This is a genomic window from Mesorhizobium sp. M0088 (assembly GCF_040322895.1).
Taxonomy (GTDB): Bacteria; Pseudomonadota; Alphaproteobacteria; order Rhizobiales; family Rhizobiaceae; genus Mesorhizobium.
The window spans coordinates 57,672-113,554 of record NZ_JAMYUI010000026.1 but is presented as its reverse complement, the minus strand read 5'-3'; the positions used below and the strand labels follow the sequence as shown (position 1 = coordinate 113,554).

The window sequence follows — 55,883 nt, the reverse complement described above, 5'->3', positions numbered from 1 at the left end:
GCTCAAGGCCGGCGAGCGTGTGCTGGTCACAGGCGCCTCGGGTGGTGTCGGTTCGGGCATCGTGCAACTGGCACGGGCGCGCGGCGCCATTCCCTATGCGGTCGTCGGCAAGGGCAAGGAACAGGCGGTGCGCGACATCGGGGCCGAGGTTGTCATCACCCGTGGTGTTGCCGACCTGCCGCGAGCCGTGAACGAGGCGACCGGAGGCCAGCCGATCGACGTGGTGGCCGACCTCGTCGGCGGCGCCATCTTCAACGACCTGTTGCGTATTCTCAGGCCCGAGGGCCGTTACACTACCGCAGGCGCGATTGCCGGCCCGGTCGTGCAGTTCGATCTCAGGACCATGTATCTGAAGCAGTTGCAGCTGCATGGCTCAAGCCAGGGCACGCGCGCGGATTTCCGCCGCATCGTTGGCTACATCGAGGCGAGAAAGATCCGGCCGCTGGTCGGCGGCGTCTACAAGCTCTCCGATTTCCACCATGCGCAGGCGGATTTCATCGCCAAGGATTTCGTCGGCAAGCTGGTGGTGGTGCCGGATGCCATGTGGGGCTCGGCTGGCTGAACAACGCTCGTCTCAACCGTGCTGGGCCGCTCTCAGCAGCATGCCGAACAGGTCGCGCGGCTCGTCGGGGTCGGCCAGCATGTCGAGTTCCTGGTAGAGGCCAGTCGAGCGCAGCTGATCCCTGACATAGCGCAGCGCCGAAAAATCCTCGATGGCGAAGCCGACCGAATCGAACAGCGTGATCTGACCGGGATCGCGCCGGCCTTGTACGGCGCCCGACATCACCTGCCACAGCTCGATCACCTCATGATCCGGCGCAAGCTGCTGGATCTCGCCCTCGATGCGCGTCTGCGGCGGATATTCGACGAAGATATCGGAGCGCAGCAGGATATCGCGGTGCAGTTCGGTCTTGCCCGGACAGTCGCCGCCGACCGCGTTGATGTGCACGCCGGAGCCGACCATATTGTCGGTGAGGATGGTGGCGTACTGCTTGTCGGCGGTGACGGTGGTGATGATGTCGGCTCCCTCGACCGCCTCCTGCGCGGTGCCGCAGGCGACCATGTCGAAGCCGAGACCGGCGAGATTGCGGATGCATTTTTCGGTGGCAGTGCGGTCGATGTCGTAAAGCCTCAGCCTGTCGACGCCGAGCAGCGCCTTGAAGGCCACCGCCTGGAATTCGGCCTGGGCGCCGTTGCCGATCAGCGCCATGCAGCTGGAGCCGGCCGGCGCCAGGTATTTGGCGGCCAGAGCCGACATCGCCGCCGTGCGCAGTGCGGTCAGGATCGTCATTTCGGATAGCAAGACAGGATAGCCATTGTGGACATCGGCGAGCATGCCGAAAGCGGTCACCGTCTGGCGGCCTTCGCGCATGTTCTTGGGATGGCCGTTGACGTATTTGAAGCCGTAGACCTCGCCGTCGCTGGTCGGCATCAGCTCGATGACGCCCTCGGCGCTGTGCGAGGCGACGCGCGGCGTCTTGTCGAACAGCTCCCAGCGGCGGAAATCATCCTCGATGTAGCCGGCCAGTTCGACGAGGAAGCGCTCGACGCCGATCTTCAGCACCAGCTTCATCATATGATCGACGCTGACGAAGGGCACGATGTTGAGATTGGGGATCATTTTTTCTTATCCTTGCCGCATGCGGGCGGTCAGTCCTGGCGATGCGCGTTGTGCGCCTTCATCATCGCCGCCAGCGCCGGATCGTTTTGTTCCAGCGCCCCGATAGCTCCGCCCGTGTCGTAGAGGCGCTCATCCTGTCCCATCTTGAACTTGGCTTCGAGCCGTTCGATCGGCAGGTCAAACCCAAGGATATGCGGTATGCGCCGCTCCATGCCGCCTGGTCCCAGTTCGCGCATGCACCAGCGGTCGTCGCGCTCCTTCTCCAGCACGTCGACAAGCTGCAGGAGATGCCGGGCGGTGGCATGATCGTCGAGCGGCACCGGATGCCCATGACAATGCACGACAGCAAAATTCCAGGTCGGCGCGCTGTCGCGCACCGGATTGCGCGGATACCAGGACGGCGAGATGTAGCCATGCGGACCGTGAAAGATGGCGACCGTCTCCCTGCCCTCGGCGATCAGCGCGCTGTGCGGATTGGCCCTGGCGAGATGCGAGACCAGCGTTCCGTTTTCACCCCGCGCGCGATCGAGCACGAAGGGAAGATGCGAGACGACAAGACCCTGCGGTCCCGATGTCACCACCGTGGCAAAGGCCGCGGCCTCGATTAGGCCGAACACCTCGTCGCGCGACAGTGGCGCGAACTCGAGCTTGGTATACATCAGGTCAGCTTCGCTGGGCGCGAACCGCCGGGATCAGGCCTTGCGGGCGAACCAGCAGCACGGCGATGACGCCCGACAGCACGATGGCGTCGCGATAGGGCGCGATCGCTCCCGGCAGTGTCGCTTGCAGCAGCACCTCGATGATGCCGAGCAGGAAGCCGCCGGCGACCGCACCGGGCAGGCTGCCGAGCCCGCCGACGACGGCGGCGATGAAGGCCTTCAACACCGGCGTAAAGCCCATCAGCGGATCGACCGAGGCACGCTGCGCCACCCACAGCATGGCCGCCAGCCCGGCCAGCAGGCCGGAGAGCAGGAAGGCGGTGGCGATGATGCGGCTGGCCGGAATGCCCATCAGGCGCACGACGTCGAAATCTTCCGCCGCGGCGCGCATCGCCGTGCCGGTCACCGAGCGGCGCAGGAAGACTTCCAGCGCAATCAGCGCCAGTGCGGAGACGACGATGGAGATGCTGGGACCGACGCCGATGGTGAAGTCGCCGAAGGAGAAGGCGCCGGTCATCCAGCTAGGCATGGCGACAGCTTGCGGCCGTGCCGAGATGCCGTTCTGGAAGACGACCTTCAGCAAGCTGGAAACCGCGAAGCTGGTCAACAGCAGGCTGGTGACGCTGGCGCCGCGCATGGGCCTGAAGGCGATACGCTCCATGGCGACGGCGGCGAGCGCGCCGCAGGAGACGGCGACAAGCACCGCCACCGGGAACGGGAAGCCGAGCACCAGCGAGGCCAGAAGCGCATAGCCCGACAGCGTCATCAGCTCGCCATGGGCGAAGTTGATGAGGCCGACGATGGAAAAGACGATCGCCAGCCCGAGCGCCAGCAGCGCATAGACGCCGCCGAGGCTCACCGCATTGATGATCTGCTGCGCGATCATGCTTCTTAAGCTCCCAGATAGGCTTGGCGGACGAGGTCCGATGAAGCGAGTTCTTTTGCCGTGCCCGACAGCACCACCTCGCCATTGGCGAGCACAACGGCGCGGTCGGCGATTTCGAGCGCCAGCGCCACATTCTGTTCGACCAGCAGGATGGTCAGGCCCTTGCGGCGCAGTTCGGCGATCAGGTCGAAGACGGTGTCGATCAGTTGCGGGGCAAGGCCGAGCGAGGGCTCGTCGAGCAGGATCATGCGCGGCTTGCCCATCAGCGCGCGGGCGATGGCCAGCATCTGCTGTTCGCCGCCCGACAGATTGCCGCCCTTGACGCGGTGGTAGCGGCGCAGGATCGGGAACAGCTCCAGCATCTCCTCCTCGCGCAGCCTTGCCTCGGCCGCCGGCTGATGCACCGCGCCGCCGAGACGCAGATTGTCGGCCACCGTCAGGCTGGCGAAGATACGGCGGCCTTCCGGCACCAGCGCGACGCCTTTGCGGGCGATCGCCTCCGGCGCCAAGCCGGTGATATCGACACCGTCGAAGATCACCTTGCCGAACGCCGCCGGCACCAGCCCGGCGACGGCGCCGAGCGTCGAGCTCTTGCCGGCGCCGTTGGCGCCGACCAGAGCGATGATCTCGCCGCTGCCGACGGTGAGGTCGACGCGGCGCACCGCCTCGACCTCGCCGTACCGGATTTTCAGGGCTTCGACGCTCAGCATGACATCACGGCGCCGGAACGTCGGCAGCGTCGGGGATCAGGGTCTGGACATGCTTGCCCTCGCCGCCCTCGTAGCGCATCAGCGCCACTGGCCGCAGCGGCATGCGATCGGTGCCGGCATAGGTGATCTTGCCGGTGATGCCTTCGAAATCCTTGAGGCCGGCGATGGCGTCGCGGATCGCTTTCGGGTCGTCGGAGCCGGCCGTCTTGACCGCTTGGTCGAGGATCAGGCCGATCTCATAGCCATTGACTTCATAGGTCGATTCCGGTGCGTGGCCGGCATATTTGGTGAAGGCGGCGTTGAAGGCCTCGAGCTTGCTGCCCGGCTCGGCATAGCCGGCCGCGGTGTAGACGACGCCGTCGACCAATTTGCCGAGCGCCTTGATGGTCGGCGTGCCGATGGCATCGGCGCCATAGACCGGGATGGTGACGCCGGCGCCACGCAATTGCTGGATGAAGGCGGGGAAATCCGGCTCATAGGCCGCCGTCATGATCAGGTCGGGCTTGTCGGCCAGGCCCTTGATGTTGGTGATCTCGGCGGAAAAATCGGGCTGGCCCATGCTGAACGTGCCGCGGCCGACAATGGCGCCGCCCTTCTTCTCGAACACCTTGCCGAAATATTCCGGCAGATTGGCGGTGTAGGTGGAGTCCGGCGAAGTCAGCAGGAACACCTTCTTCTTGCCTTCCGAGACGGCGAAGTCGGCGACCGCCGTCGCCTGCACATTGTCGGCCGGATAGGTGCCGAACATGACGTCGCCGACCGCGCCGGTGAGCACGGGGGCGGAGCCGCACAGCGTCAAGGTCGGAATACCAAGCGGTTGGGTCAGCTGGCCGGCGGAAATCGAGGGATCGGCATCGCACGGCGTGATCATGATCTTGGCGCCGGCGTCGATCAGCTCCTGGGCGACGGTGGCGGTCTGCGCGGTATCGGAGCGCGTGTCCTTGATCAGCAGCTTGACGGTGTATTTGCCAGCGAGGCCACCCTTGGCGTTGAGCTCGTCGAGCGACATGCGCAAGCCGGCAAGTGCCGGCTGGTCGTAGGGAGCGAGGCCACCGGTCTGCGCGGTCGCGGCACCGATGATGATCTCCTCGGCGCTGGCCGTCGAAATGGCGGCGATGCCGAACACGGCAGCGCACAAAGCGGCGCGATGGAGGCGATAGAGGCTTGGCATGTCGGTTCTCCTTCTGGATTTCTTATGGTTGGCTGTCGTTGCGGGTCATGCGGTCTGGTTTTCAGGCGTTGCGGTCTTGGCGCGCGACGTGCGGCTGCCGAGATAGGCTGCGATCACGGCGGGGTTCTTCTGGACATCGCCCGGCGTGCCGTCGGCGATGACGCGGCCATGATCGATGACGACGATGCGCTCGCACAGGTTCATCACCAGCCGCATGTCGTGTTCGATCAGGACGACGCCGATGCGGCGCTCGGTGCGGACTGTCGAGAGGATCGAAACCAGTTCGGCGGTCTCGACGGCGTTCATGCCGGCGGCCGGCTCGTCGAGCAGCAGGAAGCGCGGCTTCAATGCCAGGGCGCGCGCCACTTCGAGCCGGCGGCGCTGGCCATAGGCAAGCCTGGCGGCCGGTTGATCGGCGAATCTCTCCAGCCCCATGCGTCCGAGCTCACCCATGGCCGCGGCCTCGGCGTGGCCAAGATCAGGTTCCACCTGGCGGGCGGCGACGACGACATTTTCGAGCACGGTCATGTGCGGGAAGACGCGGATGTTCTGGAAGGTGCGGGCAACGCCGGAGCGGGCGAAGCGGAAGGCCGAAGCCTGCCGGACCACGCCACCCACCGACACGGTGCCGGCACTTGGCTTGATATCACCGGCCAGCATGTTGAGCAGCGTCGTCTTGCCGGCGCCATTGGGGCCGATGATGCCGGTGATGCTGTCGGTCTCGAAATCCAGGCTGACGTCGTCGACGGCGACGACGCCGGCATAGCGGCGCGACAGATGGACGGCGGTGAGCCGGTCACTCTCGACATGCCGCGGTGGCGCCGTTGAAGCCATCACGGCCTGGCGTCCGGGCCGGCGCAGCAGGTTCAGTTCACGCTCGCCGAACAGACCGGTCGGCCGCCGCCAGATAACCAGGATCATGGCGATGGCAAGCACGCCCTGGGTCAGGCCGAACAGGACGGGCAGATGCAGGCCGAGCACCTCGCCGCCGCCTTCGAAGCGGCGCACCACTTCGACCAAAACGATGGTGACGATGACGCCGGCGAAAGCGCCGAGCGACGAGGTCATGCCGCCGACGATCAGCATGGCGAGCATGGTGAAGCCGAGGTCGAAATAGAAATCGCGTGGCGAGAACGCACCCAGAAACTGCGCCATCATGGCGCCGGCGGCCATGGCGGCGACGACACCCGCCACCCAAGCGGCCAGACGCGCCGTGCGCTGGTCGACGCCGACGGCGGCGGCACCGCGCTCGTCATTGGCGGCGGCGCGGGCGGCAAGGCCGAAGGAGGTTTCGCGAAACAGCCTCGCCGCCACCAGCGCCATCGAAGCGACAGCGGCAGCCGTCCACAGCCCGACCTCGCGCGGCACGCCATAGAATGGCTGACTGCCGCGCGTGATCTCGCGCCCGGCCACCAGCAGCGTGTAGACGATGATCAGCATGGCAAGCGTTGCGATCGAAGCGCTCGATCCGGAAAGCCTGAGCAGCGGCGTGCCGGTCAACAGGCCGACTATGACCGCGAGAGCAAGGACGACGGCCAGCGCCGCGAAGAAGGAGAGTTGATACCCGGCGAGGAATTGCGGCAGGTCGCGCAGCGCCGTTCGTTGCAATGCGGTCGGCATGGTGAGGATGCCGGTGGCGTAGGCGCCAAGGCCGACAAAGGCGGCCTGACCGAACGAGACGATGCCGCTGTTGCCAGAGAATATCTGCAGGCCAAGCACCGCCGTCAGCATGATCGCGGCATAGGTGACCACACGTTGCATGGCGGCGCTGCCAAAGATGAAGGCGGCAAGCGCCACCAGCAGCAGCACCGCGACCATGCACAGGGCATCGGCAGTGGCGTTGCGAAACGCGGCCGGCATGAAGCCACTGGGCTTGCTCTCGCTCATCGTCACCGACGCCATTACGCGGCCCTGAAGCGATCGGGTGAAAACGGCGCCAGGATCGGTTGCGCGCCTTCGGTGACCAGCCTGGCCACCGCCTCGCCGACTGCCGGCCCGGTCTTGAAGCCGTGGCCGGAGGATCCCGCCGAAACGACCAGCCCTTCGACGTCAGGCATGGCGCCGATGACCGGCAGATCGTCGGGGCTCATGTCGTAGAGTCCGGCATAGCCGGGCCGGATGCCAAGCTCGGCCATGGCAGGGACTCTGCCAGCGAAGGTCTCCAGAATCTCGACCGATTCCTGCTCCTCGACACCTTCCATGTAATCATCAGGATTTTGGACCAAACGCGGGCGGCCCGCATGTTCGTGGCGCAGGCCGGTGCCGCCACCAGCCCAGGTGCCGGCCAGGATGACGCCGTCATTGTCAGGCCGTGCATAGTTGCAGGAAATGTCGTCGCACCAGGCGAAAGGCATGACCTGCCTTGCCTTGCCGGCTGCGTCGAGGACGGCCATCGGATGGCGCTCGACATGCAGCGGCAGATCGAGGCCGACCGTCGCCAGCAGGCGGCGCGTCCACGGCCCGGCGGCCAGGACGACGGTACCGGCTTCCAGCACCGTTCCATCGGTCAAGGTGACGCCGGTGATGCGGTCGCCCTGCCGTTGAAGGCTCTCGACCAGCGTGTTCTGCATGATCCTGGCACCGTTGGCGCGGGCGGCACGGGCGATGGCGTTGGTGGCGCCGAAGGCATCGGCGTAGCCATATTCCGGCTCCCACAGCGCCATTGCGACATTGTCCAGGGCAAAGCCGGGTGCCGCGTCGGCAAAGGCCTGCGGCGACAATGTCTCGATGCGCGCGCCCTCGCCGCGGATGCGTTCGGCCGCCGCCGTCCAACTCACCTTGTTGTCGTTGCCGCAGACCCACATCATGCCGATTTCGGTGACGAAAGAGCCTTCGCCCGCGATTTCCGGCAGCGACACCAGGATCTCGCGGCCACGTATGGAAAGCTGCGACAGTTCCGGCATCAGGTAGAAGGCGTGCAGCAGCGCCGACGATTTGCCCGACGGGCCGCCGGCGGGATGGGTCTGCTCGACCAATGTGACCTTCACACCGGCCTTGGCCAGATGATAGGCGGCGCTCGATCCGACAATGCCGGCACCGACGACGATGACGTCGCTTCCGTTTCGCATGGCTGTTCCCCACAGTCTCTTGGCTGCTTTCCGACAAGGTAGGGCCAGCGATCACGCAATGTCAACATCTCTTCATTGTTGACCAAGATTTAAATCTCTGTAATAAACTCGACAAAACAAGAGAACACGGATTTCGGGGAGGCCCATGGCGATACGCGATGTTCTGATGCGCGGGGATCTTGCGCTGACGCCGTCGGAAGAGAAGATCGTCCGACTGCTGTTGACGGACTATCCGACCTCCGGCCTCGGCACCGCCTCATCGCTCGCCCGGCGCGCTGGCGTCAGCGATCCGACCGTGGTGAGACTGGTCGTCAAGCTCGGCTATGAAGGGTTTCCGGATTTCCAGGCGAAGCTTCTGGCCGAAGTCGAGGCAAGACTGCACTCGCCGCTGCTGATGATGGAGGCCAAGCGGCAGAGCGGCTCCAACGACAGCGCCGTGCTGGCCTATCTCGACAGCGTCACCACGGCCTTGCAGAAAGCCACCGCCGCGACACCCATCCAGACATACGAGCGGGCGGCCCGCCTGCTGATGGAGGTCAAGGGCGAGGTTGTGATGGTCGGCGGCCGGTTCAGCCGTCACATCGCCGGCATGCTGGCCGGCTATCTCGTGCAGTTTCGCTCCGGGGTTCGCGATCTCGGCGTGCTTTCTCCACAGACTTTCGACACGCTCGCCGACCTCGACCGGCGCGACGTGCTCGTCGTGTTCGACTACCGCCGCTACCAGCTCGACGTCATGGCCTATGCGAGCCAAGCGGCAGCGCTCGATGTGCGCATCGTCCTGTTCACCGACCAATGGCTGTCGCCGATATCAGACCTCGCCGAAGTCACCATCGTCAGCCCGCTCGAAGTCGCCTCGCCCTACGACACGCTGGCGCCGGCGATCGCCCAGATGGAGGCGCTGGTCGCCCATATCGTTTCGACGCTGGGCGACGACGCGCGCGCCCGCATCGAGCGGCTCGAAAGGGTGCGACATGCCAATGCCGTGACACTCGACAGCGACCCGCAAGAGAACGGCGCGCGCAAGATACCCGGACCCCGCAAGACGCCGGGACCCAAATCAGCAAAGCAGGACGACAAAGCATGACCCAGGCCCTACCCAAACGAGACGAAGCCTTCCGTGCCGGCGAAACGGCCCTGCTGCTCGTCGACATGCAGCGCATCTGGCTGGAGCCGGGCGCAGATCCGTCGCATCCGGAGCGTGGGCCGGATCATTATTTCTACCGGCAGACATCGTCACAGACGATCCCCAACCAGGAGCGCCTGCTGGCCGCTGCGCGGGCCAATGGCGTCGAGGTGCTGCACACCATCATCCAGAGCCTGACCGAAGACGGCCGTGACCGCTCGCTCGACCACAAGCTGACGCCGATCCATGTCGCGCCCAGCCTCCCGGAGGGTCTGCCGGTGCCGGCGCTGGCGCCGGTTGGCGACGAGATCATGCTGCCGAAGACGTCGTCGGGCATCTTCAATTCGACCAATGTCGACTATCTCCTCAAGAATCTCGGCATCCGCTATCTCGTCGTGGTCGGCGTGCTGACCGATCAATGCGTCGACATGACGGTGCGCGACGGCGCCGACCGCGGCTATCTTGTCACCTGCGTATCGGATGCCTGCGCCACCATTACGCAGGAACGCCACGACATCGCGCTCAAGGCCTTCGGCGGCTACTGCTGGGTGGCCGACACCGACACGGTCGTCGGCCGCTTCAACGCTTTGGGAAAACCGGCATGACATCGACTGTCGAGCCTCTGGTTGCCGTCGTCACCACGGATCTCTCCGCCGTCACGCGGGGCCGCTTCGTTGCCGAAAGCAAGTTGCAGAAGACCGCCACGACCGGCGTCGGCTGGCTGCAGGCCAATCTGTCGCTGACGCCGTTCAACTCGATCGTCGATCCCAACCCCTGGGGCTCGTCGGGCGACCTGCGGCTGATCCCCGATCTCAAGGCGCGCTTTCGCACGACACGTACCGGATCGGCGACGCCGTTCGACATGGTCGCCGGCGACATCGTCGAGCTCGATGGCAGCCCATGGCTCGGCTGCACCCGCACGATGCTGAAAGAGGCGCTGGCCGATTTGAAAGCCGCAACCGGCCTGTCGGTCATCGCCGCCTTCGAGCATGAGTTCAATGTCGCCGACGGCGGCTTCGCGCCGGCGCATTCGATGTCTTTCTCCGCATTGCGCCGCACGGACCCCTTCGCGCCCAACCTGATGGCGGCGCTGGAGGAGGCCGGCGTCGCGCCCGAAGTGGTCATCGCCGAATTCGGCGACGAGCAGTTCGAGGTGACGCACGAGCCGGCGGACGCGCTGACGGCGGCCGACCGCGCCGTCGCCATCCGCGAAATCACGCGCGAATTGGCGCGCAATGCCGGCTGGCGTGCGAGCTTTGCGCCCAAAACCGCGCCAACTGCCGTCGGCAACGGCGTCCACATCCATTTCAGCTTTGTCGACGAGGCCGGCAAGCCGGTGACATACGATCCAACGCAGCCCGGAGGTCTTTCCGCCAAAGCCGGCGCCTTCTGTGCCGGCGTGCTGCGCCATCTGCCTGGAATGACCGCGATGACGGCGTCGAGCGTGTCGTCCTTCTACCGGCTGAAGCCGCACAGCTGGAGTTCGTCCTATACCTGGCTTGCCGACCGCGACCGCGAGGCGTCGCTGCGCATCTGCCCGACTGTGACGATCGGCGGACGCGATCCGGCGCGGCAATACAACATCGAATACCGGGCCGCTGACGCCACCGGCAATCCCTATCTGTCGCTGGCGGCGATCATCCGCGCCGGGCTGGAAGGGTTGAAGGCGGGCCTGCCGTCGCCGCCTTTGGTCACCGGCGACCCGACACTGATGAGCGAGGCTGAGCGGGCGAGTCTCGGTCTGGTGCGCCTGCCCGAAACCCTGCCGGCGGCACTGGACGCGTTGCTGGCCGACGGCATCGTGACGGGATGGTTCGCGCCTGTCTTCATCGAAACCTTCGTCGGCCTCAAGCGACATGAAGCCGAGCGTCTTGCCGGTCTCGATCCGGCCTCCATCTGCGATCTCTACCGGACGCTCTATTGATGACCGCGCAGGCCAGAAAAGATTGGCCCGAGGCCGTCGAGGTCCTCAACGAGCACGGCCGCTCCGATATCGTGCTGTTGTGCGAGCATGCGTCCAACCACATGCCGGCCGAGTATCGACAGCTCGGCCTCGATGCCGGCCATCTGCAGCGCCACATCGCCTGGGATATCGGCGCCGCCGAAGTGACCCGCCTGCTGTCGTCGAAGCTCGATGCTGCGGCCTTCCTCAGCGGTTATTCGCGGCTGCTGATCGACCTCAACCGGCCGCTGGGCACGCCAGGCAGCATTCCGGTGCTGTCGGAAGACACCGACATTCCCGGCAATGTCGGCATCGATTCGGCGGAGCGGAGCCGACGTGCCGAGATCATCTTTTCGCCGTTTCATGACCGGGTGACCGCGTATCTCGACCGCCGGGCACAGGCAGGCCGGCAGACGCGGATCGTGACGATCCATTCCTTCACGCCGGTCTTCCTCGGTGTCAGCAGGCCTTGGCATGCCGGCGTGCTGCATGACCAAGCGAGAGGTCTCGCAGAATCGATCCTTTCGGGCCTGCGCACCGACGCCGGGCTCAATGTCGCGGCCAACGTGCCCTATGTGATCAGCCGCGACGCCGATTACGCCGTGCCCATCCATGGCGACGATCGCGGCATCCCCGCCGTCCTCGTCGAGATCCGGCAGGATTTGCTGTCGACGCGGTCCGGCATCGAGGAATGGGCGGACCGGCTGGCGGCGGCACTGCCGGCACTCGAGACGGAAACCGTGCCGTGAGCAATCTAAGCCTGCGCGAACGCGACGCCGCGGCCATCGCCCAGATCGGCAAGCTGCGTTTCTCGCCGCTCAGCGTCATCGGCGGCCGGGGCAACCGGCTGATCGAGGAAGGCGGCCGCTCCTTGCTCGACCTGTCGGGATCGGCCGGTCCGGCGGTGCTCGGCTACGGCCATCCGGCAATCGTCGAAGCGGTCGAGACGTCGATCCGCGACATGGCGGGCGCCAGCCTGCTGCTCTACCCGAACGAGCCCGCCGTATCGCTGGCGGAGCGGCTGCTGGCGATTACGCCCGGAGAAGGCGAACGGCGCGTCTGGTTCGGCCATTCCGGGTCGGATGCCAACGACTGCGCGGTGCGCGTGCTGCAGGCAGCCACCGGCCGCTCGCGCTTCATCTCGTTCATCGGTTCCTATCACGGCAATCTCTCCGGCTCGATGGGCATCAGCGGCCATACCGCCATGACCCACACGCTGCCCCGGCCGGGCGTGCTTCTGCTGCCCTATCCCGATCCGTTCCGACCGAATTTCAGCAGCGAGGACGTGCTTGCGCTGCTCGACTACCAGTTCGAGACCACCTGCCCGCCGCATCAGGTCGCGGCGGTGTTCATCGAGCCGTTGATGTCGGATGGCGGACTGATCGTGCCGCCGCCTGGCTTTCTCAAGGCATTGCAGGAGCGTTGCCGCAAGCACGGCATCAAGATTGTCGTCGACGAGGTCAAGGTCGGGCTCGCTCGCAGCGGCATGATGCACTGCTTCCAGCATGAAGGACTGACGCCCGACCTCGTCGTCTTCGGCAAAGGCATCGGCGGTGGCTTGCCGTTATCGGCCGTGATCGGCCCTAAGGAGATCATGGACCATGCGCCGGCCTTCGCGCTGCAGACGACCGCAGGCAACCCGGTGGCGACATCGGCCGGCAACGCGGTGCTGAAGACGATCGAGACGGACGGCCTGGTCGAGCGCTCGGCGCGGATCGGCATGCTGTTTTCCGACGCGCTGCGAGCCCTTGCCGCCAGGCATGAGATCATCGGCGACGTGCGCGGGCGCGGCCTTGCCATCGGCGTCGACCTGGTCAAGGACCGCACGACACGTGAGCCGGTTGCGGCGGCGACCACGGCCAAGATCATCTATCGCGGCTATGAGTTGGGTGCAGCCTTCACCTATGTCGGGTTGAGGGCCAATGTGCTGGAGTTCATGCCACCGCTGACGCTGACGGAAGACGAGATGACCGAGGGCGTCGCGATCGTCGACCAGGCAATCGCTGACGTGAATGCCGGCAAGGTCTCGGATGCGGACGTCGCCTCCTTCATGATGTGGTGAACAAAAAAGGCGCCGCGCCGGGCTGCGACAGCGATCGTCTCGGCAGCCCCGGCTCATCGTTGTGCAACAATTATTCCGCGATACGCACGATCAGCTTGCCGAAATTCCTGCCTTCGAGAAGGCCGAGAAAGGCCTGAGGCGCATTTTCGATGCCGTCCACGATATCTTCCCTGTAGCGGACGCGGCCGGACGCTATCCATTCGGCCATCTCGCGATAGAAGGCCGGGCGCTGGTCGACAAATTCGCGCTGGATAAAACCCCTTATCGTCAGGCTGCGGTGCAGCACTTGCTGCATCAATGTCGGCAACCGGTCGGTGCCGGCATCCGCGATGACGTTGTACTGCGCGATCAGCCCGCAGACCGGCACACGCGCAAATTCGTTCAGCAGCGGAAACACCGCGTCCCAGACAGGACCGCCGACATTCTCGAAATAGATGTCGATGCCGCCGGGGCAAGCTGCCTTCAACTGCTCTGCAAAATCGTCGGCCCGGTGATCGACGACCGCGTCAAAGCCCAGCTCGTCTCGCACGAAAGCACATTTATCGGCACCGCCGGCGATGCCGACGGCACGCGCCCCCTTGATGCGCGCGATCTGGCCGACGGCCGACCCGACCGCACCGCTGGCGGCCGCGACGACGACCGTCTCGCCAGGCTTCGGCTGCCCGATGGTGAGCAGACCGGCATAGGCCGTGAAGCCCGGCATGCCGAGCACGCCGAGCGCGGTTGTTATGGGTGCAGCCGCGGGATCGAGCTTGCGCAGCCCGACACCGTCGGACAGGGCGAAACTCTGCCATCCGGAGTGGGACAGGACGATGTCGCCTTCAGCAAATTCCGGATGGCGAGAGATCATCACACGCGCGACGGTGCCGCCTTCCATCACACCGTCGACATCGACCGGCTTGGCATAGGATTTGGTGGCGTTCATACGACCGCGCATATAGGGATCGAGCGACAGATAAAGGATCTGCAACAGCAGTTCGCCCTCTCCCGGCTGGTCAAGGTCAACCGTCTCGATGCGGAAATGATCCGGCTTCGGCCGGCCTTGCGGTCGCGCCGCGAGCACGATGCGGGTGTTGGACTGGATTGACATGGAGACCTCTCCGCGAAGGATGTTCTACTAGAAAAACCGGTTGGGCGGCCGCTTCAAGCCGAGATTCTCGCGCAGTGTCGACCCCTCATATTGCCGCCTGAAGATGCCTCGCCGTTGCAATTCCGGCACCACTTTCTCGGCAAAATCATCCAGCCCTGCCGGCAGGTAGGGAAACATGATGTTGAACCCGTCAGAGCCCTCGGCAACCAGCCATTCCTCCATCCCGTCGGCGATTGTTTCAGGCGTGCCGACAAAAGCAAGGCCGGAATAGCCGCCCAGCCTTTGCGCAAGCTGCCTGACGGTCAGGTTCTCCTCGCGTGCCAGTTCGATGACGCGCTCGCGGCCACTCCTGCTCGCATTGGTCTCGGGGATTTCGGGCAAGGGCGCGTCCGGGTCAAATCCGGACGCATCGTGTCCGATCGCGATCGACAGCGAGGCGATGCCGCTCTCGTAGTAGACGAGGCTGTCGAGCTTCGCCCGCCTGGCCTGCGCGTCCTCGACGCTGTCGCCGACAACGACAAAGGCGCCAGGCAGGATCTTGATGTCGTCACGCGAGCGGCCGAGTTTCTCCGCACGGCCTTTGACGTCGGCAAAGAAACGCTGTCCCGCCGCGATATCCGCATGGGCGGCGAAAATGACCTCCGCTGTCTCCGCCGCCAGTTGGCGTCCAGCCTCCGACGCGCCGGCCTGGACGACGACCGGCCAACCCTGGATTGGCCGGGCGATGTTGAGCGGCCCACGCACCGAGAGATGTTCGCCCTTGTGGTCGAGCACATGCAGCCTGGCCGGATCGAAATAGAACCCGCTTTCGGCGTCGCGGATGAAGGCATCGTCGGCAAAGCTGTCCCACAGGCCGGTGACGACATCGTAGAATTCCCGCGCCCGCCGGTAGCGCTCATCATGCTCGACATGCTCGTCGAGGCCGAAGTTCAGCGCCGCGTCAGGGTTGGACGTGGTGACGATGTTCCAGCCGGCGCGTCCACCGCTGATATGGTCCAGCGAGGCGAAGCGGCGAGCAACATGATAGGGCGCGTCGAACGTCGTCGATGCGGTGGCGACCAGCCCGATATGGTCAGTGACGGCGGCGAGCGCCGACAGCAGCGTGAACGGCTCGAACGAGGTGACCGTGTGGCTGCGCCGCAACGCCTCGATCGGCATGTTCAGAACGGCCAGATGGTCGGCCATGAAGAAGGCGTCGAACTTCGCCGCTTCCAGGGTCTGGGCGAAGCGCTTCAGATGCGCGAAATTGAAATTGGCGTCGGGATAGGCGCCCGGATAGCGCCAGGCGCCGGTGTGCAGGCTGACGGGGCGCATGAAGGCGCCGAGGCGCAGTTGTTTTCGTGTCATGAAGATGTTCCGGCCGATCGATACAGTCGAGCACAGTGCTCGAATCCTGGCTCAGGATCGGACCGTCAGCCCAACTCGGGAAGGTATTCTGTTCCGCTGCGCCGGGCTTTTGCAGCATTTCAGTTTTGCGCCTGATACCCCAGGACAAAAAATGGCCGGGCTCGAATACGGCCCGGCCAAAAAGAAGGTCAAAACCTTCAGAGGGGAACACCGTTCGGCGAAATGGGAGGAAACCGCCGAACGATTTTACCTTTTTGAGCTTATTTCCAAGCCTTGGCGACGAATGGCATTCCAAAAAACATGCCAAACGGCAAAAATTCGTGCCAGGCGACCGTCACGAACCCACCGTTCCAGTCTCCAGAAGATCGGCATAGTGGCGGCGTGCCACGTCGGGATGGGAACGCAGCCGGCTTTTAAGCACATTGGTTCCGACGTCGCGGAACAACGGGTTGTCGGGATCGCTTGCCGGTCCGCGCGCCTGCGCCGCCAGTTCCTCGGAAAGGCCGAGAAGCGGGATGGTTGCATCGAGCCGCGCGCTGAAGAAGAAGGGAACGGAAATCCGTTCGACGCCGGCAGGCGGCGTCACGACTCGGTGCACGGTGGCCCGCAGATATCCATTCGATGCGAGTTCGAGCAGTTCGCCGATGTTGACGACCAGCGTTCCGGGCAGCGGATCCACATTCACCCAGCTTCCGTCATATTCGACCTGCAGCCCCTTGTTGTCGTCCTGCAGCAGCAGGGTCAGGAAGCCGCCATCCTTGTGCGCGCCGACGCCCTGGTCGCCTTCGGTCGCGTCACGGCCGGGATAACGGACGATCTTCATGCGATGGTTGGGCGAGTCCCGGTAGATCGCGTCGAAGGCGTCCTCGGGCTGATCGAGCGATAGCGCGAAGGCTTTCAACAGCCGAATCGCCACCGCGGTCGCCTTGGCCTGCCATGCAAGCAGTGCCGGCTTGAGCTCCGGCAATGCCGACGGCCATTGGTTGGGTCCTTGCAACCTTGTCCACGGTGCAATTCCAGGTCCCTGCGCTATGGGCTGGCGCTCGACGCCGATGTCGAGTTGCTCACGCCAATCGGCCGCGCCCTTGGTCAGTTCGCCACCAGCGCGGGTGTAGCCGCGGAACTGCTGGGATTTGACCATTTCGATCGCCAGCTTGTCGGCCTGAGGCAGCGCGAAGAACCGGCGTGAGGCATCGAGCACGTCGTCGATCTCCGAGGTCGAAATTCCGTGGCCGCTGAGGTAGAAGAAGCCGACGTCCCGCGCCGCCGTGCGCAGGTCCAGGAGAAAGGTACGATATTCAGACGCACCTTGTTCGAGACGGCTCAGATCGAGCACCGGCACAATTCTGGGCATGGTCAGGTTCCTTCTTTTCTCTGCCTTGGCTTAGGAGAAGTAGAAGCGACCACCGGCAAGAGCTTCGAGAATGAATGCATCTCAAAGTGACACGCAAGGCGTGCCGATCAAAGCAACAAGAAGTCCAATCTGGCCCGAATGGAAGAACGTCAGCGCTGCATATTGTGAACTGCCGGCAAATAATTTCCCGACACGTGCTTTACCCGCCATGCCTCTCGTAGGCCGCACTTTCCAGTGCGACATCGTATAAGTCACAGCGGAAGCGCAACCGCGCGTGATCGCCTGTAAATCCGCCAGCCGACCGGCCGGAGCGCATTCAAGCCAGCTCGAACCGCTCGATGGCGCGCATGATGCCACGCAGCTCGGCGAGGCCTTTCAGCCGGCCGATCAGCGAATAGCCGGGATTGAGCCTGGTCTTGCCGATATCGTCGGCGAGCAGATGGCCATGGTCGGGCCGCATAGGAATGCGCCAGTCGGCGCGGCCTTCCCGACGGCGGCGCGCCTCTTCCTGCATCAGAGCCAGGATAACATGCGCCATGTCGGTGCCGCCCTCGAGATGCTCGGCCTCGTGGAACGAGCCGTCATCCTCGATGGTGATGTTGCGCAGATGGGCGAAATGGATGCGGTCGGCGAACTCCTTGACCATGGCGACGATGTCGTTGTCGGCGCGCGTGCCATAGGAGCCGGTGCAGAACGTCAGGCCGTTGGCGGGGCTGTCGACGGCGTTGAGGATGAAACGCGCATCCTCGGCGGTCGAAACGATGCGCGGCAGGCCATAGAGCGAGAAGGGCGGGTCGTCGGGATGGATGCACATGCGCACCCCCTCCTCTTCGGCCACCGGAATGATCTCGCGCAGGAACCAGGCAAGGTTGTCGCGCAGCTCCTTCGGTCCGATCGCATCATAGTCCGCCAGGGCCTCGCGAAAACTGTCCCTGTCATAGCTGCGCTCGGTCGCAGGCAGGCCGGCGATCAGGTTGCGCTCGATCCTGTCGATCGCTTCGCTGCTCAATTCCTTCAGCCGCGCTTCCGCCTCGGCAATGCGGGCGGGGGTATAGCCGGCCTCGGCATTGACGCGCTTCAGCACAAACAAATCGTAGGCCGCGAAATCGATCGCGTCGAAACGCAACGCATAACCTGTCGTTGGCAGCCGATAGGCGAGATCCGTGCGCGTCCAGTCGACCACCGGCATGAAATTGTAGCAGACCGTCGCAATGCCGGCCTTGGCGAGCGCGCGAATTGAGTCACGATAGTAGCCGGCATAGCGCTCGCGTTCCGGCGCGCCGATCTTGAATGAATTGTGGACCGGAATGCTCTCGACCACCGACCATGTCAGGCCGGCGGCCTCGATGACACGCTTGCGCTCCAGAATGCTCTCGAGCGGCCAGGCGCGCCCGTCATAGATATCGTGCAAGGCGCTCACCACGCCGGTCGCACCGGCCTGCCTGACATGATCGAGCGTTACCGGGTCGTTCGGTCCATACCAGCGCCAGCACTGTTCCATAGCCGCTTCCTTCTGCGAGAGGATGGCAACCTATTGTTGGACCACAATGGGTGTCAAACTAGGAACGGTTTCGGACAGCGAATGAAGGAGTTTTCCCAATGAAGGATTTCGACGGCAAGGTGGCTTTGGTGACGGGCACGACCGGGATTGGCCTCGCAACCGCCAGACGCCTCGCTGCAGGGGGTGCTGCGATCGTCGCCTGCGGCATCGACCGCGCGGCCAATGCTGCGCTGAAAGCGGAACTGGAAAGCTCCGCAGCCGGGGCGCTGGTCATAGACGCCGACGTCTCCGTGCCCGATCAGGTTCGCGACGCGGTCGCGGCCGGCGTCGAGCGGTTCGGCGGCCTCGATATCATCGTCAATTCGGCGGCGGTGCATCCGTACGGAACCGCGACCAGCACCGATTTCGAGACTTGGAACAGGGCGATGTCGGTCAATGTCGGGTCCATCTATCTGACCGCGCATTTCGGCATTCCGGAAATGGTCCGCAGGGGCGGCGGCGCCATCGTCAACGTCGCTTCGGTGCAGGGCTTTGCCTGCCAGCAAAACGTCGCCGCCTATGCCACCACCAAGGGCGCCATCCACACGCTGACGCGTGCCCTGGCCCTCGACCATGCGCGCTCCGGCATCCGCGTCAATTCCGTCAGCCCCGGCTCGATCCGCACCCCGATCCTGGAGAAGGCCGCCCGCGGCGAGAACGGCACGGATGCCGATGTCGAGGCCGCCTACAAGCGCTTCGGCGAAGCGCACCCCATCGGGCGCATCGGCGAGCCGGAGGAAGTGGCCGAACTCATCGCTTTCCTGTGTTCGTCGAAGGCCGGCTTCTGCACTGGCGCGGACTACAAGATCGATGGCGGCCTGACCGCCGGCATCGGCGTGAAGTAGATCGCGAAGATTGGGGCTTGTCCGTTACCGGGAGCAGCCAGCATCCGACCATTGGTTTGCCGATCTTCTTGCAGATCAATGCCCAAGCAAATTGAACACCGCACGGGCCACGCCGACATGAAAGGGGCGTTCGATCGATGAATTAATAGGCATTCTTGCCGATTGACAAAAACATCAACAGGCGACCAAGATCATATGACCATCAACGATATTGGTCCCGAGGTTGCCCCTCGGCATTGGCGTAAAGGAGAGCCAGATGCCCCTTCAGCAGAGAGTGACCCACCGTCCGAAACAATGTCCCGCCGCTTCCATCCTTGCCACCGCACTGCTAGGCCTCGGCCTGATCACACTGCCCGGCATCGGCCACGCCGAAGGGATCACGCTCAAGATTTTCGGCGGCTCGGCGCTCGACGAACTCGCGCCGCGTCAACCGCCGGACGAGCAGAAGAAAATCCAGCAACAGGTCATCGACGGCTTCCTCAAGGCCAACCCCGACGTCGCCGCCGTCGAGTGGGATGCCCAAGGGCCGCAAACCGATTCCATTCAGCGCATGATGACCGCAAAACTTGCAAACCAGGAAATGGACCTGATCGCCTGCCCGGCCTTCTACACCAATGGCGCCTATGTCAGGCGCAAACTGGTGATGCCGATTACCGACAAGATCAAGCCGTTCCAGGACAGTATCGACGCCGCTGCACTTGGCGCCTTCACGGTCAACGGCCAAGTCTACGGCGTGCCGATCTCGACGCTGTCGACATCGACGATCTTCTACAATGTCGATCTCTTTCAGAAGCTCGCCATTCCTGTCCCGCCAACCTATGACGACCTGAAGGCAGCCGTGCCGAAGTTCAAGACCGAGGGCGTGATCCCTCTGCTGCATCAGGGCTCGAACACCGTGATGTGGCCGATGTGGTACTTCGAGACCTTCTCGCAGGCCTCGGGCGACCCGGTCGGCAAGACGCAGAAGAACCTCGAGGGTACGGCGAAGTTCACCGACGCGCCCGATGTCGAGGGCTTCAAGCTGATCAAGCAATGGGTCGATGATGGCATCCTTTCCAAGGATTCGCTTTCCGTCGACCAGGACGGCATGCGTGCGGCGTTCGCCGCCGGCAAGAGCGCCATGTATTATGGCGGCACCTGGGAAATCCCGTCGCTCCAGTCGAGCGTCAAGGACTTCAAATGGGGCGTCTTCGCCTTTCCGAAAATGGACGGAACGCCGGGAGCGCCCGGCCATGGCGGCGGTGCCGACAACGGCATGTGCGTCGCCTCCTCGATCCCGCCCGAGAAGCTCGATGCCGCGGTCAAATTCATCGAATATCTGACACGGCCTGAAGTCGCGACGCTCTACCTCGCGCCGGAACAGCCGATCGCGGCCTCGATCAAGGGCGTGCCGCAGGTCGACGATGCCTATGCCGTCGAATTGCGCAAGCAAGCCTTCCCGAACACGATCAAGTTCCTCGACTGGATCTGGCCCTCGGAGGTCGCGAGCGCCACGTCTTCGGCAATCGCCGGCATCGTCGGCGGCACCACGACGCCCGAAGACGCCGCCGCATCGATCCAGACCATCTTCGATGACCTCAAGGCCCAGGGCAGCTGGCCCCCCAAATGAGGCCCTGAGATAGCGCCTGCAAGCGAGCGCCCATCCAGCCGGGCTGATGCGCCAGGCAAGAAAAACAGAGGCTGCCTGCTTCGGGCAGCCTCGCCCATCGGAGAAAACACATGACGACACATCGCGCCGAACGGCAGCGCTTCTCGATCGGCTATCATCTGAACAGCTGGGACCTGACCGGCCTTCCGCTCAGGCCAGCCATCAAGTTTCTCGCCGACCAGGGCTTCGGCTGGTTCGAGATCCTCGCCTTCACCAGCCTGTCGGACCAATACGCCCGCAAATACATGCAACTCGGCAACCAGGCGCCGATGGGAGTGACCACCGACACCGACATCTTGCGGCGCTATGCGCTGCTGTCGGAAGGCCAGAGCGAGTATGGCATCAAGCTCTCCTCCTTCTACGTCAATGCGATTTTCACCAACCCTGTCGCCTGGACCTATGAACGGGACGTTCTCGTCGCGCTGGCCAGGATGTTGAAGGGCTTTGGCTCACCGGTGCTGGTTCTCGGCGGCGGTCCCTCGGAAGACGCTGCCGGGGCGCACACGGCCGACGACTACCGCGCCTTTTGCCGGGCGCTCGAGGATATCGGCAGGCGGACAAAGGACCTTGGCATCGAGACGGTCTATCACCCGCACCTCGACACCTTCATCGAGCGCCGCGACCAGCTCGACCGCATGATGGATGAACTGGATACCGACCTGGCCGGCCTGTGCATCGATCCGGCGCATCTTGCCCACACCAATTCCGATCCGGTCGACGCGGTCAGGACCTACATTTCCGCCGTGCGCTACATGCATTTCAAGGACACCAGGGTCGATCCGGCGTTGAAGGGCTATGACCGCTATGGCGCTTTCTGCGAGCTCGGCGCCGGGGTCGTCGATCTCGCTGGCATCGTCGACGTCCTGCTGGATGCAAACTACGATGGCCTCGCCATCATCGAGCTGGATGCGTCCAAGAAAACGGCAGAGCAAAGCACGCTCGAGAGCATCGCCTATGTCAGGGACACGCTCGGGCTGGTGCTGACCCCGCAAGGCGCGAAGGCCACATGAGCACGCGACCGCAAGAGGAGGCTCCTGTTTCGAGCCGATCCGGCACCTGGCGCTTCAATGCCGGGGACGGGGCGGTCGCATTCGTCATGATCCTGCCCGCCGCGATCCTCTTCGGTCTTTTCTACCTCTGGCCGTTCGTCAACGGCTTCTGGCTCAGCCTGCACAATTGGGACGGGTTTTCCGACCCGACCTGGGCAGGTATTTCCAACTACAAGCGCCTCGTGCACGATCGCATTTTCCTCGGTGCGCTGCGCAACAATTTGATTTTCGTCGTTGCCGTCGTGGTCCTGAAGAACGTGCTCGGCCTCGGGCTGGCACTGCTTCTGAACCGGGCGCTGCTTGGCCGCACCTTCTTCCGCGCCGCCGCCTTCGTCCCGGTGACGATGTCCTTCGTCGCCGTCGGCCTGCTCTGGTCCTGGATCTACAATCCGGTCTTCGGCCTGCTCAACAGCGGGCTCGATCTCATTGGCCTCGCCGGGCTGAAACGATCATGGCTCGGCGACGCCGACATCGCGCTCTACTCGATCATCGTCGTCGATGTCTGGAAATGGCTCGGCTTCCATGCCGTCATCTATCTGGCCGGGCTGCAGACGATTCCCTCGGAGCTTTATGAATCGGCGAAGATGGACGGCGCCGGCCCCTTGCAGCGCTTCCGGCACGTCACCGTTCCGATGATGATGCCGATCATCTTCATCAACACCATCCTCGGCCTCTCCGGCGCCTTCGTGCGCAATTTCGACATCGTCTATGTCCTGACCAAGGGCGGCCCGAACCACGCCACCGAAGTGGTGCTCACCTACATGATGAGCAAGGCCTTCCAGGACGGCGCCATGAGCTACGCCGCGGCGATCGGCTATGTGCTGTTCATGATCGTCGGGCTGGCCAGTGTCGGCCTGCTGGCCCTGATGCGGCGGCAAAGGCTCGACGTCTGATGAGAGCCGCCAACCTTTCGCTGAACGATGGCGCCGCCGGCTCTCGCCGTCGCGGGCTCATGCAGCGCCTCGGCATGCGCGGCATCCTCGAAATTGGCGGCATCTATGCCGCGCTCATTCTCGTGCTCTTCGAGACCCTTTATCCGCTGCTTTGGGTGCTGTTCGGTTCGCTCAAGACCAAGCAGGAAATGCTCAGCAATGTCTGGGGTCCGCCATCGAGCCTGGTGCTGCAGAACTATGCCGATGCCTGGCGGATCGCCGGCATGGGATCGCGCATCGTCAACAGCATCTTCGTCACCGGCTCGGCATTGATCATCCTGGTGGCCGTCGCGACGCCGTGCGCCTATGCGGTGGCGCGTCTTCGTTTCCCCGGACGCGGTCTTGTGGTCGCAGTCGCGGTTGCGGCCATGCTGGTGCCGCCGCAGGTGATGGCCATTCCGCTGTTCCTGGTGGCGCGCGATCTCGGCCTGATAAACAGCCGGCTCGGCATTGCCTTCATCTATGCCGCGACGTCGCTGCCGCTTTCGGTCTTCATCCTGCGCAGCTTCTTCATCACATTGCCGGCCGACCTCGAAGATGCCGCGCGCATCGATGGCGCCAGCCGGCTCGAGATCCTGATCCACATCATGCTGCCCCTGGTGCGGCCGGGCGTGGCGCTGATCCTCATCTTCGGCTTCATCGAGATCTGGAACGATTTCTTCCTGGCCTTCCTGCTGTTGCGCGACCCTTTGGTGCAGACCATCCCGCTAGGACTGGTCAGCTTCTTCCAGCAATACGACTCGCTCTGGACGCTCTATTTCGCCGCGTTGACGATCACGACACTGCCGGTGATCGTCGTCTTTGTCGCCATGCAACGGCAGTTCATCGCCGGCCTGACAGCCGGCGCCGTGAAGGGTTGACATGCAGGATCGCGTTATTGGCGTCGGCGTCATCGGCTGCGGCGAGATCGCCCAGCTGATGCACTTGCCTTATCTCATGGAATTACCGGCGTTTCGCATCGCCGCCTTGTGCGACATCTCTCCCGGCACGGTCGACAAGGTCGCGGAACATTATGGCGTCACTGCCAGATATACCGACCATCGCGCGCTGCTTGCCGACCCGAATGTCGATGCGGTCGTGATCTGCACCTACGATCATGGCGAGATGGTCGCCGATGCAATCCGCGCCGGCAAGCACCTGATCGTCGAGAAGCCGCTTGCCTTCACGCCGCAGGAGGCGCGCCCGCTGGTCGAGCAGGCCGAGCGGAGCGGCCTCGTCGCCCTTGTCGGCTACATGAAATTCTATGATCCCGGCTATGAGACCGGGCTGGAGCGCATCGCCGCCATCGGCCGGCCGAAGTCGATCCATGTCCACGATTTCGCCGGCCGCTTCGACCGCTATGGCCAACTCTACACCCAGACCCGGATCACCGACGTGCCGGCCGATGTGTTGGCGGCGGGGCGCGAAACGGTCGCTCGGCGCATCGAGGCGGCGCTCGGTGTGGACCATGCCGGCTATCGCGATCTCTATCTTGTACTGCTCAGCCTCGCCAGCCACGACCTTGCCGTCATGCGCGGTGCTTTCGGCACGCCCGACCGCGTCGTCCATGCGCAACAGACCGGCCCGAACCAGTTGCTGGCCGTGCTCGACTATGGCGGCGTCCCTTGCCTCTTCGACATGGCACTTGCCCAGTATGGATGGTGGGACGAGTGGATCCATGTGCATGGCGAGCGCGACGAGGTGCGGATCGAATTCCAGAACCCCTATTTCCGCAATGCCTCGGCGACTGTCCGGCTACGTGAAACGACAGGCGAGGCTGCATCCGAACGCGTTCTGCCTGGCGTTCCTGATACGTCGTTCCGCCGCGAGTGGCTGCATTTCGCCGATTGCATCCTTGCCGGTGTTAAGCCGCGCACGCCGCTTTCGGGCGGGCTCGCCGATCTCGATCTTGCCGTCCGGATCATCCAGGCAATGCCGCCGAAAAGACTTTAGCGAAATTTCGGAAACGCGCCGCCGGCCGGCGCGTTGGCCCAGCTCTGCAAGGTCTGGCCGCCGTCGATCAGCCAATCCACGCCTGTGACGTGCTTCGCCTCGTCGGAGGCCAGGAAAGCCACGGCGGCCGCGACATCATCCGGCTGGCCGATGCGGCGCAACGGAATGCGGTCGGCGAAATGCTGGACGCTGCTCTTGAATTCGCCGTCGCCGGAAACCGGCACGCCAAGCGTCGTCTCGATCACGCCGGGGCAGATGGCGTTGACGCGTATGCCGTAAGGCGCGGCATCGAGCGCCGCGACCCGCGTCAGGCCGACCACGCCGTGTTTGGAAGCGACATAGCCAGCTCCCCCCGAAAGGACGTCCCAACCGGCCATGGACGAGCCCATGTTGACGATCGAGCCACCGGTCCCGGCCTTGATCATCGCCCGAAGCGAAGCCTGCAGCACGAGGAAGATGCCGCGCAGATTGATGCGGATGGTCGTATCCCAGTCCTCGACCGGCAGGTCGTGAACGGGAGCGACGACGCCGGAAATGCCGGCATTGTTGAACACCACGTCGAGGCCGCCGAACGTCTCGACGGTCGCCTCGACGGCGCGCCGCACACCCGCTTCGTCGGTGACGTCAGCCTCGATCGCCAGGACGCCGCCGCCGAGGGAGCGAGCCAGTTGCTGCGCCGCCGCGCCATTGCGGTCGACAATGGCGACCCGTGCGCCTTCGTCAAGGAAACGCCGCACCGCTGCGCTGCCGATCGCGCCCGCGCCGCCGGTGACGAGAACATTCTGTTTGTCGAACCGTTTCATTGTCCGGCCTCCGGCTTCGGATAGGAACGCCACGAATGGCTTGGCTCGAAGCCGATCGTTTCGCGCGCATGGATCGTGTCGAGCACGGCGCCGAAACCGGCGATCGGCCGTGACAGGGGGACATCAGGGTAGACCCGGCGCAAAAGCGCTTCGGTTTCCTCTTCCATGAATGTGTCGGCGGCGCTGAGGAGGACGCGCAGATGGCCGTCGCCTTGCCATTCAAGCGCCCGCAGGAAGCCCTGACCGGCGTCGCGCCCATCAAGATAGGCCCACAGGTCACGGGCACTGTCGGCAGTGGCGCGGCGCGGCGCGACGCCCTCGAAAAAAGAACCCGGCGTCTGGATCCACGGCATGCGGATACTGACCGCCGAAAAGGCGCCGCGGCGCACCGCCGCGTCGACGATTTCCTCGCCCAGCCATTTCGACAGGCCGTACGGGTCCTGCGCGCCGACCGGATGGTTCAGGTCGACCGGCAGATAGGGCGGTCGAACAGGTTTCTCGAAAAAGGGATAGCCGAAAACGCTGAAGGACGAGGCATAGACGAAGCGCCTGGCGCCGGCCATGGCAGCTGCCTCGACCACATTGTAGGCGGTCGCGATGTTGGTCTTGAACACCTCGCCGCCGGCCCGCCCGGTCGGCCGCGGAATGGCCGCGACATGCACAACGGCATCGCAGTCGCGCACCAGCTGCAGCGTCGATCCCAGATCGGTCAAATCGGCGGTTGCGTGGCGCCATGCGACCTCACCCGGCACCACGGCATCGACACCAAGCACATCGTGGCCGGCCGCAACCAGAGCCTCGGCCACATGGCGGCCAAGCAGGCCACTGGCTCCGGTGACGATGGTTTTCATATCTCGACCTCGGCTCCGCAATTAAGCGGCTTGAATATCATTGATGGTCATACAAATCGAGCACATGCCTGACAAGCGTTGTCAAGGCCATTTCGCGATGGACAAATAGCGCATACGCTTGTCGGAGCGCGGTGCGCAAGGCCGACCAGCACGCTTTGCGTCGAACGGGATTGACTTGGCATCCACTAGGGTTTTTTGTATGAGCATCAACGATCGGTCAAAGGAGCTCGCCATGTCCGTGGACAGTTTTTCCTCACATCGGCACGATGACGCGGTGCGTCTCGATTCACGCCGTGCAGCCGTTGTCGTCATCGATATGATCAATGAATTCTGCAAGCCCGGCGGGGCCATGGTCCTGCCTGGGTACGAGACGCTGGTCGGGCCGCAACTGGCCGTGATCGAGGCCGCGCGCGCCGCCGGCGTGCCGGTGATCTGGGTCCATGACAGCCACCGGCCGGGCATGCGACGCGAGCGCGAATGGCTGAAGCGCACGCCGCATTGCCTGGACGGAAGCTGGGGGCCGGAGATCATCGAGGATCTCGGCGCCCGCGATGATGAGATCCATGTGATCAAGCGGCGCTACTCGGCCTTCTTCCAAACCGACCTCGACCTGACGCTGAAAGACATGCAGATCGATCAGTTGATCATCTTCGGCGTGGTCACCAATATCTGTGTGCGCTCGACCGTCCACGATGCCTTTTTCGAGGGCTATGAGGTGGTGGTGCCAAGCGATTGCTGCGCGGCAACGGGACCACGCGAGCAGGAAAGCTCGTTGTATGACATAGCGACCCATTTCGGCGTGGTCAGCGATTCGGCTGATGTCGCCGCAGCCCTCCGCGACGGGACATCGCTTCAACCAGCGAGGGTTGCGGCTTGAGCTTTTTCCGGCCGGCGACATCCAAGACAGCGGCGATAGGAGTCCGGTGTGACGACTGAAAAGAAACCGCAATCCAAAAAAGGCGAAACGCCGGGAGGCGATGCACCCCTGAGCCGCGAGCAGGTGCTGCAGCAGTACGCCGAGACCGGCTATGAACTGGACCGCCACCCGGCGCACGTCATCCGCCGGGCGCATCAGCGCGCGACGTTGCGCTTCCAGCAGGTCATGGCCGGCGAAGACCTTTCGCCAACGCAATTCGCGGCGCTCGCCACGATCCTCAAGCATGGCGAAGTTTCGCAGAACCATCTCGGCCGGCTGACGGCGATGGACCCATCGACCATCAGCATCGTCATGCGCAAACTGCTCAAACACGGGCTGATCACGCGCAGCGCCTCCGAAACCGACCAACGCCTGACGATGATCGCGCTGACCAGCAAAGGGACCGACTACACGCTGGAGCGGCTCGAACGCAGCGTCGAGGTCGGGCGGCGGTTCCTGTCGCCGCTCTCACCGGCCGAGCAGGCGACGCTGCTTCGCCTGCTCCAGCGCATCAACGACGACGACCCATCGAATGGCGACGGCGGCAAATAAGCCGCGTCCAGTCCTTTTTTCCATAACAGCAAAAGTGAGAACCGATGTCGTCCGACCTCCAGTCGTCTGCCAACACGCTCGTCGTCCGCAATATCGGTCTCATGCTGAGTGGCGATCTCGCACAACCGATCATCGACGCCGACACCATCGTCGTGACCGATGGACGCATATCAGGCATTGGCAAGGCAGGCGACATTGATGGCGGCAGCGCGGCGACGATCATCGATGCGATGGGCTGCGCGGTCGCGCCGGGTCTTATCGACAACCACGCCCATCCGGTGGCCGGCGACTGGACGCCTCGGCAGAACCAGATCGGCTGGATGGATTCGACCGTGCATGGCGGCGTCACCACCATGATCTCGGCGGGGGAAGTCCACACGCCGGGCCGACCGCGCGACCTTGTCGGGCTGAAGGCGCTGGCGATCGCTGCCCAACGCACCTTCTCCAACTTCCGTCCGAACGGCATGAAGATCCTGGCTGGGGCACCGATCCTGGAACCCGGCCTTACCGAGGAAGACTTCCGCAGTCTCGCCGAGGCCGGCGTGACGCTTGTCGGCGAGGTCGGGCTTGGCGGCGTCAAGGATGGGCCGACCGGCCGGCAGATGATCGCCTGGGCGCGCAAATACGGCATGACCTCGATGACCCACACGGGCGGCCCGTCGCTGCCCGGCTCCGGCCGCATCGGCGCGGATGTCGTGCTGGAGGTCGACGCCGACATCGTAGCCCACGTCAATGGCGGGCCAACCGCCCTGCCCGACGCGGAAATACGGCAGATCTGCGAGAAGGGCTCGAGGGCGCTTGAAATCGTCCATAACGGCAATTTGCGCACCGGACTGTTCGTGCTCGACCTGGCAAGGCAGCGCGGCGAACTTTCGCGCGTCATCCTCGGCACCGACAGCCCGGCCGGATCCGGCGTGCAGCCACTCGGCATCCTGCGGATCCTCACCATGCTGGCTTCGCTGGGGGGTATTGCGCCGGAAGTGGCGTTCTGTCTTGCCAGCGGCAACACGGCGCGCGTGCGCAGACTGGACGATCGCGGTTTGATCGAGGTCGGTCGCGCCGCCGACCTGATCTTCATGGATCAGGCGATTGGCGGCGCCGGCGACGGGCTGCTCGACAGCGTGGCGCTCGGCAATCTTCCAGGCATTGGAATGGTCGTCATCGACGGCGTGGTGCGGACCGGCCGGAGCAGAAATACGCCTCCGGCGCTCCGGGTGCCGGAAATCCTGGCGGCCTGACGGTCAGCCGACGCCGTCAATCCCGACAATCTTGTCCTTGGTCAGCCCGCCGACGCGCGGGTGCGGCCTGCCGGAATCGGTGACGGCGATAGCGACGACGATCTCGTCGGCACGCGGTGCGTCGGGAACACGAACCTCCATGCCGTCGAAATGGCTGCGCACCCGCGCCGCATCCTTGTGACCGAGCGGAATATCGAGCGACACGCCGAGGCCGCCGCGCTTCTTCGATGAAGGAATGAGCGCGGCGCCCTTGCCAAGCACATCGCGGAACGGGGCGCCGAGCTTTGGATGAAGGATGGCGGCGGCATGTTCGAGCTCGCCATCGGCGCCGACGGCGGCGGCCTTGCCGAAGCTCTCGACCCGGTCGCCGGCAATGCCCAGAGCAGCGACCGCGCGCCTGGGCAAGATATCGCCCAGGGCTTCGCCTATGGCGCTCAGTGCCGACAGCTCCTCGACATAGGTACCCGCATAGGGGTTGCGGATCACCGCAATGGCTGCGGCACGCCGCGTCGGCGGATCGACGGGCCGTCCGCCTTCGATCCGGGTTTCCTCGACGATGGTGATGATGCGGCGAATTTCCGGGCTCATCGCAATCCGTCCTCGCCCTTGATGTCGGCGGCAGCAAGGCCGCCGACCCGTGCATGGACGCGTGCGCCGGTGGTCATCGCCAGGATGACCGCCATTTCGTCGCCGCGCGGCGCATCGGCAATGCCTATCTCGATCGCATCGAAATGGCTGCGCACATAGGAGGCGTTTATGTGCGTGATCGGGATGTCGATGCGCGTTCCGGGGCCGCCGACCTTCTTGGTCGAAGGCACGATCGCCTTGGCATTGCCGAGCAGTTCGCGCATCGCATAGCCCCCCGGATTGTGCCAGAGCGCGCCATGTTCAAGCTCGCCGGTGGCGCCGACTATGGCACCCTTGCCATAGCCTTCGATGGCCTGGCCGCCTTCACCAATGGCGTCGATCAGGCGCCGAGCCATATCGAGACCGAGCGGCTTCAGGTCTTCCATGAAGCCGGTGATCTCCTCGACATAGCGTCCGGCAAAAGGGTTGGCAATGACCGCGACGACCGCGCCTCGCTTGAGCGGGCGTGCCGCGTGGGGTCCGCCCTCATGGAATATCTCTTCGACCTGAACCAGAAATTTCCTGACCACCACAGCCGGCATTGTTTCGCTTCCTTCATCCCGTCGTTCATGAAACTCATTAGAGTATCAACAATTATGCCCGTCGACATTTGTCAAGCGCAGACGTCGAGCACGTGGGCGAAGGGCCAAGAAAACTGCATCGGATGACGATTGACAGCCTGTTAAGCCGCTCCTAAACTCATATGACCATCAACGAAATCGCCGTTGTCCCGGCGATATGTGGGGGATGGTCAAAGCGTGGCTTGAAAAGCTGAAAAAAGCTGAAGGGGAATGACATGAAAAGGGCGCTCAAGAGTTTATTTCTGGCCGGCACGATGCTTGCCATTTCGTTCGGACCGGCCGCCGCGCAGGCCAAGGTTTCCGTGGCCGCCATCTCGGGATACTTCGCACAGGGTTTTGGCGTTTCGATCGTCAACGGCCTCAACAAGGCCAAGACCGATTTCGGCATCGACCTCAAGCTGGTCGACACCGGCAATCGCGCGCTCGACTACCAGCAGCAGTTCGAGAATCTTGCCAAGGGCAAACAATATGACCTCATCTTCGTGATGGGCTGGGAACTGGTGGACTCGCTGCAGAAGGTCAGCGCCGAATATCCTGACCAGCGCTTCGTGTTCATCGATGGCGTCCTCGACAACCCCAAGATGATCTATGCCAATTTCGCCGAGGAGCAGGGATCCTTCGTCGCCGGCGCGCTTGCCGGCATGATCGAGGCCAAGGGCACCGCCTTCGACAAGATCGGCGACGGCAAGGCGATCGGATTTGTCGGCGGCCGAGATATCCCGGTGATCCGCAACTTCCTGGGCGGCTACGAGCAAGGCGCCAAATATGCCGCGCCCGACGTCAAGGTAAACTCCGTCTTCGCCGGAACCTTCGACGACCCGGCCAAGGGAAGCGAACTTGCCCAGGCGCTTTACGGCCAGGGCTCCGACATTGTCTACAACGTCGCCGGCCCGACGGGTGAAGGCGTGATGCAGGCAAGTGCCGCGGTCGACAAATATTCGATCGGCGTCGACATCGACATGTGCGGCTCGGCTCCCGGAAATGTGCTCGCCAGCATGCTGAAGCGCGGCGACATCGCCGTCTACACGCTGATCAAGGACGAGGTCGAGGGCCGCAAGATCACCGCCGGCACCCGCACTTTCGACCTCGCCTCGGGCGGTGTCGAGGTCAAGGTCTGCGATGATATTGCCCCAAAGATCCCCGCTGACGTGACCGCCAAGCTGGACGAGATCAAAAAGGGCATCGTCGACGGCAAGATCGTGATCGCCAAGGCAAAGTAAGCCAACAACAGCGCCTCCCTCCCAAGAAAGCGCTACACTGATCCGCCGCGGCTTGCCGCGGCGGATCAGCGTCCAATCTGCGAGAGCCACGTTGTCGAACACGCCGGGGTCGCCGACCCTCCACAGCAATGCCGCGATGGCCGTCGAGTTGACTGGCATCACCAAGCGTTTTGGCGCATTCATCGCCAATGACGGCATCGACCTTGCGGTCCGCCGCGGCGAGATCCACGCCATCATCGGCGAGAACGGTGCCGGCAAGACGACGCTGATGAACATCCTGTTCGGCCTCTTGCAGCCGGACGAAGGCTCGATCCGGCTGAACGGTGAAGAGATCGTGATCGCCGATCCGTCCGTGGCGATAAAGGCCGGCCTCGGCATGGTTCACCAGCATTTCAAGCTGGTTCCCTCGCTCTCGGTTGCCGACAACGTCTTTCTCGGTATGGAAATCCGTCGCCATGGCCTGATCGACCACGCCGCACAAATTGCGCGCACGCGCGACCTGTCGAAGCGCTTCGGCCTGCAGGTCGATCCGACCGAGCGCGTCGGGCTGCTCTCGGTCGGCATAGAGCAACGCATCGAAATCCTGAAGGTCCTGGTGCGCGGCGCGCGCACCATCATCCTCGATGAACCGACCGCCGTGCTGACGCCGCAGGAAAGCCGTGAACTGTTCCAGACACTGCGCAGCTTCGTGGCCGAAGGCATGACGGTGATCTTCATTTCGCATCACCTGGAAGAGGTGATGGAAGTGTCCGACACGGTGACGGTGCTGCGCAACGGCAGGAAGGTGGCGACCCGGCCGACGGCCGAGCTCAGCAAGGACGAGTTGGTGCACATGATGGTCGGCCGCGAGGTGAGCTTCGACCGCCGGCCGCGCGCTTCGCTGCACGGCGACGTGGTGCTCGAAGTCAAGGATCTGTGGGCGCGCGACGATCGCCTGCTGCCGGCTCTTCGCGATGCCAGTTTCACCGTCCGCTCCGGCGAGGTGGTGGGGATCGCGGGTGTGGCCGGCAATGGACAGACGGAGCTGGCGGAAGTGCTTTCGGGCTTGCGACCGGCAAGCCATGGCGGGGCGTGGCTGAAGGGCCGGAATCTCACCGCGCTCTCCCCCGCCGCGATCCGCCAGGCAGGCCTCGCCCATGTTCCAGGCGACCGCATGGTGCGCGGGGTCGATCGCAACGCTTCGATAGCGGCCAACACCCTGATGGGCCGCCAGCACCGCGCCCCATGGAGCCGCGCCGGCATGCTCAACTGGAATGCCATAAATCAAAACGCCGAAACGCTGATCAAGAGCTTCGATATTCGCGCGCGCGGACCGGGCGATGCGGTCAAGCGGCTTTCGGGGGGAAACATCCAGAAGGTCGTTCTGGCGCGCGAATTCACCAACGGCGCCGATTTCCTGCTGATCGACCAGCCGACGCGCGGCGTCGACATCGGCGCCCAGGAGGCCATTCATGACGAGATCATGCGCCAGCGCGCCGCCGGCCGCGCAATCCTGCTGATTTCCGTGCAGCTCGACGAACTGGCCGCCCTTGCCGACCGCATCCTGGTGATGTTCAACGGGCGGATCATGGGCGAGGTCGCCGGCGACGATGCCGACGAGGAGCGCATCGGCATGATGATGGCAGGCGTGGCCACGCCGGAATTCGCCGCGGAGACCGCATCATGACAGACCATTTGCGTGCCGTTTCCGGCCAGGTGATCGCCATCGGCGTGGCGCTGCTGATGGGCGCGATCATCATCCTCATGGTCGGCGAAAGCCCGGTGCGTGTGTTCATGACGCTGTTGCGCGGCGCCTTCGGCGATCAGGAGAAGATCGCCGGGACCTTGCTGCAGACGACGCCGATCCTGATCTGCGGTGTCGCCGCCTGCATCGGCCTGCGCGGCGGCATGTTCAACGTCGGCATCGAGGGCCAGCTGTTCCTCGGCGGCTTCGCCGCCGCGTGGGTCGGCTTTGCCATGCCCCTGCCCGCAGGCATCCACACGCTGGCCGCGCTGGCGCTGGCGGTCGTGGCAGGCGCGGCCTGGGTCGCCATCCCCGCCTACTTCCGCGCCCGCTACAACACCAACGAAGTCGTCTCGACGATCCTGTCGAACTACGTGGCGGTGCTGCTCACGTCCTACTTCACCATCTTCCTGTTCAAGCGGCCGGGTGGCTGGTCGGAGACGCCGCCGATCCTGGCGACATCCTATCTGCCGGAGATCTTCACCTTCTCGCGGTTGAACTGGGGCCTGGTCATTGGCCTGGTGCTGGCGGTCGGCGCAGCCCTTGTTTTCCGCTACACCAAATGGGGTTACAGCGTCACGATGGTCGGTTCGGCGCCCAAATTCGCCGAATATGGCGGCGTCAACGTGAAACGGCAGGGTTTCCTGGTCCTGCTGCTTTCAGGGGCCGTCGGCGGGCTGGCCGGCGGCGTCGAGACGCTCGGCGTCCATCACCGCTTCATGGAAGGATTTGCTCCCGGTTTCGGCTTCGACGGGCTGATCGCCGCCCTGCTCGCCAATGGCTCGCCGGTCGCCACCATCTTCACCGCACTGTTCTTCGGCGCGCTGCGCAACGGATCGCTGCTGCTTGAGGTCGATACCAGCGCGTCGCGCGAGATCATCACCGTGATCCAGGCGCTGATCATCCTCAGCGTGTCGGCCCAGGTGCTTGTGAGAAAGCGTGGCGACAGCCAGGCAGGGGAGCGGCGATGGAAATTCTAGACAAGCTGGTCAACGTCGCGCTGATCGCAGCGACGCTTCGCACCACCGCGCCCATCCTTCTGGTCGCGCTTGGCGGCTCGTTCACCACCAAGGCCGGCATCTTCAACATCGGTCTCGAAGGGCAGATGCTGGTCGGCGCCTTCTTCGCCGTCCTTGGTTCGATCTGGACCGGTTCCGCACTCGCGGGCGTCGCCTGCGGCGTCGCGGCGGCGCTCGTCTTCGCCCTGATTTTTGCTGTCCTGGTGGTGAGTTTCAAGGCCAATGAAGTGGTCGTCGGGCTGGCGCTCAACATCCTGGCCGGCGGCATGACGATCTCGCTGATGAAAGCGATCTTCGGCACGCGCGGTTCGATCGTCGGTCACGGCATCGTCGGCCTGCCGAAAGTCCAGCTGCCCGGTGCGCGCGACCTTCTCGGCTCGTGGGCGCCGCTGATCTCCGGCTTCACGCCGCTCGTCTATGTCGCCTTCATCGCCGTGCCGCTGCTGGTCGTCTGCTACAACCGGACGCGGCTCGGCCTCTATATCCGCGTCGTCGGCGAAAAGCCGGAAGCCGCCGAGGCGCTCGGCATCTCGATCACCCGCGTCCGCTACATCGCGTCCCTGCTGTGCGGATTGCTGGCGGGCCTCGCCGGCGCTCACCTGTCACTCGGCTACATCACCATGTTCACCGAAAACATGTCGTCGGGCCGTGGTTTCATGGCGGTGGCGATCCTGATCTTTTCCAACGGCGATCCGCTGAAGGTGCTGGCGGGTTGCCTGCTGTTCGGCTTCGCCGATGCTTTTTCGTTGCGCCTGCAGACGTTCGGCTATCCGTCCTACCTGGTTCTCACCGTCCCCTATGTCGTCGCGCTGATCGCATTGTTCGCGCTGTCCTACCGGGCGCGTCCAAGGATCATCGCCGAGACGCTGGAATCGATGCGCAAGCTGCTGTCGGTAGACAAGAACACGGAAGCCGGCGGCAAAAATCCCCAGTGAAGGAAGCCTTTATGGAACGCATAATCCTCGACGTGGATTCGGCCGGCGACGATATTCTCGCCGTGCTGTTCGCGGCGATCAATCCCAGGCTCCGGCTCGAGGGCGTGACCACCGTGACCGGTGCGGCCGGCCCGATCGAGCAGGTCACCAACGTCGTCCTCAACACGCTGACGCTCGCCGGGCGTGACGATATCCCGGTTCACGCCGGCGCGTGGCGGCCGATCGTCGGCAATGCCAAGGCCGACATGGAGGCGCCGGTGCATTTCGAAAAACGGCTCGTTGCCCGTTTCGGCGATCGCCTGAAGAAGTTCAACCCGCCGGCGCCGACGCCGGTGCGGCAGGCGACGTCGGGACATGCGGTCGATTTCATCATCGAGACGGTCATGGCCAATCCGGGCGAGATCACGCTGGTGACGACCGGCCCGTTGACCAACGCGGCGATGGCGCTGTTGCAGGAGCCGGGATTGACCGGTGCACTGAAGCGGCTGATCGTGCTCGGCGGCAATTTCCAGACACCGGGCAACATCACACCCCTGTCGGAGTACAACATCTGGGCCGATCCGGAGGCCTCGCGCATCGTGCTCAACGCCGATGTCGAGAAGATCCTCGTGCCGCTCGACATCTGCGAGGACAACCGCGTCGCCGATTCGATGCTGACCCGCGACGACATCGCCGACATGCAGGCCGTCGCGAGGGACAATCCGGTCCTGGAGATGATCGCCGACAGCTTTCCGATCTACATCGACATCTGGCGCGAATTCTTCGACCTCGTCGGGTTCCCGATGGACGACGTGATCACCGTGGCGCTGGCTTTCGATCCCGGCCTGGCGACGATGACCGAGCCGCTGTTCGCCGATGTCGTGCTCGATGGCAGGCTGGCGCGCGGCCAGACCGTCGCCTATCGCGGCCGGCAATTGCTGCCAGGCGGCGGGCCCAAGACCACCCGCATCTGCACCGGCCTCGACGGCCGGCGTTTCCTCGACGGCTTCAAGAAAACCATAGCGCGCTACGAGCGGGCGGCGTGAAAGACGACATGATGACCAAGCCAACTCCTATCCTGTTCGACTGCGACCCCGGCCACGACGACGCCATTGCGCTGGTCATGGCGCATCGCTCGCCGGCCATCGAACTCCTCGGCGTCACCACGACCTGCGGCAATGCGGAGGTCGAGAAGACGACCGCCAATGCCTTGCGCATCCTGGAATATATCGGCGCCGGCGACGTGCCTGTCGCGCAGGGCTGTCACCGCCCGCTGGCACGCCCGCTGGTGCTCGGCACCGCCGATGGCCCGAGCGGGCTCGAGGGCTCGCCCTACCTGCCGCAGGCGACGATCAAGCCGGTTGACCAGCACGCCGTCGATTTCCTGGCCGACAGACTGCGCGCCGCGCCCGAACCGATCCTGGTCGTTGCCACCGGCCCGCTCAGCAATATCGGCCTGATGATCCTCAAGCATCGCGACGTGCTGCCCAAGATCAAGGAGCTGATCTGGATGGGCGGCGTGTTCTACCGCAAGAGCGAGATCATCACGCCGACCGAGTTCAACGCGTTCTGCGACCCCGAAGCGCTGAAGATCGTTCTGGACAGCGGCGTGCCGATCCTGATGGTCGGCCTCGACGTCACCATGCAGGTGCTGATCGAGGCGCCGCAATATGCCGAACTCGCCACCATCGACACGCCGCTCGGCCGGCTCGTCAACGACTGGCTGCTGTTCTACGAGAAGCTGCACCGCAACTCGATGGGCGTCGGCGGGGCCATGCACGATCCGCTCGCGCTGGCACTGGCCATCGACCCGACATTGGTGCGCACGCGCCCTGCCCATATCGGCGTCGATCTGTCCGGCACCTACGCCTTCGGCGCGACCATCGCCGATTACTGGGGCGAGCGCGGTGAAAAGGACAATGCTCGCATCGCCCATGAGGTCGACGCGGACCGCTTCTTCAAGCTGATGTTCGATCTGCTGCGGGACTGAACGGAGCGCCCCAGCACCGGCAGCGTTTCACGATAGGAATTTTTTCTTGACTCCCTGCCCTCAGCTATGGTACATTTTTGCCTATGGTGCAGAGTTGCGCCGTGGCCCGCCGCACAGGCGGGTTTTTCGTTTGATGCGTCAAATCTCCCGCGCGACGAATTCAGCCGCGCGAGCTGTCGAGGTCAGTTGAGCTGGTTGAGAATTCCAGAACTGCTCGCCAGTACCAAACTCCTGTAGATCAGGAACGCCAGCGTACAGATCGCGGCCAGCGCGATCGGCACGCCGAATGGCACCACGCCCTTGCGATCCAGATGCTGCACGACAAGCCGAAAAGCGCCCGCGGGCAGCATGAACGGGTTTTTCACGATCACCGCGGTTGCCAGGGCGAAAACCAGAAGCAGCACTGAAAACACCGCGAGATCGCTGCCGCCGATCAGGAATGGCACGACTGCCAGCAGCTTGACATCGCCGGCGCCGATCTTGCGCAAGGCCCAGAAGGGGAAGAGCGCGACGAACAGCAGAAGTCCGGCGAGAGCGCTCAGCCCCATGTCCCACCACGATCCGGACTGGAGCGACAGCAACAGCAGGCCCCCGGCGCCCAGGCAGAGCAGCAGCAGCACGTCGCGATTGGAAATCTTCTGGGTGGTGAAATCGAGCCAGCCAATCCTTGCCAGCAGAGGGATGGCGAGCACCTTCAGCAGCAGCGCCTCGACCAGCAGCATGCTAGCGCTCGACGTTCTGCACGCTTGACGACAAAAGCTTCAGATTGTTGGCGACGGTCGGGTCGTTGGGCGCCAGTTCGTAAGCCTTGAGGAAGTTCGAGCGCGCATCCTGCAGCTTGCCGCGCAGCAGGTAGGAATAGCCGACATTGTTGTAATATTCGGGCGTCGCGCCGACCAGCTTGAACGCCCTGGCATAGGCCTTGTCGGACAGGTCGAAGCGGTGGATCCGGTCGGTGCAGGCGGCCAGCCCCATCCAGGCGTTACCATCATTGGGCGCCAGTTGCGTCGCCTTGAAGAACAGCGCGCCGGCATTGCCGTAATTCTCGGCACGGAACTGGTTCTTGGCTTCGGCGACAGCCTGGTCCGAGGCATAGTATTCGACATCGCTGACCGTCTTCAGCCCGTCGAAAGCATCGCCAAAAGACGTCAGGTCGCCTTTCGACGGTTCGTTGGTGCGAACGACACCGTCGGTTACGTCCGCCGTCTGGCAGCCGGCAAGCACCGCCATGAGCAGACAGGCCGCGGCCGCGATAACCCTCTTCATAAATTGTGTCCCCTGGCCCCCCGACTCACATTAGGATAAAATCATATAGCAAACTAGAAGAAAATGCCTTTCATCCGGATGATGACCGGCAACATTATCACCATCATAACGACTGGGAAGATGCAGAGGCCCAACGGAATCATCATCTTCACCGGGAGTGCATTGGCGCGCTCCTCGGCACTCAGAATTCTCTGACTGCGCATTTCGGCGCTATAAACACGCAGGGCATCGGTAAGGCTGGTGCCGAGTTCTTCCGATTGCCGGAACAGCACCGCCAGTGCCCTCGCCTCCTCAAGACCGATGCGATCGGCGAGTTCCCGTAGTGCCTCCCGCAACGGCTTGCCGGCACGCAACTGCAAATTCATGATCGACAGCTGTATTCCCAGCCATTTGTGGGTGGCAGCCATTTCATGACTGACACGTTCGACCGCCGCCTCCAGGCTCATACCGGCATCGGCGCAAGTGATCATCATGTCCATGAAGTCGGGAAAGGCACGGCGATAGATTCGTTTCTGACCGTTCTCGAAGCGATCGAGCATGATGCTCGGAATCACCATGCAGGCCAGGCCAAACAGAGCAGATCCAGCAAAGGTTATGAAACCTGGCAGTTGTGGCGGAAGTATCCGAGACAAAAGCGCATAGATGGCCAAAAACCCCAGGCAGACCGCGACCAGACGGGACAGAGTATAAAGCAGTGGCGCGCTTGATTTATAAAAGCCGGCGCGAAAGAGCTTCGCTTCCAAAGCATTTGGCTCATCGCGTTCCTTCTCGATCGACTTGAAATATGCGTCGACCGGCCGCTGCGCCGCAACCTTGGCAAGCACGTCTTGTCCAAGCATGGACCGGCGGTCTGTAATTCCCTCCCCTATCAAGCTCTGCGCGACAAGCTTTCGTGTTTGCAGAGCCGGCAAGAAGACAAGCGCACCGAACAGGAAAAAGGACGCCGCCGCCGCAAATACGACGATAGACACCAAGAAACCAATATCCTGAATATATGGAGACAAGTTATTCTTCGCTCCTGTCAGAAATCGAAATTCACCATCCGATACATGATAAAATCTCCTAGCAGAGCCAACATCCCGAATAATGTGAAGATTGGGAATATTAGTTCGTCGTGCCACACGCCCCCATAATAAGATGGGGAAATTATTTGGAGGACCGCGAACATAACGAGGGGGAACAGTGATATGACCCAGGCCGACACGCGCCCCTCGGCGGAAAGCGCCCGGATTTTCATTCGAAGCTTCTGCCTTTCGCGGAGTACAGAAGACAGGTTGGACAAAATTTCGGTCAAATTACCGCCGGTCTTGGCCTGGATCGACAGCGACACCGATAGCAGTTGAAGGCCCTCGAAGCCGACACGCTGCGAAAGCTTTCGCACGGCCTGCTCGATGCTGAGACCGAAGGTGATCTCATCGGAGACGATGCCGAACTCGGTGCCGAGCGGATCCGGCATTTCGCGCGCGACCAGACCGATGGCGACCGAAGCGGGGTGTCCGGCGCGCAGCGAACGAACGATCATGTCGAGCGCATCCGGCAGTTGTTTGGCAAACTTCTGGATTCGTTTGTTGCGGGCACGCCGGAGGACGAGAAGCGGCAAGACGAGCCCGACGACCAGAAAGACAATGAGCGATGCCAAGGTGGAGACATTGAAAAGGAACGCCAGCAGCAACGCCATCGCCAGCCCCGCAAACAGGAACGTTGCGGCGAAGGTCAGGGGATTTCCGGTAATGCCGGATTGGGTATAGAGCCTGTTCAGCCAGACCATGCCGAAAAGAAAATCGCCGGAGTCCGTGAGGCCACGCTCCCGCAGCAATCCCTGTAACGTTTGTTCGGCCGGAACCTCGCCGGCGAGCCGCCTCAGGCGGCGATTGACTGCCATGGACCGGGAGCGGCGGCCGGCAAAGGAAAGATAAAGGGCTTCGCCGGCGAGAATGAGTGAAGCCGCCGCAAGCATATAGATGAAGTAGAGCAGAGCTTGACCGGTCGGCATCAGAGGGCAACCTGCGGGTTGAAGGCGTCCTTGGCGAAATGATGACCAAGCGTCGCGGCCTCCGGAGCGAAGCGCGGACGGACACCGGTTGCGCGAAAATCTCCGATGACCTTGCCCTCGGCTGTAACCTCACGGCGGACGAAATGATAGATTTCCTGGAGCTGCACGACATTGCCCTCCATGCCGGTCAGTTCCGATATGGAGGTGACACGCCGGCCGCCGTCCGAAAGACGCTGTGTCTGCACGATGATGTCGATGGCCGACGCGATCTGCGCGCGGATTGAATCATGCGTCATCGGCATGCCGGCCATGCCCACCATCTGCTCCAGCCGCGAGATCGCATCGCGCGGCGTGTTGGCATGGATGGTGGTCATCGAGCCTTCATGGCCGGTGTTCATCGCCTGCAGCATGTCGAAGGCTTCCTCGCCGCGCACCTCGCCGACGATGATGCGGTCCGGCCGCATGCGCAGCGCGTTCTTGAGCAACTCGCGCTGGCGCACCTCACCCCGACCCTCGACATTGGGCGGACGCGTCTCCAGGCGCCCGACATGCGGCTGCTGCAATTGCAGTTCGGCCGCATCCTCGATGGTGATCAGGCGCTCCTTCGAGGGGATGTAACTCGACAATGCATTGAGCAAGGTGGTCTTGCCGCTGCCGGTGCCGCCTGAAACCAGGATCGATTTGCGCGCCTGCACGGCGATCCGCAACAATTCGATCATCGGCGGGCGGATCGAATTGAACGCCATCAAACGCTCGAGTGAATATGGATTTTTCGAGAATTTGCGGATCGACACCAGGGGACCGTCGACCGAGACCGGCCGCACCGCGATGTTGACGCGCGATCCATCTTCCAGGCGGGCATCGACCATAGGCGACGATTCATCGACACGCCTGCCGATGGCCGAAACGATCTTGTTGATGACGCGCAACAGATGCGCCTCGTCGCGAAACCGGATCGGCGTTTCTTCGACAATACCACGCCGCTCTATGAAAACGCGCTTGTGGGTGTTGATCAGGATGTCGGTAATCGAATCGTCCTTGAGCAGGGGCTCGATCGGCCCAAGTCCCAGCATCTCGTCGGCAGTGTCGCTGGTCAGCAGATCGAGTTCGCGGGCATTGAGCGGCACCGCACGAGCACGAACGAACTCGCGCACGATGGGGCGGATCTCGTTCAGGATCTCATCCTTGGAGGCATTTTCAAGAGCGGTCAGATTGAAGCGATCAATCAAATGGCGATGAAGCTCGACTTTGAGCGTCAGGAAATCGTCACCATACGATTCGATTTCGGGGGCCGGAGATAGTGCTGGAACAACAGTCAGCGCTGCTGTCGGCTCGGCTCTTGCCTCGACCTTCGGATCGCCTGGTCCCTTGATGAACCGCCCCAGCATAGTCGCTTATACTCCCCTCGGCTGCGTATTAGCGGAAACTAAACGTTAACCAACGACGACACAAGCGCCTGGATGCCCTCCGTACGGTCATTACTTCAGACATAGTTAAGAGCAAGAGCTGGCAATCCCTTGTTTATTTGATGCGGGTCGGCGCTGGGGGCTTCCCCATTTGCCACGAGTTTCGGTTCACCCGGTCCTTGTCGGGAAAGCCCGGCAAGAACTGCCCCCTAACCCCTTAGATATAAAGGAATATGCGTTATGACTAATACTTCCCTAATTCCGCCACATCCGCGGCCAAATTGTGAACGAATGGTTAAGGGAGATTGAAAATTCAAACGAATCAATCCCTTGCCGAGATTCTGCTTTGCAATCTTCTTGCCGAATCAGGTACATGAAAGTTAAGGAACCCTTAATGTCGTTTGACTCTGCGTTTTCTCGGGACCTAGGATCGAGATGACGGGGGATGCTTGGGTATGGATTTCATCTCTTGCTCTGTCTCGTCGGGTTCAAACTCCAAGGGAGAAATTGACATGAACAAGCTCATGACGATGACCCGGCAGTTCCGCGACGATGAAAACGGCGCTGCCATGGTCGAATATTCCATCCTGATCGGAATCATCGCGGTCGCCGCGATTGGTTTCATCATCGGCATTGGCGGGTGGGTAACGGGCCGCTTCACCGGTCTTTGCGCAGCGATGCAAGCCAGCGGCGTCGGCGCCTGCGCTACTGGTGCCGGCAGCTGATCGATAATCCCCAGGCCCGGAATTGACCTTCCGGGCCTGGATTCAAATCGCTGCGGGCGAATTCCCGCGTCTGCTGGGGCTTGGGGTTCATGCGTGCCAACACACTGATCATGATCGTGCTCGCCGGCGTGTTCGGCGTTCTCGCGGTCGTACTTGTCAACATATGGCTCGCTGGTCAGCGAAGCGCCATTGCGCAAACGGGCATCGTCCAAGGCAGCACGGTTGTCGTTGCGGCGATGCCGCTGAAGTTCGGCGATGCGCTTAGCGCAGACAAATTGCGCGAAGTCGCATGGCCTGCTGGTGCGGTTCCGGCCGGGGCGTTCAAGACAACGAAAGACCTGTTAGCAGGTGACGGTGCCAAGCAGGCACTGCAAGCGATCGGCGTCAATGAGCCGATTCTTGCTACCAAGATTACTGGCCCCGGCCAACGCGCCACACTTTCGGCAGTGCTTGGCGAAGGCATGAAGGCCGTTTCCATCCGCGTCAATGACGTGCTCGGCGTTGCCGGCTTCGTTTTCCCGGGCGATCGAGTCGATATTCTACTCACCCGCACGGCGCGCGGCGATGATGGCACGGACAAGAGTTTCGTCGACGTGCTGCTGCAGAGCATGAAGGTGCTGGCCATCGACCAGGTGGCCGACGAAAGCAAGGACAGCCCGACGGTAGTTAAGTCCGTGACGCTGGAGGCCAGCACCAGGGACGCGCAGAAGCTGACACTGGCGGCAGGGGCCGGCCAGTTGTCGCTGGCGCTTCGCCAGGCCGCGGCCAGCAAGGGCGAGACGACGGAACGCGTGACGCTTTCCGACCTGACCGGCGAGACGCCGGCCGATGTCGTCGCCAGGCAGGCGGAGCTCGACAGGAAGGCAGCGGCGGAAGCCGCGGCTGCAGCCGAGCGCAAGCGCGCCGAAGACAAGATCGCCGGGTTGACCCAGGCTGTGGAGAAAGTGGGAAGCCGCCTCGATGAGTTGGGCAAGGTAAAACCGGCGCCGGCTGTGGCAGCTGAGCCGCAGGTGAAAGAAGTTGTCAAGGAAGTGGTCAAATATGTGCAGCCGGAACCACCGGCGCGGGCGACAGTCGGTGTCTTTCGGGGTATAAAGCTTGAAACATATGATGTGCCGCGACAAAAATAACACCGGCATATCAGATACGTGGAGAGCGAATCAGCCGGCGAGGGGGTAGTGTTAATGCGCGTATTTCGGGGATCACTGACCACCGTTCTGGCCTTTTTCTGTGTGTTGCTGTCGTTTAGCTTCGCCGTTCAGGCTGCAGACCGCTTCATCGACGTGTCGACCCCCAGCGTCCACCGGGTTTTCCTGCCGATGTCGCAATCGGTGACGATCCAGGTGAGCGCCAATCTGGGCGACATCGTCGTCGGCGACGAGAAGATCGCCGATGCCCAGCCGATGACCGACCGCACGCTCTATGTCATCGGCAAGGGGGCCGGTACCACCACGGTCAACCTGTTCTCGACGGACAAGCGTTCGCTCGGCGCCCTGCAGATCGAGGTCGGCGTCGATGTCAGCGACATGGCGCAGGCGATCCGCCAGGTGGCGCCAAAGTCGCGCATCGAAATCGGCTCGGTCAACGGCAGGGTCAGGCTTGGGGGCCATGTCAAGGACGGCCCCACGCTGGCGGCGATCCTGGAGGTGGCGCAGCAATATGGACCCGATGCCATCATCAACTCGGTCATCGTAGACGACAGCCAGCAGGTCAATCTGGAAGTGCGCGTGCTGGAAGCCAAGCGCAACGCCGGCCGCGATCTCGGCGTGTCGATCAAAACCACGAACCGCGACGGCTCCACTCAGGTCGGAACAGGCATAGCCGCTGCCGATAAAGACAACGTGATTTTAGGCACTGGAGGATTGCTCAGCAACCTGCTGTCTGTATCCTCTCCGTTTGGCGCACTGCTGACACGCGTCATTGATAGCAACATCAAAGTCGATTTGTACATTGAGGCGCTCGAAGCCAAGGGCGTGGTGCGCACGCTCGCCAACCCCAACCTCACTACGCTTTCCGGCGAGGAAGCCAGCTTCAATGCCGGCGGCGAAGTGCCTATCCGTACTCTCGACAAGGATGGCCAGATAAGCATCGAGTACAAGCAATTCGGCGTCAATCTGATGTTCACACCGGTGGTACTCGACGACGGCAAGATCCACATGAGGCTGGCACCGGAAGTCAGCGACCTGACTGGCTTCACCACCGCCGGCGACCCGATCTTCACCAACCGCAAGCTGGCCACCGTCGTCGAATTGCGCGACGGGCAGAGCTTCGCCGTCGGCGGGCTGCTGTCCAGCAAGACCACCAAGCTTCAGGAGCAGGTGCCATGGCTCGGCCAGGTGCCTGTGATCGGAACGCTGTTCCGCAATTCGAGCAACCAGAAGGAAGAGACCGAGCTGGTTGTCATCGTCACGCCGCACATCGTGCGGCCGGTGAAGCCCGGCGAGCAGCTGGCAACGCCGTTCGACAAGACACGGCCCGCCAACGATCCGGAATTCTTCGTGCTGGGCCAGCTTGAAGTGACCAGGGACATGGTCCGCAAATATGAACTGGGCGAAGGCGTCACCGGCCCCTATGGCCACATGCTCGACTTCAAATCGAAGGACAAGATGCTCTATGTCAAGAAATAGCGCCTTGATCCTCATTCTCTGTGCCGGTGCGCTGTCGGGTTGCGCCGCGGACTATCTGAACCACTATGACACGGTGACCCTGGCCGCCGGCGACACGCAGAAATTCAATTCGATGCTGCAGACGGTCGACCCGCTCAACCCGGCGTCCAGGAACACACATATCGAAGGCGACGGCACGCGCGCCGCACTTGTCGCACGTAACTACAAATTTCCACCGCCACCGCCGCCGCCGCCGGCGATCACGGTCAATGTCGGCGGGTCGGGCGTGACGCAGTGAACTGAACGGAAGGATGCGGAGGGCGCCGGGCATGCGAGGGGCCCTGGCGCAATGAGAGAAAGCAAGGTCATGTTGGGGACCATTCGGGCCTTCTGGAACGATCAACGCGGCGTTGCGATGATCCTCGTGGCTATCATGCTGCCGGTGATCATCGGCTTCGCTCTGCTGGCAATCGATATGAGCCGGGCCAACGGACTGCATAACGATCTGCAGAAAGGTGTCGATGCGCTCGCGCTTGCTGTAGCGGCGGAACTGGACGGCAGAGCCGATTCAATCACTCGGGCCAACTTGGCGAAGACCACCCTACTTACCAACAAAACCAAATTCTCTACCTCCGACGATCCCACTTCTCACGATCACACGCTTGGCGTGGCTGATGTGACCGTCACATATCTGACCGGAATACCTGCCGACGACAGCATCGGGTTGAATGCCGCCGGTGTCGACACCAATGGCGTGAACTGGGCAAGCTCCGACCCCAAAGCCGTGACATTCTCTCTGGTGACGGTGAACGCTTCCGGCCTGGCGGATGGCCCCGGTGCTTTCGCGACAATTTTTCCGGCCAGCTTTGTCGGCAGCAACAATACGTTCGACATCCGGCCCCAGGCTGTGGCCGGATTTGTCCAGTCGATCTGCGAAACGGTGCCAATCTTCATGTGCAATCCGTTCGAGACGACCGACCCGTTAACCAGCAAGACCATCCAGCAGGCTTTTGCCGCCGGCCTCACCTATAGCCGCGAGTACCGTATTCTCAAGGTTGACTCGAATCCTGGCCCTGGCAATTTCGGGCTGATCGACAACAGCCTGGCCTCACTGCGCGACGCCCTGGCTACCGGTACCGCAGGCACTTGCTATCAACGCGACAAGCTCATCACGAAAACCGGCGTCACCTTGGGTCAGGTCAATGCTGGGCTCAACGTCCGCTTCGACATCTACAGTTCCTCGCTTAAGTCACATGACAAGGACTGGGCATATCGGCCGGCAACCAATGTGCGCAAGGGCGTGGACAAGACCGCTAACTGCAACAAATACACACCCAACACAGACGGAACGGCCATGGCGCTGCCGCCGGGCGATAGCTTCGATTCCGCCACGGGCATGACGAATTCGACATGGGACCGCAGCAATTATTGGCAGATCAATCATGGTGCGTCATATCCCAACGTCCCTAGCACCACCAACCCGACCGGCGCCGCTGTGCCGGCTTCCAGATATGACGTCTATAAATACGAGATCGCGAACGGGCTCGTCGGGGACAAGTCCCTCGCGCCGACAAAGGAAACCGGCGTTCCAGCCTGCTTCAAAGGCGCGACGCCGAACTTGGATCCCGATCGCCGGCTGCTCAACATGGCGATCGTCGACTGCATTGCCAACCGAGCCAAGATCAATGGCCATATCCAGCTCAAGCCGGACGGCTATGCCAGCGTCTTTTTGAACAGCCCGATCCAGAAGCAGGACAACAGCAAGGACGATGAGGACTCCACGGCCGGCGAGAAGCCCATCAGTCTGGAGATCGTCGACGTCGATGGAGGGTTTGCCAACAACACCCTTCTAGACAAAGCATTCCGCAACGAAGCCCAGCTGTATCGGTAAAGTCGACATGACCAGGTTCGGCAAAATCATTGGGCGGTTCCGAGGCGACGAAAGTGGCGCTGCTTTGGTGGAAGTCGCGATTACCGCACCACTCGTGCTGCTGTTATCGGCTGGTGTGTTTGAGTTCTCCAACATCCTGAACACGCGCCTGCTTCTCGAAGCCGGCGTCGAGGATGCGGGTCGCTACATGGCACGATGCAGCAGCGATTGGGATACCTGCAAGGCGCGGGCTCAAAACCTTGCCGCCAATGGGGCGGTCGCTGGCGGTAGCGCTAGGGTGACCGGATGGCTTCCAGCCACAGTTTTGATCACCAAAGCTTTGTCCACGCCGGCGGTCGATGTGGCCACGGGCACGCAGCTTTATCTTAGCAGCACGGCCAATGTCGACGTCGTGGACGTCAGCACGTCCTATTCTTATCCGGGCGTTGGATTCTGGTCATATCTTGGCTTTGGGGCCCTGACCCTTAGCGTATCCCATCAGGAACGAGTCATTGGATGGTGACGGGACGCACCAAGTTTTGGGCTAACCAGTCTGGAGCGGCAATGGTCGAAATGGCCATTGCAATGCCGCTGCTGTTGACGCTTCTGCTTGGCTTCGTCGATTTCGGCTATGCGTTTTACCAATGGAATGCAGGGAATAAAGCGGTGCAAGCCGGCGCAAGGCTGGCGCAGATTTCTACACCCGTCGCCAGCGGGCTCCTGGCCGAGACGATAACGCAGAGCGATGTAACCAAAGTCGGCACTGCGGTGGCCGCAAACACCTATAACTATATCTGCACGGCCAATACCGCCGGAAGCGTCTCTTGCATTTGCGGCACAGGCGCTACGTGTCAGAACCTCAATGTGAGCCAGGCCGCCTTTGATTTCATTTTCAGCGGCAACAGCAGCCGGGCCGGAATGAAGACATTCCTGCCAATGCTGGCTAAGTCCGAAGTGCGGATACAATATCAGGCGTCCGGTCTCGGCTATTGGACGCGTCCCAGCGGGCCGGTGCCGACCATCACTGTCAGCATCACCAATCATCCCTTCCAGTTCTTCTTCCTAGGCGGACTGCTCGGATTCGGGAACATCACCATGCCCTCCATGCTGAGCACGGTTACGGGCGAAGACCTAAAGAGTACCTGGCCATGAACGCGATCAACACCAAGGTTACGCCGACCAAGCGCAAGCAGGTGGCGCTGTTCTCGTCGGATCCGAATTTCAAGCGCGATGTGGCGACGCGGCTCGATGCGCTGGCGATCTATGATGTCCGGGTTTCCGAGACGAGCGACTTCCTCAAGGGGCCGCCGGCCGATACGCGCCCGGGCATCGTCATCCTCGATCTGGGCAATGGCGAGCTGCTCGGCAGGCCCGGCATCGTCGAGGCGCGCGCGCTGTGGGCCAGCGTTCCGCTGATCGCGGTTTCCGACGAGCTGACCTCTGAACAGACGCGCGTGCTGGTGCGCATGAACGCCTCGGACTGGCTGCACAAGCCGCTCGACGGCAAGGAGCTGCTCAATGCGGTGACCTTCCACGACACCGGCAACCAGGGAACGAAGAGCCGGATCATCACCTTCATCGGCGCCAGCGGCGGCGCGGGCGCGACGACGCTGGCGCTGTCGGCGGCCGAATTCCTGGCTTCGAAATCGGCTGAGCGCGCGGCATCCACCTGTCTCGTCGACCTGGATTTCCAAAGCGCCAATTGCGGCGCCTATCTCAATCTGTTCAACCAGTTCGACCTTGCCGGCATCATCGGCCAGCCGGAGCGGCTCGATGTCGAGCTGATGGATGTCATCAAGCTGTCGCGCCCGTCCGGCCTCACCCTCTACGCGTTCGAGCGGCCGCAACTGCCGTTCGAGCCGCATGGCAGCGATTTCGTCTTCCGGCTGCTCGACCTCGTCGCCTACCGCTTCGACGACATCGTCATCGACCTGCCCAATCTCGAAACGCCCTGGCACAATTCCGTGCTGTCGACGAGCGACGAGATCTTCATCGTCTTCGAGCTCAACGTCGCGTCACTGCGGCAAGGCAAGCGGCTCTACAAGAAGATCCGCGAGCTGCGCGGCAATGCGGTCTCGATCACGCTGGTCGCCAACAAGCACAAGCGCAAATGGTTCGGGAACCATTTTTCGCGCAGCGAGCTCGAGAAGATCTTCAAGGCGCCGCACATCAAGTCGGTCGCGCTCGACAACGCGCTTCTGACCGATGCGCTGAACAGGGCCATCCCGCCTTCCGAGGTGGATGGGCGGGCGCGCTTCAACAAGGATCTGAAGCGGATGTTCAAAGAGCGGCTCGATGACGCTGCCCGATAGATATCGGATCGTCCCAAAGCTCGCCGGCGCCTGCGTGCTCGGCGTGGCGCTGGCGCTGTCCGTCCACGATTTCGCCGAGGCGCGATCGGCGCTTTCGGAGCGGCCGCCGCTGCCGGCGATGGGGCCCAGCCTGCGCAAGGCCGTTGCCTTTAGAACCGCCGAGCAGCCGGGCACGATCGTCATCCGCAAGGACGAGAAGGCGCTTTACCTAGTGACCCGCCAGGGCCAGGCGCTGCGCTACCAGATCAGCGTCGGACGCGACGGGTTCGGCTGGACGGGCACCGTCAAGGTCGGGGCGAAGACCGAATGGCCGGAGTGGCGCCCGCCGCAGGAAATGCGCGCCCGCCAGCCGGAGCTGCCGAAAATGGTGCCCGCCGGCCCCTACAACCCGCTCGGCGCAAGGGCGCTCTATTTGTCGCGGGACGGGCGCGACACGCTCTACCGCATACACGGCACCAACGACCCGTCGGGTGTCGGCTTCGACGGGACATCGGGCTGTTTTCGTCTCACCAACACGGATGTGATCGATCTCTTCAAACGCGTCGCGGTCGGCGCAAAGGTGGTGGTCCAATGACGATGATCAGCGAACCGGACATGCCGGCGATCGATATCGGAAACCAGGAACAGCGCGACCCGGTTGCCACCGAGAAATTCAGCAAGGCAAAGACGATCGGCGTCATCGTCGCCGGTGGCGCGCTTCTGATCACCGCGGTCAACATGGCGGCTGCGGTCTATCTCTATCGTGGCATGAGCGACCTGCGTTTCGTCGAGGCGCGGCTGGAGCAGCTCGGCGCGTTCGAGCAGCGGATCGCGGCCCGGCTCGACACGGTCAACAACGGTTTTCAGAGCCGTTTCGAGAAACTGGACAGCCAGTTGCAAGGCAGCTTCAACGAGATCGATGCCAGCATTGCCCGGTTGGGGCAGAATGCGCCGGTCGCCGGCGGCGAGGCCATGCCGGGTGCGGAAGAACCGTCCGAATTCGCCACCAGCACGCTGGCGCAAGCGCCCGAAGCCCTCGACGGCGAGAGCGCGAGCGAACCCGGCGTCATCGAAGCGCCCGCACCCAGGAAGAGAATCGCATCGGCCTCGCCCCCTGCTCCAAGCTCCAACTACCAGCGCATCCAGCAGCCCGACGGCAAGGTCTATTACCGCCGGATCAACTAGACCCGGCAGAGCCCGAAGCGGGCGGGTTGCAGGTGGCGATCGGTCTAGAGATCGCGCTGCAGCGCCAGGATACGGATGGCCCGAACGGACCGCTCCCGCGCCTCAGTGAGGAAGGCGATGTGGCAGTAGGCACAGGCCACGATGCCCAAAAGCAGAACCAGGCTGTTTTTCAAGGTGAAATCGACGGCCAGCGAATACGGAAGACCCTTGGGCGACGTGAATTCGGCAATCGTGCTCGCCGTTTCCGAATGGCTGCCGACGGCGATCATCAGGCCAGCGAAAATCAAGGCGACGTGGTTGGCGAGGAACGAGAATGCCGACTTTTTGGTGTGGCACGCCACCCAGCAGACGATCGCTGCCGCGGCAAGAATGACGGCGTCGACAGCCATGGAACCACCCAGCCAGACATCGACCTGCTGCCAAAGCACCGTCGACAGAGGGCGCAGTTCAAGCCATAGCCACCATGCGGTGGGGCTGGCTGGATAGGTGCCCAGCAACAAGGTCGCCACGCGCTCCCCTGCCAGGAGCGCCAGAATGAGAAACGGAAAGGCGAAAAGCAGAATCGGCTTGCGTTTCATGTTCCCTCGACAATCTGCAAGCCAGGATAGGCCGTATAGATTGCTCAAGGCTTAACAGCCTACTTCCGGCCCTCTCCCGATTGCGAGCGTTCGAGGACGGCGAAGAAGATCACGGTGAGCAGAAGGACGATCAGCAGCAGCACGAACGCGGCTGCCGCGCCTTCGTTGAGCGAAAGGCCGAGAAAGGCACGGCGGTAGGCAAAGAAGCTCAGCACTTCGGTCGCGTTGCCCGGCCCGCCCTTGGTCAGGACATAGGGCAGATCGTAGGTCCGGAACTCGTTGATCAGCTGGATGATGATGGTGATCGCCGCGACCGGCCGAAGCATCGGCAGCGTGATGTAGAAGAATTGCTGCCAGCCGCGTGCGCCATCCACTTCAGCTGCCTCATAGGGATCGCGCGGCAGAGCGGCGAGCCCCGCGGCGAGGATCAGCACGACGAAGGACATTTGCTGCCAGATGTCGATCGCCGCCATCGTCCAGAGCGCCATGCCTGGCGTGCCCAGCCAGTCGAGGCGCGGCAGGCCGAACGTTTCCATCAGATGATTGGCGATGCCGAGATTGGGCTGGAGCAGCATGCGCCAGATCAAGGCGACGCTGATCGGCGACATCGCCATGGGAATGGTCAGAACCGCGAAATAGACCGGCTTCATCCGGACCGTCCGGTTGAGCATCAGGGCGATGCCAAGCCCGATCACGAATTCGCCGACAACCGTCACCGCCGAATAGCGCACGGTGAGCCAGAGCGCGTTCCAGAACAGCTCATCGCCGATCATCGAGGCGAAATTCTTGAACCCGACAAGCGGCAGAAGCTGCGGCTTGATCAAGGTCATCGAGGAGATCGAGAGGATGCAGGCATAGGCCAGCGGAAAGCCCATCACGATCGCCAGCAGCAGCAGGCCGGGCAAGGCAAAGGCCCAGCCGGTCCGCCACTCGCGGCCACGGGCAGCCCATCCTTTTTTGATCGCATTGTGCATCGTAGCCGAGCCTTGGTCGGGGTGGCGTTGCTGATCTCGTCAAGATCCGGGGTCTGGACAAGATCCGGCGCGGCTGACACCGCCGCGCCGGATCTCCTTGCCGAGCCGGACCGCTATTTATCGAGGAGCCCCTGCAAGCCGTCGGAAGCCGCCTTCAGCGCCGCGTCCGATGTCGCCTGGCCGCCAGCCGCCAGCGAGAGCTGGGTACCGAGCAGATCCTCGTATTGCGCCGAATAGGTGAAGATCGGGAACGACTTGCCGGTCGCCACCACATCCTCGGCGGTCTTGTAGAAGGGATATTTCGCCAGCACCGCCGCATCGGCATAGACATCGCTGCGCACGGGCGCGTGGCCCTCGAGCGCGCGCTTCACCGAAACATCCTTGCTCTGCACCCACTGGATGAAGGTCCAGGCGGCTTCCTGCTCTTCCGGCGACGTGTTCTTGGGAATGCCCCAGCCCCAACCGCCGCTTTCGCCGTGGCCACCCGGCATCACCGACAGGGCGACCTTGCCGGCGACCGTCGGACACTTCACGGCATCGTCCATCTGCGGCAGCATCCACCAATAGGTGACCATGCTGAAGGCCGAACCGCTGCACATCAGGCGCATGGTGTCGTCGAGCGTCGCCGACACGGCACCCTGCTGGGCGCCGTGCTGGATGTTGTCGACATAGAGATCGAGCGCCTTCTTGGCCTCTGCCGTGTCGAGGCTCGCCTTGCCGTCGGCATTGAGATAGCTGCCGCCGGCGGAGAACAGGTAGTTGGAGAATTCCATGCTGTTGGGATCGCCGCGCTGGCCCTGCATCGCGGCTCCGGCGACGCCTGCATTGGCCTTCATGAATTTGGAAATCGCCACATAATCTTCGAGGGTCGTCGGCAAAGCGAGTTCCTTGCCGGTTGCCGTCTTGTAGGCGGCCTTGAGCTTCTCGTCGCCGATCAGGTCCGTCCGGTAGAGGAGGCCCATTGAGTAGTTGTACATGGGCACCAGGAACAGCTGGTCCTTGGTCCGGCCGAGCAGGTCAAGCGTCGAGGGAATGAAGGGGCTCAGGTCGTATTTGGATTTCTCGACGAAGGGTTTCAGGTCGGCGAGCCAGCCGGCGGCCGGAAATTCGCCGGCCCACAGGAAGTCGACCTCGAGCACATTGTAGTAGCTCTGCGACGCGGTCAGCTGGGACACCAGCTTGTCGTGCATGTCGGGATAGCCGATCTTCTCGAACTCGACCTTGATGCCGGTCTGCTTCTCGAATTCGGGCAACAGCGCTTCGATGATCTTGGTTTCCGGCACGTCTTCCATCAAGGCGTGCAAGGTGATGGGCTCAGCCGCCCTGGCCGGAAGCGATGCGCTGACAACCGCTGCCCCGCTCACGGCCGTCATCAGCATTTTGATCAAGGTCTGCTTGTTCCAAGTCATAACTCTCTACTCCTCTTTCCCTCTGGACGCGGCGGTGATCCCGTCACGATTTCATAACCGGCTAGCGAGCCATGTCGGCTCTCGGAGCGACCGGCCTATTTCACGCTGCCGAACGTCAAGCCCTGGACGATGAAACGCTGGATGAAGCGGGAAGCCACGACCAGCGGCAGGATGGCAAGCACGACGCCGGCAGAAACCTTGGCGATCTGGACGCCGTTCGAGGTCTGCAACGCGGCGAGCGCAACCGGTATGGTCGCCGTCTTCGGCCCGCTCAAAACCAGGGCAAACAAAAACTCATTCCACGCCAGGATGAAACCGAGCACGCCGGCGGCCGCGATACCGGGCATCGACACCGGCAGCACAATGCGCCAGAAGGCGCCCCAGGCGGTCGCGCCGTCGGTCATCGCCGCCCACTCCAGATCGACTGGAATGCCTTCGAAGAAGCCCATCAGGATCCAGGTCAGGAAAGGCAGGTTGAGCGCGGCATAGACGATGATCAGCCCGGTCAGCGAGTTGCTGAGCTCCAGGCTTCGGAACAGCGTGAAGGTCGGCAGCACCAGCGCCACGGGCGGCAGCATTTGCGTCGCCAGAACGGCAAAACGCGCCCAACGGCCGCCCGTGCGGAAGCGGGCGAAGGCATAGCCGGTGGTGGCGGCAAAAGGCAATGCGAGCAGAACCGAGCCGAGCGCGACGATCAGGCTGTTGAGGTAGGACTGACCGAAGCGGCTCGACAGGAGCGCCGAATAATTGTCCGTCGTAAAGGCCGGCATCAGCTCGTTGCTGTAGGATAGCTGCTCGGGCACGAAGCTCGTCCGCAGCACCCAGAGCGGCGGCAGCAGCACGATGGCGCAAACGACAATCAGCCCGAAATGCAGGCCGAAGCGGCGGCGAAAGGCAGGCCGTTCGTTTCTGTCCATGCTGGTCATTGAGCGGCCCTCATGAGGCTCGGCCGCGCGATGACCAGTTCGGTTTCGGTATCAAAGAGGTGCATCGGCAGCGGGTCGATGTAGAGTTCGACGATCGAGCCGACGGGCGCCGTGAAATAACGGCTCAGGCGGGCGGCGATCTCCAACGGCTTGCCGCCTCCGGCGGGGTGGGCATCGTCCGTGCCGGTGGCCTGACCGGCAATCTGGCCGATCAGGACGTTCTCGGCGCCGAGAGCTTCGACGGCCACGACCCGTACGGAAATCTTTTGCCAGTCCGGCTTGTCGGGGCTTTCGTGGAAATCCTCGGCCCGCACGCCCAGAATGACGCGGCGCCCGACACGCTCGCCATAAGCGTTGCGGTGGCGGGCGGGGACGGCAAGCACGGCACCACTATCGGTCAGGACGGAGAGCCCTTCGCCAGGTGCGGCCTGAAGCGTGGCCGGAATGAGGTTCATCGGCGGCGTCGCCAGGAAGCGCGCGACGAAGGTGTTGACCGGGTCGGCATAGACTTCAAGCGGCCGGCCGGCCTGGACCAGGCGACCATCGCGCATGATGCATATGCGATCGCCCATGGTCATGGCCTCGACCTGGTCGTGCGTGACATGGACGATGGTGCGGCCGAGGCGTCGGTGCAGCTTGACGAGTTCGAGCCGCATCTCGGCACGCAGCTGCGCATCGAGGTTGGACAGCGGTTCATCAAGCAGGAAGGCCGCCGGTTCGCGAACGATCGCCCGGCCAAGCGCGACACGCTGACGCTGGCCGCCCGAAAGCGCTGCCGGCTTGCGACCGAGAAGATTCTGCAAACCGAGCAGGTTCGCGGCGTCGGCAATCTTGGCATCGATCACTGCTGCGTCGGTGCCGCGCATCTTCAGCCCGAAAGCCATGTTCTGCCGCACCGACATATGCGGATAGAGCGCGTAGCTCTGGAAAACCACCGCGACGTTGCGGTCGCGCGGCGCGACATTGGCGACGCTCTTGCCGCCGATGCGAAGATCGCCGGAGGAGATACTCTCCAGGCCGGCAATCATCCGCAGCGTCGTCGACTTGCCGCATCCCGACGGGCCGAGAAAGATCACGAATTCGCCATCGGGAATGGTGAGATCGACCTCATGCACCCCGTAATTGCCATTGCCGTAGAGCTTGGAAACGCGATCGAGCTCGATAGACGCCATAGACTTTCCTCATGAACCCGTCTGACCCGGCTGAACGCCGAAGGCCGAAGTCGAGCGAACCGTCATCTT

56 protein-coding genes (1 of these 56 only partly in view) are annotated in these 55,883 nt (G+C 63.0%); 31 read left to right on the top strand and 25 right to left on the bottom strand.

Going from position 1 to position 55,883, the window contains the following annotated elements:
- A protein-coding gene (locus NKJ67_RS27450; RefSeq protein WP_127269892.1) for an alcohol dehydrogenase family protein crosses the window boundary here: on the top strand, nt 1-562 show its 3' portion. It extends 542 nt beyond the left edge of the window; 562 of the gene's 1,104 nt are visible here — the last part of the coding sequence; its start codon lies off the left edge, out of view; it ends in the stop codon at nt 560-562.
- Nucleotides 563-574: 12 nt separating this feature from the next.
- On the opposite strand, the gene ocd is transcribed toward NKJ67_RS27450, so the two are convergent.
- The 7 genes from ocd to NKJ67_RS27415 are packed head-to-tail and all read right to left on the bottom strand — an operon-like array spanning nt 575 to nt 8,115.
- Nucleotides 575-1,621, bottom strand: a complete 1,047-nt coding sequence (gene ocd / locus NKJ67_RS27445; protein ID WP_127269890.1) for an ornithine cyclodeaminase — start codon at nt 1,619-1,621, stop codon at nt 575-577.
- 29 nt (nt 1,622-1,650) lie between these two features.
- On the bottom strand, nt 1,651-2,280 hold the full coding sequence (locus NKJ67_RS27440; RefSeq protein WP_352584305.1) for an FMN-binding negative transcriptional regulator: 630 nt from the start codon (nt 2,278-2,280) through the stop codon (nt 1,651-1,653).
- A gap of 4 nt (nt 2,281-2,284) precedes the next feature.
- A complete protein-coding gene (locus NKJ67_RS27435; RefSeq protein ID WP_127269886.1) occupies nt 2,285-3,166 on the bottom strand; it encodes a branched-chain amino acid ABC transporter permease in 882 nt (293 codons plus the stop codon).
- A 5-nt stretch (nt 3,167-3,171) separates the two neighbouring features.
- Nucleotides 3,172-3,876 (bottom strand): ABC transporter ATP-binding protein, encoded by a 705-nt coding sequence (locus NKJ67_RS27430; protein ID WP_352584303.1) that lies wholly within the window; start codon nt 3,874-3,876, stop codon nt 3,172-3,174.
- A 4-nt stretch (nt 3,877-3,880) separates the two neighbouring features.
- Nucleotides 3,881-5,047, bottom strand: coding sequence for an ABC transporter substrate-binding protein (locus NKJ67_RS27425; RefSeq protein ID WP_127397965.1), 1,167 nt, complete (start codon nt 5,045-5,047; stop codon nt 3,881-3,883).
- Between the two features lie 45 nt (nt 5,048-5,092).
- Nucleotides 5,093-6,934, bottom strand: a complete 1,842-nt coding sequence (locus NKJ67_RS27420) for a branched-chain amino acid ABC transporter ATP-binding protein/permease (protein WP_352584301.1) — start codon at nt 6,932-6,934, stop codon at nt 5,093-5,095.
- Between the two features lie 14 nt (nt 6,935-6,948).
- A complete protein-coding gene (locus NKJ67_RS27415; RefSeq protein WP_127270506.1) occupies nt 6,949-8,115 on the bottom strand; it encodes an NAD(P)/FAD-dependent oxidoreductase in 1,167 nt (388 codons plus the stop codon).
- Nucleotides 8,116-8,260: 145 nt separating this feature from the next.
- Between NKJ67_RS27415 and NKJ67_RS27410 the strand changes: the two genes are divergently transcribed.
- The 5 genes from NKJ67_RS27410 to NKJ67_RS27390 are packed head-to-tail and all read left to right on the top strand — an operon-like array spanning nt 8,261 to nt 13,242.
- Nucleotides 8,261-9,199 (top strand): MurR/RpiR family transcriptional regulator, encoded by a 939-nt coding sequence (locus NKJ67_RS27410; RefSeq protein ID WP_256746093.1) that lies wholly within the window; start codon nt 8,261-8,263, stop codon nt 9,197-9,199.
- Nucleotides 9,196-9,843 carry a cysteine hydrolase family protein gene (locus NKJ67_RS27405; protein WP_127267229.1) on the top strand — a complete coding sequence of 216 codons (648 nt, stop codon included), beginning with the start codon at nt 9,196-9,198 and terminating at the stop codon, nt 9,841-9,843. Before NKJ67_RS27410 ends, NKJ67_RS27405 begins: the two co-directional genes overlap by 4 nt.
- Nucleotides 9,840-11,162 carry a type I glutamate--ammonia ligase gene (locus NKJ67_RS27400; RefSeq protein ID WP_352584298.1) on the top strand — a complete coding sequence of 441 codons (1,323 nt, stop codon included), beginning with the start codon at nt 9,840-9,842 and terminating at the stop codon, nt 11,160-11,162. Before NKJ67_RS27405 ends, NKJ67_RS27400 begins: the two co-directional genes overlap by 4 nt.
- Nucleotides 11,162-11,929, top strand: coding sequence for an N-formylglutamate amidohydrolase (locus NKJ67_RS27395; RefSeq protein ID WP_352584296.1), 768 nt, complete (start codon nt 11,162-11,164; stop codon nt 11,927-11,929). The genes NKJ67_RS27400 and NKJ67_RS27395 overlap by 1 nt, the downstream gene beginning before the upstream one ends.
- A complete protein-coding gene (locus NKJ67_RS27390; protein ID WP_352584294.1) occupies nt 11,926-13,242 on the top strand; it encodes an aspartate aminotransferase family protein in 1,317 nt (438 codons plus the stop codon). The genes NKJ67_RS27395 and NKJ67_RS27390 overlap by 4 nt, the downstream gene beginning before the upstream one ends.
- A 70-nt stretch (nt 13,243-13,312) precedes the next feature.
- On the opposite strand, the gene curA is transcribed toward NKJ67_RS27390, so the two are convergent.
- The 4 genes from curA to uxuA form a co-directional block, all read right to left on the bottom strand.
- Entirely contained in the window at nt 13,313-14,332 is a 1,020-nt protein-coding gene (gene curA, locus NKJ67_RS27385; protein ID WP_352584292.1) for an NADPH-dependent curcumin/dihydrocurcumin reductase, read from the bottom strand.
- A 27-nt stretch (nt 14,333-14,359) separates the two neighbouring features.
- Nucleotides 14,360-15,679, bottom strand: coding sequence for an LLM class flavin-dependent oxidoreductase (locus NKJ67_RS27380; protein WP_352584290.1), 1,320 nt, complete (start codon nt 15,677-15,679; stop codon nt 14,360-14,362).
- Between the two features lie 334 nt (nt 15,680-16,013).
- Complete coding sequence (locus NKJ67_RS27375) at nt 16,014-17,033, bottom strand: isopenicillin N synthase family dioxygenase (RefSeq protein WP_352584288.1); 1,020 nt, start codon at nt 17,031-17,033, stop codon at nt 16,014-16,016.
- Nucleotides 17,034-17,349: 316 nt separating this feature from the next.
- The gene (gene uxuA, locus NKJ67_RS27370; RefSeq protein ID WP_127396133.1) at nt 17,350-18,534 is read right to left on the bottom strand and encodes a mannonate dehydratase; all 1,185 of its coding nucleotides are present in this window, start codon (nt 18,532-18,534) and stop codon (nt 17,350-17,352) included.
- A gap of 98 nt (nt 18,535-18,632) precedes the next feature.
- Here uxuA and NKJ67_RS27365 point away from each other — a divergent pair, with 98 nt between their 5' ends.
- The 6 genes from NKJ67_RS27365 to NKJ67_RS27340 all read left to right on the top strand — a co-directional run bounded on the left by NKJ67_RS27365 (nt 18,633) and on the right by NKJ67_RS27340 (nt 24,979).
- On the top strand, nt 18,633-19,418 hold the full coding sequence (locus tag NKJ67_RS27365; RefSeq protein ID WP_352584286.1) for an SDR family NAD(P)-dependent oxidoreductase: 786 nt from the start codon (nt 18,633-18,635) through the stop codon (nt 19,416-19,418).
- Between the two features lie 256 nt (nt 19,419-19,674).
- The gene (locus tag NKJ67_RS27360) at nt 19,675-21,027 is read left to right on the top strand and encodes an ABC transporter substrate-binding protein (RefSeq protein WP_352584284.1); all 1,353 of its coding nucleotides are present in this window, start codon (nt 19,675-19,677) and stop codon (nt 21,025-21,027) included.
- A 110-nt stretch (nt 21,028-21,137) separates the two neighbouring features.
- Nucleotides 21,138-22,076 (top strand): sugar phosphate isomerase/epimerase family protein, encoded by a 939-nt coding sequence (locus tag NKJ67_RS27355; RefSeq protein WP_352584282.1) that lies wholly within the window; start codon nt 21,138-21,140, stop codon nt 22,074-22,076.
- Nucleotides 22,073-23,008: a carbohydrate ABC transporter permease gene (locus tag NKJ67_RS27350; RefSeq protein WP_352584280.1), complete on the top strand. Its 936-nt coding sequence runs from the start codon at nt 22,073-22,075 to the stop codon at nt 23,006-23,008. Before NKJ67_RS27355 ends, NKJ67_RS27350 begins: the two co-directional genes overlap by 4 nt.
- The gene (locus tag NKJ67_RS27345; RefSeq protein ID WP_292335979.1) at nt 23,008-23,907 is read left to right on the top strand and encodes a carbohydrate ABC transporter permease; all 900 of its coding nucleotides are present in this window, start codon (nt 23,008-23,010) and stop codon (nt 23,905-23,907) included. The genes NKJ67_RS27350 and NKJ67_RS27345 overlap by 1 nt, the downstream gene beginning before the upstream one ends.
- 1 nt (nt 23,908) lies before the next feature.
- Nucleotides 23,909-24,979, top strand: a complete 1,071-nt coding sequence (locus NKJ67_RS27340) for a Gfo/Idh/MocA family oxidoreductase (RefSeq protein ID WP_352584278.1) — start codon at nt 23,909-23,911, stop codon at nt 24,977-24,979.
- Here the strand turns inward: NKJ67_RS27340 and NKJ67_RS27335 are convergent.
- Entirely contained in the window at nt 24,976-25,782 is an 807-nt protein-coding gene (locus NKJ67_RS27335) for an SDR family NAD(P)-dependent oxidoreductase (protein WP_352584276.1), read from the bottom strand. The two genes, NKJ67_RS27340 and NKJ67_RS27335, sit on opposite strands and share 4 nt — an antisense overlap.
- Nucleotides 25,779-26,633, bottom strand: coding sequence for an NAD-dependent epimerase/dehydratase family protein (locus NKJ67_RS27330; protein ID WP_127807797.1), 855 nt, complete (start codon nt 26,631-26,633; stop codon nt 25,779-25,781). Before NKJ67_RS27330 ends, NKJ67_RS27335 begins: the two co-directional genes overlap by 4 nt.
- Nucleotides 26,634-26,865: 232 nt before the next feature.
- Between NKJ67_RS27330 and NKJ67_RS27325 the strand changes: the two genes are divergently transcribed.
- Genes NKJ67_RS27325 through NKJ67_RS27315 form a run of 3 tightly spaced genes read left to right on the top strand, consistent with a single transcriptional unit; the run spans nt 26,866 to nt 29,339 of the window.
- Nucleotides 26,866-27,510 (top strand): cysteine hydrolase family protein, encoded by a 645-nt coding sequence (locus NKJ67_RS27325; protein WP_352584273.1) that lies wholly within the window; start codon nt 26,866-26,868, stop codon nt 27,508-27,510.
- Between the two features lie 48 nt (nt 27,511-27,558).
- Entirely contained in the window at nt 27,559-28,101 is a 543-nt protein-coding gene (locus tag NKJ67_RS27320; protein WP_352584271.1) for a MarR family winged helix-turn-helix transcriptional regulator, read from the top strand.
- Nucleotides 28,102-28,145: 44 nt separating this feature from the next.
- Complete coding sequence (locus NKJ67_RS27315) at nt 28,146-29,339, top strand: amidohydrolase family protein (RefSeq protein ID WP_256746077.1); 1,194 nt, start codon at nt 28,146-28,148, stop codon at nt 29,337-29,339.
- Between the two features lie 3 nt (nt 29,340-29,342).
- Here NKJ67_RS27315 and NKJ67_RS27310 read toward each other — a convergent pair whose 3' ends face one another.
- Entirely contained in the window at nt 29,343-29,927 is a 585-nt protein-coding gene (locus NKJ67_RS27310; protein WP_352584268.1) for an amino acid synthesis family protein, read from the bottom strand.
- Nucleotides 29,924-30,508: an amino acid synthesis family protein gene (locus NKJ67_RS27305; protein WP_127396267.1), complete on the bottom strand. Its 585-nt coding sequence runs from the start codon at nt 30,506-30,508 to the stop codon at nt 29,924-29,926. The genes NKJ67_RS27310 and NKJ67_RS27305 overlap by 4 nt, the downstream gene beginning before the upstream one ends.
- A 254-nt stretch (nt 30,509-30,762) precedes the next feature.
- Here NKJ67_RS27305 and NKJ67_RS27300 point away from each other — a divergent pair, with 254 nt between their 5' ends.
- From NKJ67_RS27300 to NKJ67_RS27275, 6 genes are all read left to right on the top strand, one after another.
- Entirely contained in the window at nt 30,763-31,767 is a 1,005-nt protein-coding gene (locus NKJ67_RS27300) for a BMP family lipoprotein (protein ID WP_127267638.1), read from the top strand.
- Between the two features lie 136 nt (nt 31,768-31,903).
- The gene (locus tag NKJ67_RS27295) at nt 31,904-33,433 is read left to right on the top strand and encodes an ABC transporter ATP-binding protein (RefSeq protein ID WP_502905242.1); all 1,530 of its coding nucleotides are present in this window, start codon (nt 31,904-31,906) and stop codon (nt 33,431-33,433) included.
- Nucleotides 33,430-34,470 (top strand): ABC transporter permease, encoded by a 1,041-nt coding sequence (locus NKJ67_RS27290; RefSeq protein ID WP_127319584.1) that lies wholly within the window; start codon nt 33,430-33,432, stop codon nt 34,468-34,470. Before NKJ67_RS27295 ends, NKJ67_RS27290 begins: the two co-directional genes overlap by 4 nt.
- Entirely contained in the window at nt 34,458-35,444 is a 987-nt protein-coding gene (locus NKJ67_RS27285; protein WP_352584262.1) for an ABC transporter permease, read from the top strand. Before NKJ67_RS27290 ends, NKJ67_RS27285 begins: the two co-directional genes overlap by 13 nt.
- 11 nt (nt 35,445-35,455) lie before the next feature.
- A complete protein-coding gene (locus NKJ67_RS27280) occupies nt 35,456-36,469 on the top strand; it encodes a nucleoside hydrolase (RefSeq protein ID WP_352584260.1) in 1,014 nt (337 codons plus the stop codon).
- On the top strand, nt 36,466-37,413 hold the full coding sequence (locus NKJ67_RS27275) for a nucleoside hydrolase (protein WP_352584258.1): 948 nt from the start codon (nt 36,466-36,468) through the stop codon (nt 37,411-37,413). Before NKJ67_RS27280 ends, NKJ67_RS27275 begins: the two co-directional genes overlap by 4 nt.
- Nucleotides 37,414-37,595: 182 nt before the next feature.
- On the opposite strand, the gene NKJ67_RS27270 is transcribed toward NKJ67_RS27275, so the two are convergent.
- The 5 genes from NKJ67_RS27270 to NKJ67_RS27250 are packed head-to-tail and all read right to left on the bottom strand — an operon-like array spanning nt 37,596 to nt 42,060.
- Nucleotides 37,596-38,135, bottom strand: coding sequence for a prepilin peptidase (locus NKJ67_RS27270; RefSeq protein ID WP_352584256.1), 540 nt, complete (start codon nt 38,133-38,135; stop codon nt 37,596-37,598).
- A 1-nt stretch (nt 38,136) separates the two neighbouring features.
- Nucleotides 38,137-38,679: a tetratricopeptide repeat protein gene (locus NKJ67_RS27265; protein ID WP_352584254.1), complete on the bottom strand. Its 543-nt coding sequence runs from the start codon at nt 38,677-38,679 to the stop codon at nt 38,137-38,139.
- Between the two features lie 53 nt (nt 38,680-38,732).
- Nucleotides 38,733-39,653 carry a type II secretion system F family protein gene (locus tag NKJ67_RS27260; protein ID WP_502895170.1) on the bottom strand — a complete coding sequence of 307 codons (921 nt, stop codon included), beginning with the start codon at nt 39,651-39,653 and terminating at the stop codon, nt 38,733-38,735.
- A 47-nt stretch (nt 39,654-39,700) separates the two neighbouring features.
- Complete coding sequence (locus tag NKJ67_RS27255) at nt 39,701-40,672, bottom strand: type II secretion system F family protein (protein WP_352584250.1); 972 nt, start codon at nt 40,670-40,672, stop codon at nt 39,701-39,703.
- Complete coding sequence (locus NKJ67_RS27250; protein ID WP_352584248.1) at nt 40,672-42,060, bottom strand: TadA family conjugal transfer-associated ATPase; 1,389 nt, start codon at nt 42,058-42,060, stop codon at nt 40,672-40,674. The genes NKJ67_RS27255 and NKJ67_RS27250 overlap by 1 nt, the downstream gene beginning before the upstream one ends.
- Before the next feature lie 530 nt (nt 42,061-42,590).
- On the opposite strand from NKJ67_RS27250, the gene NKJ67_RS27245 reads away from it, so the two are divergent.
- The 10 genes from NKJ67_RS27245 (at nt 42,591) to NKJ67_RS27200 (ending at nt 50,755) form a co-directional block, all read left to right on the top strand.
- Nucleotides 42,591-42,803, top strand: coding sequence for a Flp family type IVb pilin (locus NKJ67_RS27245; protein WP_352584246.1), 213 nt, complete (start codon nt 42,591-42,593; stop codon nt 42,801-42,803).
- A gap of 89 nt (nt 42,804-42,892) precedes the next feature.
- Entirely contained in the window at nt 42,893-43,933 is a 1,041-nt protein-coding gene (gene cpaB / locus NKJ67_RS27240) for a Flp pilus assembly protein CpaB (protein ID WP_352584244.1), read from the top strand.
- 54 nt (nt 43,934-43,987) lie between these two features.
- Nucleotides 43,988-45,430, top strand: coding sequence for a type II and III secretion system protein family protein (locus tag NKJ67_RS27235; RefSeq protein ID WP_128302624.1), 1,443 nt, complete (start codon nt 43,988-43,990; stop codon nt 45,428-45,430).
- Nucleotides 45,417-45,707: a hypothetical protein gene (locus tag NKJ67_RS27230; RefSeq protein WP_128302625.1), complete on the top strand. Its 291-nt coding sequence runs from the start codon at nt 45,417-45,419 to the stop codon at nt 45,705-45,707. The genes NKJ67_RS27235 and NKJ67_RS27230 overlap by 14 nt, the downstream gene beginning before the upstream one ends.
- Before the next feature lie 51 nt (nt 45,708-45,758).
- Nucleotides 45,759-47,300, top strand: a complete 1,542-nt coding sequence (locus tag NKJ67_RS27225; protein ID WP_352584241.1) for a TadE/TadG family type IV pilus assembly protein — start codon at nt 45,759-45,761, stop codon at nt 47,298-47,300.
- Between the two features lie 7 nt (nt 47,301-47,307).
- The gene (locus NKJ67_RS27220) at nt 47,308-47,802 is read left to right on the top strand and encodes a TadE/TadG family type IV pilus assembly protein (protein ID WP_128302627.1); all 495 of its coding nucleotides are present in this window, start codon (nt 47,308-47,310) and stop codon (nt 47,800-47,802) included.
- 41 nt (nt 47,803-47,843) lie between these two features.
- Nucleotides 47,844-48,431, top strand: coding sequence for a TadE family protein (locus NKJ67_RS27215; RefSeq protein WP_352584239.1), 588 nt, complete (start codon nt 47,844-47,846; stop codon nt 48,429-48,431).
- Nucleotides 48,428-49,591: a CpaE/TadZ family protein gene (locus NKJ67_RS27210; RefSeq protein ID WP_128302629.1), complete on the top strand. Its 1,164-nt coding sequence runs from the start codon at nt 48,428-48,430 to the stop codon at nt 49,589-49,591. Before NKJ67_RS27215 ends, NKJ67_RS27210 begins: the two co-directional genes overlap by 4 nt.
- Nucleotides 49,575-50,165 (top strand): L,D-transpeptidase, encoded by a 591-nt coding sequence (locus tag NKJ67_RS27205; protein ID WP_352584237.1) that lies wholly within the window; start codon nt 49,575-49,577, stop codon nt 50,163-50,165. Before NKJ67_RS27210 ends, NKJ67_RS27205 begins: the two co-directional genes overlap by 17 nt.
- Nucleotides 50,162-50,755, top strand: coding sequence for a hypothetical protein (locus NKJ67_RS27200; protein WP_352555008.1), 594 nt, complete (start codon nt 50,162-50,164; stop codon nt 50,753-50,755). Before NKJ67_RS27205 ends, NKJ67_RS27200 begins: the two co-directional genes overlap by 4 nt.
- Nucleotides 50,756-50,799: 44 nt before the next feature.
- Here the strand turns inward: NKJ67_RS27200 and NKJ67_RS27195 are convergent, their stop codons facing one another.
- From NKJ67_RS27195 to NKJ67_RS27175, 5 genes are all read right to left on the bottom strand, one after another.
- Entirely contained in the window at nt 50,800-51,333 is a 534-nt protein-coding gene (locus tag NKJ67_RS27195) for a hypothetical protein (protein ID WP_352584235.1), read from the bottom strand.
- A gap of 59 nt (nt 51,334-51,392) precedes the next feature.
- Nucleotides 51,393-52,307, bottom strand: a complete 915-nt coding sequence (locus tag NKJ67_RS27190) for a carbohydrate ABC transporter permease (protein WP_127395315.1) — start codon at nt 52,305-52,307, stop codon at nt 51,393-51,395.
- Between the two features lie 113 nt (nt 52,308-52,420).
- Entirely contained in the window at nt 52,421-53,716 is a 1,296-nt protein-coding gene (locus tag NKJ67_RS27185; RefSeq protein WP_352584233.1) for an extracellular solute-binding protein, read from the bottom strand.
- Between the two features lie 95 nt (nt 53,717-53,811).
- A complete protein-coding gene (locus NKJ67_RS27180; RefSeq protein ID WP_013530271.1) occupies nt 53,812-54,642 on the bottom strand; it encodes a carbohydrate ABC transporter permease in 831 nt (276 codons plus the stop codon).
- A complete protein-coding gene (locus NKJ67_RS27175) occupies nt 54,639-55,814 on the bottom strand; it encodes an ABC transporter ATP-binding protein (RefSeq protein WP_352584231.1) in 1,176 nt (391 codons plus the stop codon). Before NKJ67_RS27175 ends, NKJ67_RS27180 begins: the two co-directional genes overlap by 4 nt.
- Nucleotides 55,815-55,883 lie beyond the last annotated feature (69 nt).

Coding starts and splice junctions, on each gene's coding strand:
- ocd (WP_127269890.1), bottom strand. CDS start 1,621: ATGATCCCCAATCTCAACATCGTGCCCTTCGTCAGCGTCGATCATATG.
- NKJ67_RS27230 (WP_128302625.1), top strand. CDS start 45,417: ATGTCAAGAAATAGCGCCTTGATCCTCATTCTCTGTGCCGGTGCGCTG.
- NKJ67_RS27250 (WP_352584248.1), bottom strand. CDS start 42,060: ATGCTGGGGCGGTTCATCAAGGGACCAGGCGATCCGAAGGTCGAGGCA.
- NKJ67_RS27415 (WP_127270506.1), bottom strand. CDS start 8,115: ATGCGAAACGGAAGCGACGTCATCGTCGTCGGTGCCGGCATTGTCGGA.
- NKJ67_RS27220 (WP_128302627.1), top strand. CDS start 47,308: ATGACCAGGTTCGGCAAAATCATTGGGCGGTTCCGAGGCGACGAAAGT.
- NKJ67_RS27175 (WP_352584231.1), bottom strand. CDS start 55,814: ATGGCGTCTATCGAGCTCGATCGCGTTTCCAAGCTCTACGGCAATGGC.
- NKJ67_RS27280 (WP_352584260.1), top strand. CDS start 35,456: ATGGAACGCATAATCCTCGACGTGGATTCGGCCGGCGACGATATTCTC.
- NKJ67_RS27300 (WP_127267638.1), top strand. CDS start 30,763: ATGAAAAGGGCGCTCAAGAGTTTATTTCTGGCCGGCACGATGCTTGCC.
- NKJ67_RS27235 (WP_128302624.1), top strand. CDS start 43,988: ATGCGCGTATTTCGGGGATCACTGACCACCGTTCTGGCCTTTTTCTGT.
- NKJ67_RS27425 (WP_127397965.1), bottom strand. CDS start 5,047: ATGCCAAGCCTCTATCGCCTCCATCGCGCCGCTTTGTGCGCTGCCGTG.
- NKJ67_RS27350 (WP_352584280.1), top strand. CDS start 22,073: ATGAGCACGCGACCGCAAGAGGAGGCTCCTGTTTCGAGCCGATCCGGC.
- NKJ67_RS27395 (WP_352584296.1), top strand. CDS start 11,162: ATGACCGCGCAGGCCAGAAAAGATTGGCCCGAGGCCGTCGAGGTCCTC.
- NKJ67_RS27305 (WP_127396267.1), bottom strand. CDS start 30,508: ATGCCGGCTGTGGTGGTCAGGAAATTTCTGGTTCAGGTCGAAGAGATA.
- NKJ67_RS27360 (WP_352584284.1), top strand. CDS start 19,675: ATGCCCCTTCAGCAGAGAGTGACCCACCGTCCGAAACAATGTCCCGCC.
- NKJ67_RS27190 (WP_127395315.1), bottom strand. CDS start 52,307: ATGCACAATGCGATCAAAAAAGGATGGGCTGCCCGTGGCCGCGAGTGG.
- NKJ67_RS27435 (WP_127269886.1), bottom strand. CDS start 3,166: ATGATCGCGCAGCAGATCATCAATGCGGTGAGCCTCGGCGGCGTCTAT.
- NKJ67_RS27255 (WP_352584250.1), bottom strand. CDS start 40,672: ATGCCGACCGGTCAAGCTCTGCTCTACTTCATCTATATGCTTGCGGCG.
- NKJ67_RS27270 (WP_352584256.1), bottom strand. CDS start 38,135: ATGCTGCTGGTCGAGGCGCTGCTGCTGAAGGTGCTCGCCATCCCTCTG.
- NKJ67_RS27405 (WP_127267229.1), top strand. CDS start 9,196: ATGACCCAGGCCCTACCCAAACGAGACGAAGCCTTCCGTGCCGGCGAA.
- NKJ67_RS27185 (WP_352584233.1), bottom strand. CDS start 53,716: ATGACTTGGAACAAGCAGACCTTGATCAAAATGCTGATGACGGCCGTG.
- NKJ67_RS27355 (WP_352584282.1), top strand. CDS start 21,138: ATGACGACACATCGCGCCGAACGGCAGCGCTTCTCGATCGGCTATCAT.
- uxuA (WP_127396133.1), bottom strand. CDS start 18,534: ATGGAACAGTGCTGGCGCTGGTATGGACCGAACGACCCGGTAACGCTC.
- NKJ67_RS27325 (WP_352584273.1), top strand. CDS start 26,866: ATGTCCGTGGACAGTTTTTCCTCACATCGGCACGATGACGCGGTGCGT.
- NKJ67_RS27310 (WP_352584268.1), bottom strand. CDS start 29,927: ATGAGCCCGGAAATTCGCCGCATCATCACCATCGTCGAGGAAACCCGG.
- NKJ67_RS27295 (WP_502905242.1), top strand. CDS start 31,904: ATGGCCGTCGAGTTGACTGGCATCACCAAGCGTTTTGGCGCATTCATC.
- NKJ67_RS27225 (WP_352584241.1), top strand. CDS start 45,759: ATGAGAGAAAGCAAGGTCATGTTGGGGACCATTCGGGCCTTCTGGAAC.
- NKJ67_RS27285 (WP_352584262.1), top strand. CDS start 34,458: ATGGAAATTCTAGACAAGCTGGTCAACGTCGCGCTGATCGCAGCGACG.
- curA (WP_352584292.1), bottom strand. CDS start 14,332: ATGTCAATCCAGTCCAACACCCGCATCGTGCTCGCGGCGCGACCGCAA.
- NKJ67_RS27195 (WP_352584235.1), bottom strand. CDS start 51,333: ATGAAACGCAAGCCGATTCTGCTTTTCGCCTTTCCGTTTCTCATTCTG.
- NKJ67_RS27440 (WP_352584305.1), bottom strand. CDS start 2,280: ATGTATACCAAGCTCGAGTTCGCGCCACTGTCGCGCGACGAGGTGTTC.
- NKJ67_RS27265 (WP_352584254.1), bottom strand. CDS start 38,679: ATGAAGAGGGTTATCGCGGCCGCGGCCTGTCTGCTCATGGCGGTGCTT.
- NKJ67_RS27210 (WP_128302629.1), top strand. CDS start 48,428: ATGAACGCGATCAACACCAAGGTTACGCCGACCAAGCGCAAGCAGGTG.
- NKJ67_RS27315 (WP_256746077.1), top strand. CDS start 28,146: ATGTCGTCCGACCTCCAGTCGTCTGCCAACACGCTCGTCGTCCGCAAT.
- NKJ67_RS27215 (WP_352584239.1), top strand. CDS start 47,844: ATGGTCGAAATGGCCATTGCAATGCCGCTGCTGTTGACGCTTCTGCTT.
- NKJ67_RS27380 (WP_352584290.1), bottom strand. CDS start 15,679: ATGACACGAAAACAACTGCGCCTCGGCGCCTTCATGCGCCCCGTCAGC.
- NKJ67_RS27410 (WP_256746093.1), top strand. CDS start 8,261: ATGGCGATACGCGATGTTCTGATGCGCGGGGATCTTGCGCTGACGCCG.
- NKJ67_RS27245 (WP_352584246.1), top strand. CDS start 42,591: ATGAACAAGCTCATGACGATGACCCGGCAGTTCCGCGACGATGAAAAC.
- NKJ67_RS27345 (WP_292335979.1), top strand. CDS start 23,008: ATGAGAGCCGCCAACCTTTCGCTGAACGATGGCGCCGCCGGCTCTCGC.
- NKJ67_RS27200 (WP_352555008.1), top strand. CDS start 50,162: ATGACGATGATCAGCGAACCGGACATGCCGGCGATCGATATCGGAAAC.
- NKJ67_RS27180 (WP_013530271.1), bottom strand. CDS start 54,642: ATGACCAGCATGGACAGAAACGAACGGCCTGCCTTTCGCCGCCGCTTC.
- NKJ67_RS27420 (WP_352584301.1), bottom strand. CDS start 6,934: ATGAGCGAGAGCAAGCCCAGTGGCTTCATGCCGGCCGCGTTTCGCAAC.
- NKJ67_RS27365 (WP_352584286.1), top strand. CDS start 18,633: ATGAAGGATTTCGACGGCAAGGTGGCTTTGGTGACGGGCACGACCGGG.
- NKJ67_RS27430 (WP_352584303.1), bottom strand. CDS start 3,876: ATGCTGAGCGTCGAAGCCCTGAAAATCCGGTACGGCGAGGTCGAGGCG.
- NKJ67_RS27205 (WP_352584237.1), top strand. CDS start 49,575: ATGACGCTGCCCGATAGATATCGGATCGTCCCAAAGCTCGCCGGCGCC.
- NKJ67_RS27290 (WP_127319584.1), top strand. CDS start 33,430: ATGACAGACCATTTGCGTGCCGTTTCCGGCCAGGTGATCGCCATCGGC.
- NKJ67_RS27375 (WP_352584288.1), bottom strand. CDS start 17,033: ATGCCCAGAATTGTGCCGGTGCTCGATCTGAGCCGTCTCGAACAAGGT.
- NKJ67_RS27335 (WP_352584276.1), bottom strand. CDS start 25,782: ATGAAACGGTTCGACAAACAGAATGTTCTCGTCACCGGCGGCGCGGGC.
- NKJ67_RS27340 (WP_352584278.1), top strand. CDS start 23,909: ATGCAGGATCGCGTTATTGGCGTCGGCGTCATCGGCTGCGGCGAGATC.
- cpaB (WP_352584244.1), top strand. CDS start 42,893: ATGCGTGCCAACACACTGATCATGATCGTGCTCGCCGGCGTGTTCGGC.
- NKJ67_RS27330 (WP_127807797.1), bottom strand. CDS start 26,633: ATGAAAACCATCGTCACCGGAGCCAGTGGCCTGCTTGGCCGCCATGTG.
- NKJ67_RS27400 (WP_352584298.1), top strand. CDS start 9,840: ATGACATCGACTGTCGAGCCTCTGGTTGCCGTCGTCACCACGGATCTC.